We start from the raw sequence: 55,533 nt of genomic DNA on the forward strand, positions 1-55,533 counted from the left end.
TTACATCGAGGTCTTCTACAATCGAACCCGACGTCACAGCCATCTCGGCGGCGTCAGTCCCGAGGCCTTTGAACAGGCTGCTTTGTGAGGCGCCGGATTGTCTACTGCTCTGGGGGAAGTCCAGGCGCCAGTGCGACGCAGCTCATCCGCTTGAGCCAATCGAGCTGCAGTGTCTCGTCTCTTTCGCGCCTTCTCTACTGCATCAACCGTAAAGCCATAGCGTTCGGCTATTCCTCGATCTGCTTTCCGTTTCGTCCCTTTTGCTTTGTATTCGTTATCCCACTCGCCTAGCACTTCGGACGGATGTTGCGGTTTCGTAGGCGCTGTTTTCAGCTCAGGCACCCAGAGCCAAAGAGGGGCACCCTCGTCGGGCCATAGGTGGCGCTGCTTCTGGCGCATCCATTGCGCGAAGTCGTTCCGGTGAATGCCGTGGATCGCAGGTACTTGTCGTGGGCGCGGAGCAGTGCGCAATTGCAGAAGATGGATTTCATCACCATCGGCTCGCCGTACTTCATCCCAGCTCAATGCCCATGTGCCGCCAGCAGGTGGGTTGACGTACTCAATTCGCGATTCAACTAGTACGCGGCCAAGTTCGCCGTGCCAGGTATCGGTGCGTAGGAGTTGCCACGCTGCTTCGCGAAGATGGCGAAGCATTGGATTGGCCCTTATTCCAGAGTAAGGAACCCAGAGTTCTAGAACGCTGGTTGGGCTCAGCCATTCTGGCAATGTGCCTAGCAGTGCTCGGCGGTGCAGCTCATGTGAGCTCATAGGCTCTAACGCCGGCACGCTTTCCGTGCTTTCCTCGCATTCATCCATCCCGCGCCCCTATTTGCGCGTCCCTCAAAAGGCCGCACCGCCAGGCCGGGAAGGGTTCCGGCTTTTTGCCCCGTCGGGCTAGGCGGGCGGTGATCGATATCAATCTATACCGCTTTTCCTCTTTGTTCTCGTTTCCGCTGTTTCCAGTTTGAATGCAACGGGAACAGAAAACGGGAACAAGATTTCCCTTTTTGATTCAGCGGCATGGGTCGCTTGTTCCCGTTGTTCTCGGTGTTTTTGCAAGGTAGAGAGGGGGAGGGTGACTCACGGGGTCAGGATGCGCGCGCGGTGGCGTGCAGCGGCACAACGTTGGATCGAGTGCGTAGGGTGTCCAAGTAGTCCGCCCACGCCTGCATCATCGCTTTGCGCTCGTCCAGGTAGGCGGCGCGATCATAGGCCGCGCCAAGCGGGCCGGCTGCTTTGTGGGAAAGCTGGCGCTCGATGGCATCAGGCTTCCAACCCATTTCTGCCAAGAGGCTGCGGGCCATCGCGCGGAAGCCGTGGGCGGTCATCTGATCGTTGGTGAAGCCCATGTTCCGAAGCGCCTGGCGCACTGCGTTTTCAGATAGTGGTCGCAGCTTCGTCTTGGGTGTTGGGAACACATAGCGCGGTGCGTCAGGTCGCAGGCTCAGGCCGTGATCCGTCAACGGCTGCAGTTCACGCAGGATGGAGATGGCCTGCGTACACAGCGGGACGATGTGGCTCTGCGCGGTCGATCGCTTCGTCTTGCTGACGACGTAGCGCCACTGTGTGGCCTCGAAGTCGACCTCCTGCCACTGCATCTGCCTTATCTCGCCAGGACGCTGAAAGAGCAGGGCAGACAGCTTCAGGGCGGCTCGGACTTCGGCAGTGCCTTTGTAGTCGTAGATTGCCTGCATCAGTCGAGCCACGTCGGCCGGATCGGTGAAAGCGGCGAAATGTCTGACCGGCTTCACCCGGCGTTCGCCGCGTAGCGGTTGCGTCGGATCGATGTCAGCCAGGCCGCGCCGGATCGCGTACCGAAAAACTTGTCCGACGATCGTTCGTGCCCTGCGTGCGGTTTCCTCGACGCCACGGTCACGTATGCGCTCGAAGACCGCAATAAGTTCGCGCGGTTTGATTTCGGTTATTGGGCGCGTGCCGATGTAGGGCAGCACGTCGCGTTCCAGCATGCGGGCGACGTTGCGTTGGTACTCGTCGGAGTTGGCGGATAGTTCATCTGTTTTCCAGCGCTCCACCACGACCGCAAAGGAGCCATCCGCAGCGAGTTCTGCCGTCAGGCGTGCTTCGCGGCGGTGATCACTTGGATTAATGCCTGCCGCGATCAGGCGCTTGGCCTCATCGCGGCGCTGGCGTGCGAGGCTCAGCGGAACATCGGGGTAGATGCCGAGGGACAGCATCTGTTCGCGACCGGCAAAACGATAGGAGAGGCGCCACCACTTCGAGCTGTTGGTGTTCACCAAGACAAAAAGCCCGGACTCGCGAGGCAGTTTGTAGGGGCGGTCCTTGGGTTTTGCGTTCCGGATGAGCGTGTCGGTCAACATGCGGGTAACTCTGGTCGTGGGCGGGTAACTCGACCGAAGTTACCCGCAAAGTTACCCGCGTCAATGTGTAGCTGCCGGTAGACGTCGGTAGACGTCGAAAGCATGTAACTCAATAAAAAACCGCGCAAAAGCGCGGTTATGTATACGTCAGTAGACGTCAGTAGAAGTAGAAATGGTGGTGATGAGTGGAATCGAACCACCGACCTCAGCATTATGAGTGCCGCGCTCTAACCGTCTGAGCTACATCACCACGAAGGGGCGCGAAGTTTAAGGAAAACTCGCGCCCCCGTCGAGACTTTTGCTAAACATTGAAGCGGAAATGCATCACGTCGCCTTCCTGGACAATGTATTCCTTGCCTTCCAGCCGCCATTTTCCGGCCTCTTTGGCGCCGGCTTCGCCTTTGTACTGGATGAAGTCGTCATAGGCGATCACTTCTGCCCGAATGAAGCCTTTCTCGAAGTCGGTGTGGATCTCGCCGGCGGCCTGCGGCGCGGTGGCGCCGACCTTGACGGTCCAGGCACGAACTTCCTGCACTCCGGCGGTGAAGTAGGTCTGCAGGCCGAGCAGAGAGTACGCCGCGCGGATCACGCGGTTCAATCCGGGTTCCTCGAGACCGAGATCGGCGAGGAAGCCTACCTTGTCCTCGTCGTCGAGTTGTGCGATCTCGGCTTCGATCGCGGCGCAGACCGGGACGACTTCGGCGCCATCCTTGCTCGCGTACTCGCGGACGCGGGTCAGGAATTCGTTGCCATGGGTCAGTCCTTCTTCATCGACGTTTGCGATGTACAGCGCGGGCTTGGCAGTGATCAGGTGATATTCACGCAACTGCGCGCGTTCTTCAGCATCGAGCGCCATTGATCGAACCGGTGCGCCAGTGTCGAGGTGTGCCTGGACTCGTTTGAGCAGTTCCAGACGCCCCATGGCGTCCTTGGCCCCGGTCTTGGCGCTGCGGCTGGCGCGATCGACGGCCTTGGTGATCGAGTCCAGATCGGCCAGCGCCAGTTCGGTATTGATGACTTCAATATCGCGAATGGGGTCGGTTGAGCCTGCAACGTGAATGACGTCATCGTTGACGAAGCAGCGCGTGACGTGGGCGATGGCATCGGTCTCGCGGATGTGGCCGAGGAACTGGTTGCCGAGACCTTCGCCCTTGGAGGCTCCGGCAACCAGGCCGGCGATATCGACAAATTCGACAGTGGCGCCCAGCACGCGCTGCGGCTTGACGATCAATGACAGCGCGTCAAGGCGCGGGTCGGGCACGGCCACCACGCCCACGTTGGGGTCGATGGTGCAGAACGGATAGTTTTCGGCTGCGATCTGCGCTTTGGTCAGCGCATTGAACAGGGTGGACTTGCCGACGTTGGGCAGTCCGACGATGCCGCATTTGATACCCATTTTTTGAGAGTCCTTTGATCCTGTTCGCCGCGTGAGCTGCGGCAGCGTTGCTTACTTGTTGTGCGTGTGCAACTGGGTGATGGCGCGATCCCAGCCGCGTTCCAGCCAGACTTCGACGGCATCGGCGGATTGGTCGATGGCGTCGCGGATTGCGCCTTCATCGTCGCGCCCGGGGCGGCCCAGCACGTAGTTCAACACCAGCGTCTTGTCACCCGGATGGCCGATGCCGATGCGCAGACGTCGGTAGCCGTCGCCAAGCGCGCGGTGAACATCGCGCAGTCCGTTGTGACCGCCGTGCCCGCCGCCGAGTTTGAGGCGGACGCTGCCGCAGGGCAGGTCGAGCTCGTCGTGTGCGATCAGGATGTCGACCGCGGCAATCTTGTAGAACGTCGCCAGTGCCTGCACAGCCTGGCCACTGCGATTCATGAACGTTGACGGCTTGAGCAGGACGACGTCGTGACCGCCGATGCGAACACGCGCCATTTCGCCGTGGAACTTTGCTTCGCGCCGGAAGCTGCCACCAAGGCGTTCTGCCAGCCGATCGACAAACCAGAATCCGGCATTGTGGCGCGTGCGCTCGTACTCGCTCCCGGGATTGCCCAGGCCTACGATTGCATGCAGTTGAGAGCTGTCAGACATCCGCCTGGTCCCAAGAAAAAAACCCGTCCGCACGGCATGCGCGCGGACGGGTCGTATCGGATCGCGGGCGATGAAGCTGCGCCGCGCCGGCTACCTGCGCCCGAAGGTGGGCGCGGCAGCTTACTTCTTCGACTCGCCTTCGGGCGCAGCAGCCGCTTCGCTGTTGGCTTCTTCGATCGCGCCGCGCGGCAGATGGATCGAGACGACGGGCTGGTCGTTGCCATGCTTGAGTTCGGTCAGAACCACGCCGTCCTTCAGTGCAAGCTGCGACAGATGGATGGACTCGTTGAGGTTCAGGTTGGTCAGGTCGACCTCGATGAACTCGGGCAGGTCCTTGGGCAGACATTCGACGACCACCTGGTTCAGGTGATGCTCGACGATGCCGCCGCCGGTCTTCACGCCAGGAGCGACGGTTTCGCCCTTGAAGTGCAGCGGCACGTGCATGTGCAGGACATGATTGGCGTCGACGCGCTGGAAGTCAGCGTGCATGGCCAGGCCGGTGACCGGATGGCGATGCAGATCCTTCAGCACGACCTGCTGCTCGGTCCCATCAAGGGTCAGGGTCAGGATGTGCGAGTAGAACGCCTCGACCTTGAGATGCTTGAACATTTCATTGGACGACAGCGTGATCGACTGCGGTGCAACGGGTCCACCATAGACGATGGCCGGAATCTTGCCCAGGCGACGCAGGCGGCGGCTCGCACCCTTGCCCTGGTCAGCGCGGGATTCCGCGACAACCACAAAGTTTTCTTTCATTTCAACGCTCCAAAAGGGAAACCTCCGCCCGCGACCAGGCAGAAGGGGCGCGAATTATACAGAAGTTTCCGATTACCAGTTTTTATTTTCCGGTCAATCGGTTGCGGCCCGTAGCCGGGGGCTGGAAAGCCTGCCTCCCGGAGCGCGCAAGGCGGCTCAGTCGACGTAGAGCGAGCTGACCGATTCTTCGGCCGAGATGCGCCGGATGGTCTCTGCCAGCAGGCCGCCAATCGACAGCTGGCGGATTTTCGGGCAGGCCTCGGCGGCCGGACTCAGCGGAATCGTGTCCGTGACGACCAGTTCGTCGAGCACGGAATTGCTGATGTTGGTAATGGCCGGTCCCGACAGGACGGGGTGCGTCACGTAGGCCACGACTTTGATCGCGCCTTCTTCCTTCAGTGCGGCCGCCGCCTTGCACAAGGTGCCGGCGGTATCGACAAGGTCGTCGACCATGACGCAGGTGCGTCCGCTGACGTCACCGATGATGTTCATCACGCGCGATTCGTTCGGCTTCGGTCGACGTTTGTCGATGATCGCCAGATCCGCATCATCCAGCCGCTTGGCCACCGCGCGGGCGCGCACAACGCCGCCGACATCCGGTGCCACAACAATCAGGTTTTCGTACTTCTGGCGCCAGATTTCGCCGAGCAGTACCGGCGAGGCGTAGACGTTATCCACCGGAATGTCGAAAAAGCCCTGAATCTGGTCGGCATGCAGGTCGACCGTCAAAACGCGATCTGCGCCGCATTCGCCGATCATGTCGGCAACCACCTTGGCCGAGATCGGCACGCGTGCCGAGCGCGGACGACGATCCTGGCGGGCGTAGCCGAAATAAGGAATGACCGCGGTAACGCGGCTGGCTGACGCGCGCTTGAGCACGTCGAGCATCAACAGCAGTTCCATCGTGCTGTCATTGGTCGGCGCGCAGGTCGGCTGGACCACGAAAACGTCGCGGCCGCGCACGTTTTCGAGAATCTCGATCTGGATCTCGCCGTCGGAGAACTGACCGACCATGGCTTGACCCAGAGGGATCTTCAGATAGGCGGCAATATCCCGGGACAGTTTGGGATTGGCGTTGCCGGAGAACAGCATCAGCTTACTATCGGCCATGCGGGCGTCTCTTGCTGCGGTCAGTGGCGGTATCGTCTTCGTGGCCGCAGAGCTCGGCGGCCCTGTCGTACCTTCACTTTCACACGCTGAGCGGACGTTCTCGGTCGCTCGCGTCGGAATTGGCTGGGGCGGATGGACTCGAACCACCGAATGGCGGGATCAAAACCCGCTGCCTTACCACTTGGCTACGCCCCAGAAGACCCGATGCTTCGTGCGGCGCGCATTATATCGGATGATATCCGGCTGTTCGGTATGTCGCTGCAAAAAAATCTCAGTCAGCGCGCAATGGCGTCGCGCAGCGCCGAGCGGTTGCTGCCGCGCGCGACGATGGCCTGTGCCTGCAGCGTGTTGTCTGCACTGGCTTCGGCCGCGATGCGGCTGGCTTCGGCGCGTGTAGGGCAGGCCAGAAATACCGAAGCGCCGGTGCCGGACATGCGCGCCGGGCCGTGGCGGCGCAGCCACGCCAACGCTGCGCCGACCTGTGGATAGCGGGCACAGGTCACCAGTTCGCAGACATTTGCAGTAGAGGCAAGATCAAAGGTGTCGGCGCGCAGCGGCGTGCAGTCGCGCTGCAGTTCCGTCGCGCTGAAGATCTCGGCTGTACTGACATGCACCGGCGGCGTCAGCACCACAAACCACGGTTCCGGCAGCGCAATCGGCGTCAGGCGCTCGCCCACGCCCTCGGCCCACGCGGCCTGTCCGCGGACGAACACCGGCACGTCGGCGCCGATCGACAGGCCCAGATGGGCCAGTTCGTCCGGCGTGAAGCCCAGATTCCACAGGCGATTGAGCGCGACCAGCGTGGTCGCTGCGTCGCTCGAGCCGCCGCCCAGGCCGGCCCCGGTGGGGATGCGCTTTTCGATGCGAATGTCGGCGCCGAGATTGCAGCCCGACGCGCGCTGGATCAGACGCGCCGCCCGCAACGCCAGATCGTCCTCGGGGGCTATGCCCGGCAGATCATCGGCGCGCACGATCTTGCCGTCACCGCGCGGACTGATGAAGAGGGTGTCGCCGAATTCGAGGAACTGGAAGACCGTCTGCAGCTGGTGATAACCGTCGTCACGGCGACCGGTGATATGCAGGAACAGATTCAGTTTGGCCGGCGCTGGCCAGGGGAAATCGGCAGTAAACGCGCCGTGCGCGTTGCGCAGCAGGGAATTCGTGGGCATGGGTCAGGAGCGGCGGTTGGGGCCGAGCTCGAGGTGTTCCCATTGATCAATCAACAGTCGCAAACGCGCCTGATCGGTCCGGGCCTCGAGCTTGCGAGGCAGCTGCAGCTGCCCCACGGTCTGGTAGCTATCGTAGCGGATATCCCAGCCGTTTTGCCGCAAGCCCTGCAGCTGACCCTCAGTATCGACGCTGAGGTTGTCGAGCGGGCCGGGAGCCGGGAGGCCCAAAGTCCAGTGGCGCAGATCCCTGATCGGAATGCTCCAGCCGAGATTGGCCTGCATCCACGCTTCAGGGTCGGAGAGGTACTGAGTGCCATCACGTGTGCGCACACTCACGCCGGCCGCCGATCCTTCGATTTCCACCGCACCAATGCCGAACGGGCCGTTGAGCTGCAGTGTGAAGTCGCCGTCGCCGAGCTGGATCCAGCGCAGATCTGCGGTTCGTCCTTGATTGGCGTCGTTGATGCGGCCACGCAGGGTGAAGCCGCTGATGGTCTCCAGCGTGTCACGGTGCTGTTGCCAGGCCAGCGGCGACGGCGTGTCCGGAATCGGTGGAGCTTGCTGCGCGCACGCGCCGAGCAGCACCGCAGTGGCCAGGCAGAATGCGCGCGCCGAGGCGCGCTGGATCATTGCTTCAGGCGCCGGGAGGTTTCGCGCAGGGTGGCGTGCTCGGGGTTCTTTGCCAGTGCGGCGTCCAATACGCTGCGAGCCTTCGCGCGTTCGCCAAGCGTCCACAGGACTTCACCCAGGTGCGCCGCGACCTCGGGATCGGGAAACTGCGCATAGGCCTTTTCCAGCAGCGGCAGTGCGTCGCTTGCCTGACCCTGTTTGAAATAGAGCCAGCCCATGCTGTCGAGGATTGCAGCATCCTCTGGATCCTGCTCGAGCGCTTTCGAGATCAGATCGTGCGCTTCGCTGAGCCGGTCGGTATGCACGACCAGCATATAGCCCAGAGCATTGAGCGCCCGCGTGTCGTCCGGCGTATCCGCAAGAATGCTGCGCAGATCCTTTTCGGCGAGATCGATCTGGCCCTTCTGTTCATGCACCAGTGAGCGGCCGTAGAGCAGGTCGCCGTTCCCGGGGTCGACTTCCAGTGCCGAGTCGTACAGTGACATCGCGTCGTCAAGGCGGCGCTGGGTGGTCAGCAGCTCGCCTTCGGTCAGCAGGAAGCGCAACGCATATTGCGGATAGCGGTCGCGCAGTTGCGCGAGCAGCTCTCGCGATTCGTCGATGCGGCCCAGCTTGGACAATGCGACGGCGCGTCGCACGGCAGCGTCGATCACCATCGGCCCGCTGGAAATCCTGCTGTAGTAGCCCAGCGCCTCCTGATAATGCTGTTGTTCCTCGGCCATGCGTCCGAGCTGCATCGCCGCTTCTGGTCCGCGCTCACCGCCTAGCAGCGGTTTCAGATGACGCTGCGCTGTTTTGACATCGTTCTCGCTGGCTGCGAGCAGGCCCAATGCGAGATGGGCATCGGCGTCGGTCGGGCGCAGTTTGACGACGGCTTCCAGCTCGCGTTTGGCGCGGTCGGTCTGCTGTGCATCCAGCAGCAGCCGGGCATAGCCGGTATGCACGGCCGCGGCGTCCTTGTTTCCGCGGGTGAGTTCTGCGACCCGCGCGTCGGCTTCGTCGTAGCGGCCCTGCTTGACGGCAACACCGACCAGCAGCATGGCGTATTCGCGTTCCTTGGGCGCCAGTTCCAATGCGCGGCGTGCCGCACGTTCAGCCAGTTCGAGCTGTCCATAGCGCACCGCCAGAATGCCCTGTGCGTAGTAACTGCCCGCTTCATCCGGCCATTGGTCGATCAATTTCTGCATGACAACCTGCGCCAGGTCGCCATGATCGGCGGGTGCGCGTGCCAGCAACTGCGCGGCGTGACGCATGCCCTCGGCAACGCCGGCGGCGTTGCCACGGACGATCTCCAGGCATTGCTCCAGCGTGCCGGCCAGCTCGCCGCGGTTGAGCATCACAATGGTGATGACCTCCCGCGGATCGGCCGAGTTCGGTTCCAGTTGCAGCCATTTCTGCGCCGCTTTCAGTGCCAGGTCGTAGTCCTCGGCGGCAAGGGCCAGTCCGGTGGCGCGTCGGGCCAGCTCGACGTCGTCGCTGGTTTCCAGGGCCGCCAGGAAATGCGCGGCGGCCTCGCCGGGCTGCTGTCGCGCGGCCGCCATTTCTCCAGCCATGACATGAAACTGCATCTGCGCTTCAGGCGACGGCAGTGGGGCGGGTGCTGCGTCGACCAGGACGCGATCGTCCGCCGCGGCTTGTGGCTCTGCTGGGGTTGGCGTGGTCGCGCAGCCAGTGGTCAGTGCAGTGGCAACTGCAGCAGCAATCAGGGTGAATCTGAAAGTTTGGGGCACGGGGGCTCGAAATCGGCGGGTGTCTGATGGACATTATGCGCAAGCCGACAGTTCCCCGCCCGCCGCGCGAATTGATCTTGCTCAGTCCGCACGGCACCAACTCAGCGTAAAATCGCCCGATTCTTGCATGTAGGCAGTTATGGCCCTCGTCACTCTAGGTCTTAGCCACCACCGTGCGCCTGTCGAGGCGCGCGAGCGGCTGGCTTTTACTGAAGCAGATCTGCCAGCGGCGGTGGAGCGGCTGCACTCGCTGCCAGGGGTGGAGGAGGCGGCGATCCTTTCGACCTGCAATCGCACGGAAATCATGACAGTGACGTCGCTGGACGAAGAGTCGCGACTGATCGACTGGTGGCGCCGCGAGCGCCAGGCGCCGGACGGGTATATCGAGAAGTTTCTCTATACGCATCGCGACCAGGGCAGCGTCACGCACAGCCTGCGGGTCGCATCCGGCCTGGATTCCCTGGTGGTCGGCGAACCCCAGATTCTTGGCCAGATGAAGCAGACCTACACGCTGGCGGCCGAGGTCAAGACGTTGGGTCCGGTGCTCGGACGCCTGTTCCAGCACGCATTTGCGGTGGCCAAACTGGTGCGCTCGCAGACCCAGATTGGCGCCCATCCGGTTTCGGTGGCGTACGCCGCGCTACAGATGGCGCGTCGCATCTTTACCGACATGCAGAGCCAGACGGCTCTGCTGATCGGTGCCGGCGAGATGATGCAGTTGGTCGGGCGGCACCTGCATCAGCACGGTGTGGGGCGCATTGTTGTTGCCAACCGCAGTCTTGAACGTGCCGAAAAACTGGCGCGCGAGGTCCACGGCTACGCGATCAGTCTGGATGATCTGCCGAACTACCTCGCTGATGCCGATCTGGTGGTGTCGTCGACCGCCGCCCGGGGATTTCTGATTGACCGTGCAGCGATGCAGCGCGTGGTCAAATCCCGTCGCCGCAAACCGGTGTTCATGATCGACCTGGCGGTGCCGCGCGATATCGACCCGGCCATTGCCGAGCTCGAAGACATTTATCTGTACAGCATCGACGATCTGCGCGCAGTGATCGCCGACAACATGAAGCTGCGTGAGGAAGCGGCGCGTCAGGCTGAAGTGCTGGTGCAGAGCCAGGCTCAGGAATTCGCGCGCTGGCTCGAAAGCCGCGATGCCGGCGGCACCATCCAGCAATTGCGTGCGCGTGCGCGGTCGACGCGCGACGAGGTGCTGGAAAAGGCGCGCAAGCGCCTCGCATCCGGGCAGTCGCCCGAAGCAGTGATGGCGTTTCTGGCCGATACGCTCAGCAACAAGCTGCTGCATGCGCCGTCTCACGCGCTGCGTCGCGCTGACGCGGTCGAGCAGGCGATGCTGCTCAACGCCGCGCGCCGCCTGTTCGACCTCCCCGAAGAATAGCGTTCACCCTGAGTGAATGGATTCTGCGTTGCGGTGCAGCGCAGGTTGACTCGCTGTCCGTACAATTCACGCCATGATCGATATCTCACTTGAGTCTTATTCGGTAATTGCCGCGCGCGGTGCCGTGCGGTCGTGGCCGGAGGCGTGTGCATGAAGGCGTCACTGGAAGCCAAGCTGGCGCAGATGGTCGAGCGGCGCGAGGAAATCGCTCAGGAACTTGGCGATCCCACGGTTATCGCGGACAACGACAAATTCCGGCGTTTGTCGCAGGAGTATGCGCAGCTCGGCCCGGTGGCGGAGGCGTATTCGGCCTATCGCGCGGCCACTGCGAATCTGAACGATCTTGTCCAGATGCGTAGCGACCCCGACCCGGAGATGCGGTCGATGGCCGATGCCGAGTATCCGGAGGTGGTCGAACGGATCGAGCAGCTCAACGGCGAGCTGCGCAGCTATCTGGTGCCGCAGGATCCGCTGGACAACAACAATGTCTTTCTGGAAATCCGTGCCGGCACCGGCGGAGATGAGGCGGCGATCTTCGCCGGCGACTTGTTCCGCATGTATTCGCGTTACGCCGAAGAACAGGGATGGTCGGTGGAGGTGCTGTCGGAGAATCCCGGGGAGCATGGCGGGTATCGCGAAATCATCAGCCGAATCATCGGATTCGGTGCGTATTCGCGCCTGAAGTTCGAGTCCGGCGCGCATCGCGTGCAGCGTGTGCCGGAGACGGAAGCGCAGGGTCGCATCCATACCTCGGCCGCGACGGTGGCGGTGTTGCCGGAGATCGAGGAAGCGCAGTTCGAGATCAATCCCGCCGACCTGAAAGTCGATACCTTCAAGTCATCCGGTGCCGGCGGTCAGCACGTCAACAAGACCGAGTCGGCGATCCGTATCACCCACGTGCCCAGCGGCGTCGTGGTGGAATGCCAGGAGGAGCGTTCGCAGCACAAGAACCGCGCCAAGGCGATGGCCTTGCTGCAGGCGCGACTGCTCGATGCACAACGCAGCAAACAGAATCAGGATATGGCCAACCAGCGCCGCAAGCTGGTCGGCAGCGGAGATCGCTCCGAACGCATCCGCACCTACAACTTCCCACAGGGACGCATTACCGATCATCGTATCAACCTGACGCTGTATCAGCTGGAGCGGGTGATGCAGGGTGATCTCGATCCGGTGATTCAGCCGCTGCTGGCCGAAGACCAGGCTGACCAGCTGGCAGAGCTGGGCGAAGCGTGAAACTCGGCGAGGCGCTGATGTCGGCTCAGCAGCGCCTGCAGTCTGTCAGCGACAGTCCGCGTCTGGATGCCGACCTGTTGATGCAGCATCTGACCGGGTGGTCGCGAGCGCAACAGTTGACGCGGCTGCAGGAAACGCTGGATCCACGTGACCACGCGGCATTCGAGGCACTGGTTGCACGGCGTCTGCGCGGCGAGCCGGTTGCGTATCTGATCGGCGAGCGCGGCTTCTGGAGTTTGAGCCTCAAAGTCACGCCCGAAGTGCTGGTGCCGCGGCCGGAAACCGAGCTGTTGGTGCAATGGGCGCTGGACGTTGTGTCCGGCGTGCAGGCGCCCCGCATCGCAGATCTGGGCACTGGCAGCGGCGCGATTGCGCTGGCGTTGGCGTCAGAACGCGCGGATGCGCTGGTCGAGGCGGTCGATCTGTCGAATTCTGCGCTGACCGTTGCGCGAGACAACGCGCAGACGCTGGGTCTGCAGCGCGTGCGCTTTCTTTCAGGGAACTGGCTGGAGCCGCTCAGTCAGCGCTATCACTTGCTGGTTTCCAATCCGCCCTATATCGCCTCGTCCGACGATCATCTGGCGGCGCTGCGGCATGAGCCCTTGATGGCGTTGACGGATGGCGCCGACGGCCTTAATGCTCTGCGCGAGATTATTTCCGGTGCCCAGGATTTTCTGGTGCCGGGGGGCTGGTTGCTGGTCGAGCATGGATATGATCAGGGCGCAGCGGTGCGTGCACTGTTTGCCGCTGCCGGTTTTGCCGAAATCGAAACGCAGCGCGACTATGCCGGTCACGAACGGGCGTCTGGGGGGCGCTGTGCTGGAGTGCTTACGTGAGTGACTATCGCCGTTACAGCCGGCAGGTGATCCTGCGCGAAGTGGGCGTCAATGGCCAGGCGTTGCTGCTGGACTCGTCGGTGCTGGTTATCGGTGTCGGCGGCCTGGGAAGCGCGGCCGCACAATATTTGGCCGGAGCCGGGGTTGGTCATCTGCTGCTGGCGGACCGCGATCGACTGGAACTGAGCAATCTGCAGCGGCAGACGCTGTATCGCTATACCGACGTCGGGCGCAGCAAGACCGACGCGGCCGCCGCGCAGCTGCGCGAACTCAATGCCGATGTTGAAATTGATGCCCTGGATGCCGACGCCTGGCCTGCGGCAATCGCTGAAGTCGATGTCGTGCTCGATTGCACCGACAATTTTCCGACCCGTTTTGCGATCAATCAGGCCTGTGTGAACGCGCGTAAGCCGCTGGTCAGCGCAGCGGCGATCCGCTGGGAGGGTCAGCTGGCGGTCTTTGATCTGCGTCGCGGTGGCCCGTGCTATCGCTGTCTGTACCCGGAGTTGGGCGAGGTTGGAGAGACTTGCGAGGAGGCCGGCATCCTCGGGCCGGTCGTCGGTGCTGTCGGCTGCATGCAGGCGCTGTCCGCGCTGAAGTTGCTGCTGGGTCTGGATGCGCAGACCGGCCGGCTGCAGACCTGGGACGCGCTGCAGATGTCGTGGCGCTCGCATAAGATCAGCCCCGACCCTGAATGCCCCGTTTGTGGAAATCCGACATGACTTCACCTCAGCTCGACATCAACGCGGCACTGGTGGTGCCGCGCCGTTTGGCCATGCAGATTCTGCACGCCGCGCAGGTTGCACAGCCGCAATCGATCCGCGGTGTGGTCGCGGCATCAGGAGGCATTCCGTCAGCGCTGCATCTGGACTCGGAGATGGGGGCTGAGGGCGAGTCCACCTGGGCGCAACTGTGGTCGCATCCTCAGGCGCCTGCGATTCCGCAGGCCAGCGAACTGATGTCAGATCAGCTCAGTCTGGTGGTGTCGCTGAATACCAAGGGCGTGCTTGAAATGCGTGCCTGGCAGCTATGCGACGGCGTAGCGCACGAACGGATTCTGAAAATCGGCGATTGACTGCCCGATGAGTTAAAAAACGCGCCAGCGGGCCTGCTGGTGACGATGATTCCTGCGAGGAGAGAGCAATGAGCGAAAACAAGATCGCGACCGAAGTGCGTGGCCACGTTCTGCTGATCGGGCTGGACCGCTCGGCCAAGTACAACGGCTTCGACCTGGAGATGTTTTCGCAGCTGGCCGACGCCTATGGTCGGCTGGATCGTGATGAAAACCTGCGCTGTGCTCTGGTTTATGCGAAGGGCGCGCACTTTACCGCTGGGCTGGAATTGCCGAAGTGGACCGAGGCCTTCGGTTCCGGCAGTTGGCCGGCGTTGAGCGACACGCAGCGCGATCCGCTCGGGCTGATTCCGGACAAGCGCGTGTCCAAGCCGCTGATCTTTGCGATCCACGGCATCTGCTTCACGATCGGAATCGAATTGGCGTTGGCCGGCGACATCCGCATTTGCGCAGAAGGCACGCGTTTCGGGCAGATCGAGGTCAAGCGTGGAATCTATGCCTGCGGCGGTGCAACCGTACGCATGGTGCAGGAGTTTGGCTGGGCCAACGCGCAGCGTTATCTGCTGACCGGAGACGAATTCAACGCCGAAGAGGCGCTGAGGATCGGGATGGTGCAGGAAGTCGTGCCGGTGGAGCAGGTGTTCGAGCGGGGGCTGGCCCTGGCTGAACGCGTTGCGGCACAGGCTCCGTTGGGTGTCTATGGCAGTCTGAGGTCGTCACGGCTGGCGCTGGAGCAGAGTGTGCAGGTGGGGCTCTCCCGGGCCTTGCCGGATCTGGCGCCACTGATGCAAACCGAGGACGTGCGCGAGGGCGTGCAGTCCTTCGTGGAACGTCGCGAAGCCCGATTCCAGGGGCGCTGAATCGAGCCCATGCATGGGCCGATTCCGCAGTAACAGCGCATTGCAGCATCAGGTGGATGCTGGATGCGACGACTGACCGCGGCGTCGAACGCCGGAGGTTCGTCGTGTAATCACCGTCGCGCCGCCATCGCGCAGCGGGATGTGCGCCAACTCCATGGTATGTTTTGCCCCTGTTAAACCTCCGCTGTGAGCGGGACGAGCGATCTGTCAGCCCAATGAGTGGCAACCCAGAGAACGAAGTATTGGTGAGCCGACTCGGGCCCGATTCGGCGATGGCCCTGTTCCTGTCGTTGTCGCAGCCGGCAGCACTGGTCGACAGCGATGGTGAGACGGTTCTGGCGGTCAATGCGGCGCTGGTTCAGCGCTGTGGTCATGCCGAACAGGAATTGCAGACCGCCGGTCTGACGCGTTTACGGCAGTTGTTGCACGATTCACCGCCGGGAGACCGGGATCAGCTGGCGTCCGGATCACTGGTGCCGGCCGCGTCCGGCGATCACCCGGTGTCATTCTGGCTGGCCGCAGCTGATCCGCGTGAAGGTAACAACCGTGATCGTGACCCGATTACTGGCTTGCATACCAAGCATGCGATTGAAGCCCGCATCCGTGATCTGCTCGCAGCGGGCAAGCAGGGCGTACTGATTCGCTTTGAGGTCGACCAGTTCAAGCTGATCAACGATGCCTTCGGGCGTGAGGCGGGCAATCATCTTCTGGGTTGTCTGGGCAGGTTGATTGCTTCGCTGTTGCCCGTGGATCAGGCACCAGCACATCTGGGCGGTGACGATTTTGCCGTTGCTTTGATCGATGTTGATGTTGATCGTGCCTGGGCGATTGCCGAGGGCGTGCGCTTGCAGATCGCGGCGCAGGGATTCGAGTGGGGCGGGCGCGGCTACGGCGTCACCACCAGCATCGGCATCGCTGCTTTCGCCGATGCATTTCAGGACTACGGCGAGCTGATGAAGGCAGCCGATTCGGCCTGCGAAGCGGCCAAGACGCGCGGTCGCAACCGCATCGAGATCTTTCATCGTGAGGATCGCGAGCTGCGCCGGGTTCGCGGCGAGCAGTCCTGGGGTGGTCGGGTTTTGGATGCCCTGGAGGACAATCGCTTTGCGTTGTTCCGGCAGCGGATCGAACCGTTGCAGTCGGGGGTAGGGCGTGAGCACTGGGAAATCCTGCTGCGCGTCCGCGGCGCGTCCGGCTGGACCTCGCCGGTGGATTTCGTCGTCGCCGCCGAACGTTACGGCCTGATGCCGCAGATGGATCGACGCGTGATTTCGCGAACCTTGCGCGAGCTTTCGAAGCTGCCGAAGGACGCGCGACCGGTGATGGCGATCAACTTGTCAGGCAATAGCCTGGGTGACCGCAGTTTGGCCGCGTACATCGAACGCATGCTGGAGCTGAACGAGGTGGAGCCTTCGACCATCCGCTTCGAGATTACTGAAACTGCGGCAATCGCCAACACTTCGCGCGCGGTCGAGCTGGTCAATGCACTGCGCGCGCTGGGTTGCAGGGTTGCACTGGACGACTTCGGTGCCGGCATGTCGTCGTTCAGCTATCTGAAGGCGCTGGAAGTCGACATGATCAAGATCGACGGCAGCTTCGTGCGCACTTTGCTGAGTGATGCGGTCGATGCCGCAACCGTCGAGAGCATGGTGCAGATCGCCGCGCTGCGCGGATTGCAGACCGTTGCCGAATGCGTCGAGGACGCTGCCTCATTGGAGCGCCTGCGTGAACTCGGCGTGGATTTCGCCCAGGGCTTCTACCTGCATCGCCCCGAACCCTGGTCGCTGCCATGAGTTCCGGGGTGAGGGCGCGCGACAACTGAGCTGGGGAGCGTGTTGCGCGGTGTTGCCCGGTGCTCGGCTACAATTCGCGCCGATCCCACGGGCCTGAGCCATGCGTCTTTCCAAGTTCTCGTTGCACACCACCAAGGAAACCCCGGCTGACGCCGAGGTTGTCTCGCATCAGCTGATGCTGCGCGCCGGTTATATCCGCAAGCTCGGTGCCGGTCTCTACACGTGGTTGCCGATCGGCCTGCGCACCTTGCAGCGGATCGAGACGATCGTGCGCGAGGAACTCGATCGCGCCGGTGCGCTGGAACTGCTGATGCCGTCGGTACACCCGGCCGAGCTGTGGCAGCAGTCGGGCCGCTGGCAGGTGATGGGCGACGAGATGCTGCGGTTCAAGGACCGGCACGACAATGACTTTGCGTACGGCCCGACACACGAAGAAGTCATCTGCCATCACGTGCGCCAGGACTTCCGCTCATACCGCCAGCTGCCGGTCAATTTCTACCAGATTCAGACCAAGTTCCGTGACGAGCGGCGGCCGCGCTTCGGCGTGATGCGCTCGCGCGAGTTCATCATGAAGGACGCATACTCGTTCCATCTGGACGCGTCCGATCTGGCGCGTGAATACGAGAACATGCGTTCGGCGTACACGCGCATTTTCGACCGCCTCGGTGTCGACTACCGCATTGTCCAGGCGGACTCCGGCAATATCGGGGGCAGTCGCTCGGAGGAATTCCATATTCTCGCCGGCTCGGGCGAGGACCTGCTGGCGGTGTCGGATACCGGGCCCTATGCCGCCAACGTCGAAGCCGCCGTGTGTCTGCCATCGTCGTCGGCACGACCGGCGGCAGGCGCGGCGATGGAGCTTGTTTCCACGCCGGGACAGAAGACCTGCGAGCAGGTCTCGAAGTTCATGAACGTCGCTCTCGACGCCAAGGTCAAGCTGTTGGTGGTCAAGGGTGCCGATGGCGGCCTGGTCGGCATCGCGCTGCGCGGCGATCATCAGCTCAACGAGGTCAAGGCCATCAAGCATCCGCTGATCGCCGACCCGCTGCAGCTGGCGGCGCCCGAAGACGTGCAGCAGGCGTTCAATTGTGAGGTCGGCTATCTGGGGCCGGTGAACTGCCCGATCCCGTTGATCGCGGATCACGCAGCAGCCGCGTTGGCGGACTTTGTCTGCGGTGCGAATCAGAACGACCATCATCTCAAGGGCGTGAACTGGGGGCGCGACTGCGCCGAGCCGCAGACTGCCGATCTGCGCATGGTCTGCGAAGGCGACGCCAGCCCGGACGGCAACGGCAGCATCCGCTTCTATCGCGGTATTGAAGGGGGACACATCTTCCAGCTTGGCCGCAAGTACACCGAGGCGATGGACGTCAAGGTGCTCGACGAGAGCGGGCAGTCGGTAACGCTGGAGATGGGCTGCTACGGCATTGGCATCACGCGCCTGGCAGCAGCCGTGATCGAACAGTCCTACGATGCCAACGGCATCATCTGGCCTGACGCGATCGCACCGTTCCAGGTGATCATCTGCCCGATCGGCATGGACAAGTCGGATGCCGTGCGTGCCGCAGCAGAATCGCTGTACACCGATCTGTCAGCCGCCGGTATTTCCGTCGCGCTGGATGATCGCGGTAATCGCCCGGGTGCAATGTTTGCGGATGCCGATCTGATCGGTATCCCGCATCGGATCGTCATCGGCGACAAGGGTCTCGCGCAGCAACAATACGAGTACAAGCATCGTCGTGCTGAAAAGGCCGAGATGATCCCCGCGAGCACGGCCGCGGTGGTGGAGAAGCTCGGAGCCTGAGGCGGTGAATCAGCGCCAGCTCAGACCGTCGAGGCAGGCCATCGGGGCGGGTGCGCGTCTATTCGGAATCCTGATGGGCGGGTTTTGCCTCGGGATTCCGCTCCAGGGGTACGCTGGTCCGACGGCGCCGCCGGAGCCGGAGCTGCGCGACCTGCTGTTGCGGTCGGTGGATGCGGCCGACAGTTTCGAGCATCCCTACGATGCTGAAGTCTGGTTGCTGGACATGTCGTCGCGGCTCAGCCGTATCGTGCCCAGCGACGCCGAGCGGCTGGAGCTGCTGCGCATGGTTCATGCCGAAGCGCGTCGCGCCAAGTTGTCGCCGGAACTGGTGCTGGCGGTGATCGAGGTCGAAAGCCGCTTCGACCGTTTTGCGATCTCGGTGGCAGGTGCCCAGGGGCTGATGCAGATCATGCCGTTCTGGCTCAAGGAAATTGGCCATCCACAGGACAATCTGTTCATCGTGCAGACCAACCTGCGCATGGGCTGCACGATCCTGAAGTACTACCTCGACCGGGAGAAGGGGAATCTGGTGCAGGCGCTCGCCCGCTACAACGGCAGCCTCGGCCGGCTGGAGTACCCGGGCAAGGTCATCGAGGTGCTGAACAAGCGCTGGTATCGCGGCTGACGATCAGATCGCTCGCACCATGCCCCGAGTCTCGCCGGGTAGTTTCCGCGTGGTGGTTCAGAACAGCGTGAGCACGTTCGGCATGATGCCGACTTCACGCAGCTGACTGATGAGAATCATCAGTGCGGCGGCCCAGGTGAACCACACCGCGTCCAGCAGATGTCGCCGGAACAGCAGCGGGTGAGCCATGTAGTCTGCCGGTTCAGTGAGCTGAGAGAACCGCGGAAAGAAGCGCGGGACGGCGGCGACGTAGTCGTCCCAGGCCTTTCCATGGATGCTGCGCTGCCGCTCTTCCTCGCTCAGGATCACCGAAGGATAGGTCAGCGCGAACAGGCCGGCGATCGCGATTGCAAAGCCGAACGTCCCGGTTGCCAGGCCCACGCCGACACCGCCGATCGAGCTGAAGAAATACAGCGGATTGCGCGTCATCGAGTACGGTCCGATCGTGAGCAGTGCCGCATTCTTGTAGCCGACGATGTACAGATTGCACCACAGTCGTCCGATTCCGCCGATCGTGGCCAGAACCAGCCCGAGCGTGACCAGACTGTCGCCGAGAACTGGCTTGTTGGCGTGCCAGTAGCTGCCCGTGATGGCAATCAAGACCAGGAGCAGTGCCACCAGAACGCGTGAAGCGCCAATGCGGTGCTTGGCAAACGACATGAATAAATTCCTTTTGTGAATTGAGCCCGGTTTTGAATTTGTATCGTCAAATTGCTGTCAGCGGGCGCCGATAGACTACCCGATGGCTCACGGCTTGTAAGCTCCCAGATTCGCTGCGGAAGACTTTTTTACGTGATGCTGGCGCTGGCCACCGCCCTGCGTTGGCGGAGCCAGCGCTGCTTTCAGGGTGAAGCGTCCTGGACCTCGCCGATGCGCACGCGAGTGCCGGCGTATTGATGGGCGGTGTCGAGGGCCTGCACGACCTCTGCGACGGTGGGATTGCTGCGGATCTTCAGGCGCTGGCCAGCGCGCAGCTGATTCGGATCGCTCAGGCTGTCGAGATTGGCCTGCCAGATCAATGGCCACAGGTACGGGTTGCCGTATACCTCGGGGCGTCCTGAAATGATCCACAGACTGTCGCCGGCAGCAACAACGTAACGCTGGGTCGCGGTTGCCAGTTCGCGCGTCAGTGCGCTCAGCAGCAGATAGGCGCGACGTCCCTGGCGGCTTGCCAGCGCCACTTCGGCCGTGTGCATGCGCCCGAGCTGTGCGTCGCTGAGACCGGTGTAGGTCTGGAGCTTCTGCAGTTCGAGCTGTGCCAGAAGTAGATCGTTTACATCCAGTGCGGCGGTGCTGCGGCGCAGGACTTCAGCGCACAAGTTGCGCAGCGACGCAGCGTCGCCGCTGCGAGCGGCCTGCTCGGCGGAGCTGAGTTGGACGCCCAGCTCACGTGCCTCGTCCCAGGCGGGGATGCGGCTGACGGCTTCTTGGTAGCGCGCCCGCGTCTGTGCCAGCAGTGCGGCGTCGGCCTTGCCGATACGGGGCTGCGCCAGCATCGGCTGCGCGGTCGGTGTGAGGGGCTTCGATGCGGGGACGGGTGCGCGCGGGGTGCGTGTCGGGGCGTCGATACGGTGCAGGGAGCACGCTGTACACGTCAGCGCGGTGAGCAGCGGAACACAGTATCGGAGCCGATTCATCGCGCAAGACTAGAATACCGTCCCTGATTTGCCTATCTGGGTCCATGCCAGTGATTGAAGTTCTTGTTCTGTACTACTCGCGCCAGGGTTCGGTTGCGCAGATGGCGCGACGCATTGCGCGTGGGGTCGAGTCGGTTGATGGTGTCGCGGCACGTCTGCGTACGGTGCCGCCAGTGACGGCCGATCATGCGCAGCGTGGACCCGCGATTCCCGATGAAGGCGCCCCGTACGCGCAGGCCAGCGATCTGCGCGAGTGTGCTGGGCTGCTGCTCGGCAGCCCGACGCGCTTCGGCAACATGGCGGCGCCACTGAAGCACTTTCTGGATGGCACCTCCGACGTGTGGCTGTCCGGCGCGCTGGTGGGTAAGCCGGCGGGCGTATTCACCTCCACCGGTTCGCTGCATGGCGGACAGGAGTCCACCCTGCTGACGATGATGATGCCGCTGCTGCATCACGGCATGCTGATGGTGGGCCTGCCGTATACCGAGACGGCGCTGTCGACCACGCGCTCCGGCGGAACGCCCTACGGTCCCAGTCACCATGCCGGTGTAGGGCCGCAGCCGCAGCCGCTCAGTGCCGAGGAGTTGCAACTGTGCGAAGCGCTCGGGCGCCGTGTCGCGCAGATCGCATTGAAGCTGAAGGCCTGAGATACGGATGATGAACCGACGTCCTCTGAGTCAGTACGCCAAGGGTGCCGCACTGGCGGCGCAGTTCATCCTGATGGGCTGGCTTGCTGTTCAGCAAAGCAGTCTCGCGTGGTTGGGCGCGCTGCTGCTGGCGCTGCCGATCCCGGGCCTGCTGCGCGAGCGCATCTACACCTATCAATGGGCCAGCATGCTGGTCGCGTTTTACAGTGCGTTGTGGCTGGCTGAAGGTTACGCACGGCCGGACCAGCGACTCGAGGCTTTCGGGATTGCCGCGGTCGCAGCGATCGACTTCGTCAGTCTGGTGATGTACGTGCGCTGGCGTCAGCGAGAGCGGCCTGCGCCAAAGGCAGAGTCAGACGCCGTTTCCGGGTAAGCGTTTCGCGATCCAGGATTTCGATGGCCTCGATCAGGCTGCCGGTGTCGCGCGCGCGCGTCGTCAGCAGCCAGCGTGAGACCTCGTCCGGCAGTTGAATGCCGCGCAGGCGCGCTCGCAGCTGAAGCAGCGCGCGCCGTTGGTCGTCATCCAGCGGGCGCAGCCCGAACACCGCGCACTGCGACAGGCGCGTGCGCAGGTCGGCGCGAGCGATCTCCATGCGATCTGGAGCGGCGGCTGCGCTGAGTACGTAGGGATGGCTGTCGCTGCGCAGTCGATCGATCACGCGGATCAATGCGGTACACCACGTCGCGTCGTGGCTGACGGTGTCGACGTCATCGATGAACAGTGCCGGGCTCTCGGCGTAGCCGTCCAGCAGCGACGGCCCCAGCGAGGCCAGCTCAGTCAGTGGCAGATAGGCTCCGCCATGTTCGCGGCACGCAGCCTGCAGCAGGTGAGTGCGTCCGCTGTGCGCGGCACCAAACAGCAGGACTGGAGCCGACAGCGCGCGCAGTGCGACCACTACATCGACATTGTCGCCGGCAAAAAAGCTTTCAAAACTCGCCGTATCGCGCAGGTGCACGGCGAGTGGCAGCTGAGCGCCCTTCATGCCGGCGGTTCAGCAGCCGGCGCTTGTGTCGAGTCCCGCGACGGTTCCAGGGGTTCCGGCGCGCTGCCTTCCAGGTACATCGGACTCAGCAGCCAGCGCTGTTTGGCGTGGCGCAGCAATACGGCAATGGCGGCGGAACCGGGCAGCGCCAAAAGGACGCCAACGAATCCGAACAGCTGGCCGCCGGCCATCAGTGCAAAGATCACCGCAACAGGATGCAGACCAATACGATCACCGACCAGGGTCGGTGTCAGCCACCAGCTCTCGAGGATCTGGCCGATACCGAACACGATCGCAACCCAGACCAGTGGCAGCAGCGACTGTTCCTGCACCAGCATCGCCAGCAGGCCGGCGACGAAGCCGACGGCGAAGCCCAGATAAGGAACGAAGCTGAGGATGCCTGCCCAGAAGCCGATGACCAGAGCGAGCTTGAGCCCGGCAATCGCCAGCCCGACGCTGTAAAGCACCGCCAGCGCAAGCATCACGCTGAGCTGGCCGCGGATGAATGAACCCATCACCTGATCGGTTTCGGTCGCGAGCTGATCGACCACCGGGCGCACGCGCGGTGGGATGACATTGCGCAGCCAGGCGACCAGATCATCCCAGTCACGCAGCAGGTAGAACGTGACGATCGGTACCAGCAGCAGGTTGGCGGCTAGCGCGGCGATCGCCGCGCCGGACTTGGACACATTGGCCCACAGCGCCGCCGCTACGCCGCCAGCGTCGGTCCAATGCTCTGTCAGGATTTTCTTCAGGCTGGGAGCGTCCAGATGCATGCCATCCGGCAGATGAATGCCGAGCCATGGCAATGCAATGTCCTGGATCCACGCCAGCCAGTCCGGAATGTTTGCCAGCAGCGCCAGCGATTGCTGGTACAGCATGGGGATGACCAGCACTGCCGCGACAATGCCGACGACGCTGAGCCCGACAAATACCGCGGCTACGCCCGCAGTGCGCGACAGGCCCCAGCGTTGCAGTCGATCGACGATCGGATCGCCGAGATAGGCGAGGCCGGCGCCGATCACGAACGGCAGCAGCACTGGACCCAGAAGCCAGAAGAACACCAGCAGCCCAAGGCCGGCGACGTACCAGATCCAGCGCTCGCGCCATGCGACGTTCATGGCGCTGTCGCGAGTACCCGATAGACCAGTTCTGAAGTGCCGGTCGAGTAGTCCTGGGTCAGCGTGCCGCTGGTCAGCAGCGCGCCGTTCAGGCGGCTGGCGCCGCCCTCGGAACGCACGCTCAGCGCCAGGCCATCGGCCTTGGCAGAGATCACGTCGACACGGCGGACGCTGGGCAGTCCTCGCAGCAGTGCCATCACCTTCAGATAGCTCGACCGATCGGACACGCCACGGATCATCAGCTGGATGTCTTCGACCTCGGCGGCATAGACGCCCCAGACTGGAAGGCCCAATCCCTTCACGCGGCTGTCGACCGTGCGTGGATCGAACGCGGCAACCAGAACCGTGGCGCCGGTTTCATCCTTGTCGTAGCCGTATCGCTGTACTAGCTGCGGCGCCTGTGCGATCAGGCTTCCTGCCTGGGTTGCGGCGCCGTCGCCGCCGACCCGGTTGACGATGGTGGCCAGCGCTTCGCGCAATGCGGCATCCCGTGTGCCGGCACTCTGGTCCGTGACCGGAACACGTGCCTCATAAGGATTGCCAGTGCCCGGAGCCTGGGATTGCGCCAGTGCGATGCCGGTCACGCACAGGCCGATCAGCAAGAAAAGAGTTCGCATGGCCGGAATTATCCGGCGCGCGCCGCTAAAATGACAGCCGATCCCGCAGGTCCCGGCCAGGGGCCATACCATTTCGAGTAACCATCACCATGACCAAGAAAGTCCGGGCGCAGGCTGCTGCCGGTTTGACCTATCGCGATGCCGGTGTCGATATCGATGCGGGTGACGCGCTGGTGGACGACATCAAGAAGATCGTCAAGTCGACCCATCGGCCTGAAGTGCTGGCCGGGGTCGGGGGCTTTGGTGCCTTGGTCGGCCTGCCGAAGAAGTACCGCCAGCCGGTTCTGGTCAGCGGTACGGATGGCGTCGGTACCAAGCTGATGTTGGGTATCCAGACCGGCAAGATCGAGGGTCTGGGGCAGGATCTGGTCGGCATGTGTGTCAACGACGTGCTGGTATCCGGTGCCGAACCGCTGTTCTTCCTGGACTATTTTGCGACCGGAAAACTGGACCAGAAGGTCGCCGCTCAGGTGATCAAGGGCGTTGCGCGCGGATGCAAGCTGGCAGGTTGTGCGCTGGTGGGCGGCGAGACAGCGGAGATGCCGGGCATGTACCCGCCGGGTGATTTCGATGTCGCCGGATTCTGCGTTGCGGTGGCGGAAAAGAAGAAGCTGATCGACGGTTCGGCGATCAAGCGGGGTGACGTCATCATCGGTCTGCCGTCGTCGGGGCCGCATTCCAATGGCTACTCGCTGATCCGGCGCATTCTGAAGCTGCGCCGGGCCAAGCTGGATCAGGCATTTGGGTCGGCCACTCTGGCCGACGCGCTGATGACGCCGACACAGATCTATGTCAAACCGGTACTGAGCCTGCTGGAGCAGGGAATTCCGGTGCGCGGCATGTCGCACATCACCGGTGGCGGAATTCCGGGCAATCTGCCACGTTGCTTCCCGGAAAAAGTGGGCGCGGTGATCGACACGGCCAGTTGGCGTCAGCCGGAAATTTTCGACTGGCTGCAGCAGCAAGGGCGCGTCGAAACCGACGAGATGCGCCGCGTATTCAACTGCGGCCTGGGCTTTGCGCTGGTCGTGCCGCGGCTGCGGGCGGATGAAGCGCTGGCCAGTCTGAAGAAGTCGCGGGCGCGGCCCTGGGTGCTTGGTGAGATCACGGCGGGAAATCAGGATGTGCGCTTCGCCTGATCGGCGCTGGTCATGACCGCGCGTATTGTCGTCCTGATTTCAGGTCAGGGGCGCAATCTTCAGGCACTGCTGGACGCATGTGCGGACGGCCGCATTGACGGTCGCATTGCGGCCGTCGTGAGCAATCGCGCCGATGCGGGCGGTTTGCAGCGTGCCCGGGACGCTGGCGTCGTCACACGGGTCCTGACGTCACAGGATTATGCTGATCGTGCCAGTTACGATGCGGCGCTGGCGGAGGTGGTCGACATCTACGCGCCGGATATCGTCGTGCTGGCTGGTTTCATGCGCATCCTGACGCCGGGCTTTGTGCAGCGCTACAGCGGCCGCATGATCAACATCCATCCGTCCCTGTTGCCGCGACATACCGGCCTTCACACTCATCAACGCGCGCTCGACGCCGGCGATGCGGAGCATGGAGCGACGGTGCACTTCGTGACCGAGGAACTCGACGGCGGGCCGGCCATAGTTCAGGGCAAGTTCATGGTGCAGGCGCAGGATACCCAGGAGACTCTTGCGGAGCGCGTCATGCAGCAGATCGAACTGAAGATCTTTCCCCAGGCCGTGGCATGGCTTGCGGCGGGCGATGTCGCGCTGGTCGACGGGAAAGTGCGATTCCGTGATCGCGTACTGGATGCCCCGTTGTCGATGGACGCGGTCGAGGGGCGTTTCCGATGAGCTTGCGCAGACTGGTGTGGGTGATCGCCCTGCTGGCGAGCTCGCAGTCGGTGTTCGCGGCGGAAGTCGACCCGACGCAGCATCTGACCGCTCGCTCCGATCGCTACGATGTCACTTGGAGCGGTATTCCGCTGGGCGAAGGCGAGATCCGTCTCACGCCTCAGGCCGATGGCTGCTTCCTCTACGAATCAACCACCGATCCGATCGCGCTGGTGCGGTGGACCTATGGTGCGCCGAAGGAAACCAGCCAGTTCTGCGTGCAGAACGGCCGCATCATTTCGCGACAGTTCAGCTACGACAACGACAAACGCGAAAATGACAGCTTCCGGCTCGACTTCGACTGGGGTCAGAAACGCGTCAAGACACTGCGTGCCGGCGAGATGACCCTTCGCGATCTGCCGGATCAGGCCTATGACCGTTTCGTGATTCGCGAGGCGGTCCGCATGTGGGTGATCAGGAATGCGGCTGGAGACGCTCCGGATCAGGCCGAATTTGTGCTGGTCAATGAGGACCGCATGAAGTCCTACCGGTTTGCGGTCATCGGGACCGAGTCCGTCGCGACGCCGGCCGGCACTTTCGAGACAATTCGTGTTGATCGAATCGACGATCCCAAGCGACCGTTTCACTACTGGTTCGCGCCGAGCCGCGACTACATTCCGGTCAAGCTTGAGCACTTGAAGAAGGACAAGGTCGAGCTGCGGATGACTCTGCTTCGCTAACTGGTTCGGTCGGCCGTCAGGCGACGACGCCGTCCTCGCGCAGCTTGTCGAGGTGGCTTTCGATATTCATCTGCGCCAGCGGCAGCAGTCGCGGATCGAGATCCGGATAAATCGCCGCGAGCATTCCAGACATATCGCGGCCTTCGTGGATCAGCGCCAGTATCTGCTTTTCGCGCATTTCCCGGTGATGCAGGGTATCGCGGAGCCGGAAGGTGCCGCCCAGTCCGATGCCGTGCGACGGATAGATCGCCATTGGATTGAGCTCGATCACCTTGCGCAGCGATGCCAGATACTTGCGCATGTTGCCTTCCGGTTTGGCGATGACCACGGTCCCCAGGCCCTGAATCAGATCGCTGACGATGCACCAGGCACGGCTTTCTGGCATCAACGCCAGCTGGCCCTCATCGTGACCTGGGACTTCGTACACCTCGACAGCTTGTCCCAGCCAGCGGCACAGCACATCGCCCTCGCGATAGATGTTGACGCTGATTTCGTCGAAGTAGGCCAAACCGGCTTTTTCACGAATGCGTGTCTGCGTATCTTCTGACATGCCCATGGGGACATCGAGCGTTCGCGCGATGAGGTTGGCGCGCTCGCGATGGTCGGGATGATGGTGCGTCAGAAAGATTTCGTGGATGCCGAAGCGATTGGCGACTGCGACCAGTTTTTCCATCTCCGCATCATCGGCGGGCGATGGATCCACCAGCACACGATGCGACTGCAGGTCGCCCAGCAGGAAGCAATTAGTGTGCTGGGCCGGAGGAATGGTGTTCGAGCGCACCAGGATCTGCCGCACGCCTGCGACTGATTCAATCAGGGGCAATTCGTAGCGCTTGCGGGTTTCAAAGTGCAGGCCGGGAATTTCATCGGCATTGATGTTGGTTCCCAGCGCTCGCAGCACCGCGACAGTGGGTGGCGCCGCAATGATGCGCCCGTTCTGATACTGCTCCAGCCATTCGCCCGGAGGTGCCCAGCTGAATTCGGCGATTTCGTGCGCGTCAGCCTTGACGTCCGGGCGCTCGGCCAGCTCGATCAGGAAGAAATGGGTGTTGAAGCGAACCGGTGCCGGTGCGGGCGTCAGCGCAATGCCAAGATCGCGCAGCGTGAGTACGCCGCCCTCCGTGTGGAGGGCGACGAGGTCCAGTGCAATTTCTTCCTGCAATTCGCGGATCAGCGCACGCAGCAAGCGGCTTTCAATAGCGTGCCAGGCCGTCGGCAGATCGAGGCCTGAGGCATCCTCGGCGTCGACTTTGCCGCCCGGAAATGCGCTGTAGCCTGGGAACGCGCGCAGGAAGCCCTGACGCTTCAGCACCATGACGTGGCCACGGTGAACGAGCACCGCGGTAACAGCGTCGACAATTCGACTCATGGCAACCGATCTGCGTGCGAAGGAGTTGAGACTATGCCAAACCCTGCGGCAGTTGATGTGCCGCGGAATGCAACGATGCCGATGACCCTGCTGGTATCGGCATCGTTACGACGACCTGCCTGTGGGATGGCTTACTTGTCCTCGCGGGGAGCGATCCGTTTGATCGAGACCTTGTCTCCGGCGTAGGTCACTTCAATCACGTTCTTCGAGCCGTTCCACGTTTCGGTCGACACCGTAAAGTTTCCGATGCCGCCGCCACTGACGTCGTCCGGCTTGCCGAGGATCGCATGCACTTCGTCCGGCGACATTCCGGATTTGACCTTTTCATAGTTCGCCGGGGTGGCCTTGCTACAGGCGCTCAGCAGCAACAGAGCGCCGGCGGCAACAAGCAGGATCGATTTTTTCATTGAATGATTTTCCAACACGGGACGGGAATTGCCTGCGAATAGTAGGTGAACTTGGCTCCGCCGGTGAGAGTACGTACGTCGGCCGTCGGAGCCCAGCTTGATGATTTTGGGGGTTAGTACAGGTCAAAGGCATCGAGCAGCACATGCGTTGCCTCGATCACGCGCACGACCTGATTGTCGATGCGCACCGTGACCACGCCCTCAGGCTGCGGCGGCAGACGTCGGATGATGCTGGACGGCAGCGGCTCGTGATAGCGCCAGATATCGGACGGGACAACGTCGCCGCGCGACATTTTCTTCTGCCATCCCGGCGGCAGGCCCTTGCCGCTGGCCAGACGCTTTTCCATACCCTTGTTCAGCTTCTTGTCCTTGGCCTTGCCGTGATCGGACTGCTCCTGCTGGTAATAATTGCGCAGCACGGTGCGCTCGTGATCCGAGATCGTGACGCGGCCCTGCGTGTCGATCGTGACCGATCCGGCGCTGGCCGGGACGGCGGTAAGCAGCGACGCCGCGATCAGCAGGACGCTCAAAGCAGAAATTTTCTTCATGGTGACTGTCTCCCGAATATTCTGTGCCTGTTGCATTTAGGGCCCTTGACGATGAACTGGCCCTGAATCTGCCTTATGTTGCGCTCTTTATCGAATAAATCGCAGCGGCGTTCGTGCCAGGGGGAGTGCATGCAGCAGGAGTCCGATCGGTCCGGGAATTCATCAAGGGGGAAGGGAATGCCAAGGGCAGTGATGGGTCGCGGTCTTGCCGGTCTGGGTCTGCTGCTGCTGAGTCTGCTGCAAAGCGGGTGTCTTGCGGCATTTCGGCCTGTGCCAGAGCAGATCCCCACCCAGGCGATTGACGGCGCTGGTGCGCATCATCGTCAGGTTGTGGTGCTGCCGGGGCGGGCGGACGATCTTGAAGGATTGCGCCGGTCCGGCATCGTCGAGGCGATCCAGCAGGGGGATCCTCAGGCCGACGTCCTGCTGGTCGGTGCGACGCCTGGGTATTACCGCGAGGGTCGACTGGTCGAGCGTCTGCATGACCAGATCGTGGCGCCGGCGCGTGCGCGCGGCTATCGCTGGATCGCGCTGGTGGGTGCGTCAATGGGAGGCTTTGGGGCGTTGATGTACCAGCGCGTCCATCCGGGTGAGATCGATGCGCTGCTGCTGTTGGCGCCGTACATGGGAGACGAGCGGTTGCAGCGGGACATCGTCGACGCGGGTGGTGTCGGCGGCTGGAATCCCGGGCCGTTGCCCCCCCCAGGTTGATCGCAGCAACGCGACCCGCGAGCTCTGGCGAGTGGTTCATGGCTGGCCGCAGCGGGCCGACGCGGCCGCATCGGTGTGGCTGGTGTGCGGGACCGAGGATCGCTTCATTTCGGCCGCGCAATTGATGGCGCCGCAGCTGCCGTCTGGCCATTTTCTGGCGCTGCCGGGCGGGCATGCCTGGACGGTCTGGAGCGCCGGCGCGCGGACTGTTTTTGCGCAGCAGGTCGCTGCGCTGGAGCGGCCGTGACGTTTTCTTTTCGGCGCCAGCGTGGACAATAGGCACACCGAATCCGCAACCAAGCGAGCCGAACCGTCGTGAGCCCATTTCAAGCCTGTCATCAATATGGCCAGTCCATCTGGCTGGACTTCATCCGCCGTGATCTGCTGCTGTCCGGCGGCTTGCAGGCCTTGATTGACGAAGGGATTCGCGGACTGACGTCCAATCCGGCGATCTTCGAAAAGGCGATCGCCGGCAGCGCCGACTATGACACCGCGCTGGCAGCTAGGGTGCGCGCAGGCGAAACCGATGCGGCGTGCCTGTTCGAGCACCTGGCGATCGAGGATATTCGCAAGGCTGCTGACATCTTCATGCCGCTGTATCGCGACAGCGCAGCTCGGGATGGTTATGTCAGCCTCGAGGTGTCACCGCATATCGCGCTGGACGCCGAGGCGACGATTGCCGACGCACGGCGGCTGTGGAAGGCAGTGGATCGTCCCAATCTGATGATCAAGGTGCCGGGCACCGCGGCCGGAGCGATTGCGGTCCGGCAGCTGATCGGCGAGGGCATCAACGTCAATGTGACCCTGCTGTTTTCGCGGCCTGCCTATCTGGCGGTGGCCGAAGCCTATCTTGACGGTCTTGAGACCTACGTTGCCGCCGGTGGCGATCCGGCGACCGTGGCCAGCGTTGCCAGTTTCTTCATCAGCCGCATCGACAGCGCGATGGATGCCGAAATTGATGCGCGGATCGCTGCCACCAATGATGCCAAGCTGCATGCACAGCTTGCGGCGCTGAAAGGTGGTGTCGCGATTGCCAACGCCAAACTGGCTTATCGGGACTACCAGCAGTTGTGCCTGACGCCGCGCTGGCAGGCGCTCGTGCAGCGCGGCGCACACCCGCAGCGCCTGCTGTGGGCCAGCACCGGCACCAAGAACGCGGCCTATCGCGACGTGCTGTATGTGGAACAGCTGATCGGTGCGGATACCGTCAATACGATTCCGCCGGCAACGATGGACGCGTTCCGCGATCACGGTCAGGTCACTGCAACACTGACCGATTCGGTCGATGCTGCCGATGCGGCGCTCGGCCAGGTCGAGGCCCTGGGATTGCCGCTGGATGCCATTACCGAGCAGTTGGTCGCCGATGGGGTGAAGCTGTTTGTCGATGCGCACGATCAGCTGCTCGCGGCGGTCGCACGCAAGCGCGACGTGCTCAATGCGGCTGCAGCATCGTGACAGCGTCGCAGCCGGCTACCCTGAAGGCCGAAGTCATTCCGGTTACGCCGTTTGAGCAGAACTGCACGCTGATCTGGGATCCGCAGACGCTGCGCGGCGCGCTGGTCGATGCCGGGGGCGAGGTGCCGCGCTTGCTGGATGCGGTCCGCAGCCGCGGCGTCACGCTGGAAAAGCTGCTGGTCACTCACGGGCACCTGGATCACGTCGGCGTCGTCGCCGATCTTGCCGACCAACTGCAGCTGCCAATCGAAGGGCCGCATGTCGACGATCGTTTCTGGATCGAGCTGTTGCCCGATGCGGCTCGCCAGTACGGGTTTCCGCCGTCACGCAGTTTTGAGCCGACGCGCTGGCTGCAGCAGGGCGATCAGGTCACGGTCGGCGGTCTGAGTCTGGATGTCATTCATTGTCCGGGTCACACGCCGGGTCATGTCGTGTTCTATCACGCGCCGTCGCAATTGGCGCTGGTGGGCGACGTGCTGTTCCAGGGTTCGATTGGCCGTACTGATTTTCCGCGTGGCAATCACGGGGATCTGATCCGCTCCATCCGCGAGCGCCTGTTCCCGCTGGGTGACTCGATCAGCTTTGTTCCGGGACATGGTCCGGTGTCCACCTTCGGCGCCGAGCGTAAATCCAATCCCTATGTGTCGGATCGCGCGGTCGGCGCCTGAGACGAGCCGTTACTGGACGAAAAAAAATGCCCCGGCTGCGCGGCCGAGGCAGAAGATCGCGACAGCAAATGTGACGATCAGTCTATTGGTGCAATCCGCACTCGGTTTTGGGCTTGCCCAGCCAGCGACCGCTGCGGCCGTCGCCGGCCACAGTGCAATGGGTGCAGCCGATCGATGAGTAACCCTTGGCCACCAGCGGGTGAAACGGCAGCGCGTGTTCGCTGATGTAGGCGTCGCGCTGTTCGCGGGTGACATCGATCATGGGATTGAACTTCAGGATGCCGCGACGCAGCTCGAAGATATCCAGGCCGGCGCGATGCTCGGTCTGCCAGCGCATCAGGCTGGATACCCATACCTGATAGTTCGGCTTGATCGTCTCCAGCGGCTCGACCTTGTTGATCGAGCAGCAGAAGTCAGGATCCTTCTCCCAGGTCTTCTCATCCGTGGTGAACTGGTGTTTCCAGTCCTCCGCGCGCAGATCGGCGACTTTGAGGTCGAACAGCTCGATCAGATACTGCTTGTACGCTTCGGTTTCGGCAAAGTGATAGCCGGTGTCGATGAAATGGATCAGCTGCTGCGGACGAATCCGCGAAATGATGTGCAGGAAATACGCTGAGGTTGCGGCGAAGGAAGAAGTCACCAGCACTCCGGCAGGGTCGAAGTCGATGTACAGCTGGCGAATTCGTTCCTCGAAATGCAGCGGCGCGTAGCGCGCGTTCAGCGCGCGGATCTCCGCATCGTCCAGGACGCGAATCGGGCGGCGGTCTTCAGCGGTGGCGGGCACGTCAAACATTCCTGGAGCTCCCGGGCCGGCTCTTCCGGCGTTCGGCGGCGAGTCTATGAGCCGTTTCCAGGGTACACAATGCGTGGCGCCGGTTTTCCCGAAAATGGAATAAGGATATAGCGGGTCTCGTATCTGAAAAGAGGTCAGATATGTCCCTTAACCCTATGAATAAATAACTTATTCGAACATGCTTCGCTTCAGCTTCTGCAGCAGGCGGCGTTGCTGCTTGGTGGGGCGGTCGGGCCCGGCCGCCTGCTGCGCAGCCTGACGTTCGAGTCGCTGGCTTTCGCGGCGTTGCACGCTTTCATCGGTTTCCAGATAGAGCAACTGTGCCTCGGGAGCGCCGCGGCGCACGTCGGACAGCGCGCGGACCCGCACTTCCTGGTCGTCCCAGCCGCGACGCACGGCGATGCGGGCCCCGACGGCAACCTCCTTGCTGACTTTGCAGCGCTCGCCGTCGTAACGGACATGGCCGCTTTCGATGGCCTGCTTGGCGAGGGTCCGGGTCTTGTAGAAGCGGGCAGCCCATAGCCATTTGTCGAGGCGTACGCGCGGCGCTTCTCCGGCAGCGGAATTTCCTGACGAGCTCATCCAGTTACGATATCGCGCCCAGGCGACCAGATGAAACCTGCAGATATGAGCGAGTCCTCAAACACGATTTCCGCATTCCAGGCACTGGGTGGCGAAGCGGGCGTGCGCCGGCTGGTCGACGGTTTTTACGATCTGATGGACGCAGATCCGGCATATGCCGTGTTGCGCGCTTTGCATCCTGCGGATCTGAGCGGTTCGCGCGACAAGCTGTACTGGTTTCTGTGTGGCTGGCTGGGTGGACCGCAGCTCTACGTCGAACGTTTCGGTCATCCGCGCCTGCGCGCGCGGCACCTGCCGTTTTCGATCGGGGTCGTCGAACGCGACCAGTGGATGGACTGCATGCTGCGTTCCCTGAGCCGGAACCAGGTTCCTGATGGCATCGCGCGGCAGTTGGCCGGTAGTCTGTTCACGACTGCGGACTGGATGCGCAATCGGGCCGAAGAGAGTGGCGACAGCGATTTCTGAGCGACTTCAGTCGTACGGTAACTGTGGCCGCGAGGCCTCGCGGTATTCGCCCTGGATGACCACGCCCTCACGTAGATCGGGATAGCGGCGGCGCAAGGTTCGTTCCGCGTAGCGGGTCAGCATGTGCCGCAACGGAGGAATCAGCAGCGGCAGTGCCAGGCAATCGGACGCCAGACCCGGAAATACCAGCAGCATGCCGGCAACGACACCCAAGCTGCCGTCGATCAGCTCGAGACTGGGCCGCTCGCCGCGGGCGACCGCTTCCTGGGCACGCAGCATTGTGCGAAGGCCCTGCAATCGGATCACCGCGCTGCCGATGCCGACTGCAATCAGCAACCACAATGCGGTAGCCACCACACCGACGCGATCAGCGGCGGCCTGGAGTAGCCAGACTTCCGCAACCAGCCACAGAATCAGAACAACGGCACGCATGCGCAGCACTTATTTTGAGTTCGGAACGAGACGACACCATAACCTGCATCGACCGGACATGCCGACGTTGCTGAGCGCTGTATGGGCTGATTTGACTCGATCGAGCCGCGCAGACAGTCCTGCAGCGGCAGCCAGGGCGGGGAGCTGCCGGTCGGGGGCGGCCTGACCCCGACCGGCCCCTCGGCAGGCGTCATGGGCGACGCTGGAATACGGCTTAATGCCTTGAATCGTTTTGATAATGTTTTGCAGATAGAGGCTCGCCGGGCCGTTTTGACTTGATTTGCCCGGCACAGACCGCATTGAGCTGAACAAGCATCCGGCATAATGCCGTCATCTCGAATTGGAGCCCAAGCGTGAGCACTTCATCAGACCGTACCGCACCCGTTTTGCCGCTGCGCGACGTCGTCGTGTTCCCGCACATGGCGATTCCGCTGTTCGTGGGCCGCGAAAAATCAATCAAGGCGCTGACCGCAGCGATGCAGGACGACAAGCGCATCCTGCTGCTGGCACAGCGCACCGCGGATACCGATGACCCGCGTGAGAAGGACATGTATACCGTGGGCACTCTTGCGAGCATCCTGCAGATGCTCAAGCTGCCTGACGGCACGGTCAAGGTGCTGGTCGAGGGCCAGAGTCGCGCCAGCGTCACCAGTTTCAACATGGACGGCGAATTCGTGACTGCCGAATGCAAGGCGCTGCCGGAAGACAAGGAAGCGCTGACCGACAACAAGGAACTCGACGCGCTGTCGCGTTCGATCCTTGCGCAGTTCGAGTCCTATGCCAAGTTGAACAAGAAGGTTCCGGCCGAGCTGCTGCCGTCGCTGGCGAGCATGGATTCGCCGGGCCGTCTTGCCGATACCATCGCTGCGCATCTGAGCCTCAAGCTTGAAGACAAGCAGGATGTGCTGGAGATTGCCGACGCCAAGGTTCGTCTTGAACACGTGATGGCGCAGCTGGAAGGCGAGATCGATGTGCTGCAGATCGAAAAGAAGATCCGCTCGCGGGTGAAATCGCAGATGGAGAAAAACCAGCGCGAGTACTACCTCAACGAGCAGATGAAGGCGATCCAGAAAGAGCTCGGCGAAGGTGAGGATGGGCCGAGCGAACAGGAAGAGCTCGCGACCAAGATCGAGAAGGCCGGCATGCACAAGGATGCCAAGGCCAAGGCGGTTGCCGAGTTCAACAAGCTCAAGATGATGCCGCCGATGTCGGCCGAGGCCACGGTCGTGCGTAACTACCTGGACTGGCTGACCCAGGTGCCATGGAAGAAGCGCACCAAGACCCATATCGACCTTGAAGCCTGCCAGACCAAGCTCGACGAAGACCATTACGGCCTGGACAAGGTCAAGGAACGCATCGTCGAGTATCTGGCGGTGCAGTCGCGCATGAAGAAGCTCAAGGGCCCGATCCTGTGCCTGGTCGGACCTCCGGGCGTGGGCAAGACCTCGCTGGGGCGCTCGATCGCCGAAGCGGTCAACCGCAAGTTCGTGCGCATGTCGCTGGGCGGCGTGCGCGACGAGGCCGAAATCCGCGGTCACCGTCGCACCTATATCGGGTCGATGCCCGGCAAGATCGTGCAGAACATGGCCAAGGTCGGCACGCGCAATCCGCTGTTCCTGCTCGATGAAATCGACAAGATGGCGATGGATTTCCGCGGCGATCCGTCGTCTGCGCTGCTGGAGGTGCTGGATCCCGAGCAGAATTCGACGTTCCAGGATCATTATCTGGAAGTCGAATTCGATCTGTCCGACGTGATGTTCATCGCGACCGCAAACACGCTGAACATTCCGGCGCCGCTGCTGGATCGCATGGAAGTGATCCGCATCCCCGGCTATACCGAGGACGAGAAGCTCAATATCGCGCGCAAGTACCTGCTGCCGAAGCAGATGAAGAACAACGGCCTGCGTGATGGCGAGCTTGAAGTCACCGATGAAGCACTGCTAAGCGCCATCCGGCTGTATACACGTGAAGCCGGTGTGCGCAACCTCGAACGCTTGCTCAGCAAGATCTGCCGCAAGGTGGTCAAGCAGTTGTTGATGAAGCCGGATGACAAGAAGGTCGTCGTCACGGACAAGAACCTTGACGACTATCTCGGTGTGCCGCAATACCGCCATGGCCGCGCAGAAGAGAAGAATCAGGTCGGACAGGTGACTGGTCTGGCGTGGACCGAAGTCGGTGGCGAGCTGCTGACGATCGAATCCGCATTGGCACAGGGCAAGGGCAAGCTGACCCAAACCGGTTCGCTGGGCAATGTGATGCAGGAGTCGATTCAGGCGGCACTGACGGTGGTGCGCTCACGCGCGCCGGCGCTGGGGATCGATCCTGAGTTCTACTCCAAGAACGATATCCATGTGCATGTGCCTGAGGGCGCGACGCCGAAGGACGGGCCGTCTGCGGGTGTCGCCATGTGTACTGCCCTGGTGTCGGCGCTGACCGGTATTCCGGTGCGCGCGGATGTTGCGATGACCGGTGAGATCACCCTGCGTGGTGAGGTTCTGCCGATCGGCGGTCTCAAGGAGAAGCTGCTGGCAGCGCAGCGCGGCGGCATTCAGACGGTGATTATCCCGCACGAGAACGTCAAGGATCTGGCTGATATCCCCGAGGCGGTCAAGTCCGCACTCAACATCGAGCCGGTGCGCTGGATCGAGGATGTGCTGCGGATCGCCCTGGAGACGATGCCGGAGCCGCGGCCTGCACAAGAAGCGGCCGTCGCGGCAGACGACAGCGCCGAAGCCGAGGCGGCGCGCGCGCACTGACGCTTCGAGATTCTGGTCTGTATCCAGCCCGCCGCGTGTACTCCACGCGGCGGGTTTTGTTTTGCTCGGCTTCGAGGCTACAGACTGGTCTGCACGCTTAGACGGCGGCCGGGCCGCAGCACGCTGCTTTCGGCCAGATCGTTCCAGCGCCGCAGGTCGTCAATGCTGACCCTGTAGTGCGAAGCGATCTGCCACAGCGAATCACCCGGCTGGATCACGTGAACCACAACTTGCGGGCGTGCCGACGGCGTGAAGCGACGTGATTTGAGCGTGGCCAGCAGACGCTCTGCTTCCGCAGTCGGCAGCATTACGCCTTTCTTGCCGGTGGTATTGCGCAGGTCGCCCAGACCCGGATTGAGCTGGCGAATCAGGCTGTCGGACACGCCTGCGGCTTCGGCCGCAGCGGACAGATCGATGGCGCTGCGCAGCGGCACAATGGCAGTGGCCGGTGCATCGGCAATGGCGGGCAGCGTGATGCCGAAGCGCTGCGGCTGTTCGATCAGCAGACTGATCGCCGCCAGCCGACGCACGTGGTCATGGGTCTCCTTCGGTAACTTCAGTGCCCAGATGCTGGTCACTCCGTGCTGCGCCTTGAGGATGTTCGACAGGTTGCCGAGGCCGACGTTGTAGGCGGCAACCGCCAGCCACCAGTCGCCGAAGTACTCGTACATGTCACTCAAATGCCCCAGGGCGGCGCGCGTACTGGCGACAGGGTCGCGACGGGCGTCGTAATCGCGCGTGGTCTGCAGTCCGAAGATCGCACTGGTTGCGGGTACGAATTGCCACAAGCCGGCTGCCTGGCGCTGCGAGCGGGCGTGGGGATCGAAGCCGGATTCGACGGCCGGCAGCAGCGCCAGCTCCAGCGGCATGCGGCGGCGTTCGGTGGCCTCGACGATGTGCCACAGGAACGGCTCCGAGCGTGCAAGCATCGCCTCGACCAGGTCGGCGCGTCTGGCGTAGGCCCGCGCCCGCGCAACGGTCTCCGGCGTCTCGCGCTGGTCCAGCTGCATGCCGGCAACGATGTGCGTCCAGATTGATGGTGTGTCCGACGCCGCCTGAGCCGTTGCGCTCAGGCACAGCGCACAACAGGCCGCCGCAGCGACTTTGCGTAGTGTCTCGTAGAGCATTCCCAACCTCGTAATTGCCGTTGTCGAGTTCGGTGGCGCTCCCCAGCACCGGCCGACGGCAATGCCGTGAATTTACGAGATCGCTAGGTGGATCGCAAAGCCGCAGGTCCGAGAGTGCTCAGGGCGCTGCGCGAAAGCCGTCTTTCCAGCGCCGCAGCTGGGCAAATACCGACACCGCATCATCGCAGCGCTGTCCGCTCCAGCGCTCGGCAGCCTCGACGACTGCGGGGATGTCCGAACGCAGAAACGGGTTGATCTGGCGTTCCAGCGTCAAGTTGGTCGGCAGGCTGGGCTGCTGATTCCGGCGCAATGACTCCACGTGATCGCGATGCGCGCGAATGTCGGCATTGTCCGGTTCGACCGCCAGTGCAAAGCTCAGATTCGACAGCGTGTACTCGTGCGTGCAATAGACTTGGGTGTTGGCGGGCAATGCCGCAAGGCGCTGCAGCGAAGCGTGCATCTGCTGCGGAGTGCCCTCGAACAACCGACCGCAGCCGGCTGAAAACAGGGTGTCACCGCAGAACAGCGAGGCCAGCGCGGGCGCGTAGTAGGCGATATGACCCGAGGTGTGGCCAGGGACTGACAGCACCTCAAATTCGACGCCGAGCAGCTGGATCGATTCACCGTCAACCAGGGCTTGCGTCAGGCCGCGGATGCGATCGCGCTCTGCCGCGGGGCCGATGACCGGGATATGCCAGCGCTGTGTCAGCGCGGCGATGCCGCCGGTATGGTCGGGATGATGATGCGTGATCAGGATGGCAGCGAGCCGAAGTCCCTCGGCGTCCAGTACGGCCTGTACCGGAGCGGCATCACCGGGATCGACGACGACGACTTCGGGGCCGTCGCCAATCAGCCACAGATAATTGTCGACAAACGCAGGAATGGCGCGAATCTGCATCGGCGTTAAGATGTCCGCAACCGTGGTCCATTGAGGGTAGCACGTGATCTCATCCCGCCGTCATCCGCAGGGGGGGCGTCCGCTGGATCGCCAGGCACTGGAGCTCTGGCGTGCGTCTCCGCGCGGGCAGCGCATGCTCGATATTGAGCGAGAGCAGCTCAGTCGTTATCTGCCGGACGTGTTCGGGAGACATGTGCTGCAGATAGGCAACTGGGGCGAAGGTCCGGCGCTGATCGCCAGTTCGGGAACCCTGCATCATGCGGTGCTGGGCACGGTGGCTGATGGCGCGGCGGCGATCGCCGATCCTCAGCAGCTGCCGATCGCTGCAAAAAGTGTCGACGCCGTGGTGCTGCCGCACACACTGGAGTTCACCCGCTCGCCACATCCGGTATTGCGTGAAGTCGATCGGGTGCTGAACGACCGTGGTCGCTTGTTCGTGCTCGGCTTCAATCCCTGGGGGTTATGGCTGTGGCGAATGCGGCTCGGACTCGGGTCTCGCATGTTTCCGCCCGCAGGGCGCTTTTTCAGTGTCGGACGCGTTGCCGACTGGCTCGAGCTGCTGGACTTTGAAGTCGCAGAAGTCCGCCGTTACGGGACCGGATTTCCGTGGCTCTCTCCGCACACGATGGGTGGGCTGTGGTCAGTTGCCAGCCTGCTGGCGCCACTGGCCGAGGCGTACATGATCGTGGCGCGCAAGCGGGTGCTGCCGATGAATTTCATCGGTCGTACGCAGCGGGCACAGATCAAGCCGCTGGTCGGCATCGGGTTGCCTGCCGCACAGCGTGATGCGCTGGATAGCAGGGATTCCACGCCGCCCTGACGAAATCCGTACACTGCGGCCCATCTTCAGGCCGTCACCGTGGGACAGCGTTGAAACACGTCATTATTCATACCGATGGGGCCTGCAAGGGCAATCCGGGGCCGGGCGGTTGGGGGGCCTTGCTCGAGTGCAATGGTCAGCAGCGTCGTCTCAGTGGCGGTGAACGCCAGACCACCAACAATCGCATGGAACTGATGGCGGCGATCGAGGCGCTGGATGCGCTGAAGCAGCCGTGCGAGGTCACGCTGTACACTGATTCTGTCTACGTCATGCAGGGTCTGACGCAATGGATGCCGAACTGGAAAGCGCGGAACTGGCGCACGGCGGACAAGAAGCCGGTCAAGAACCAGGATCTGTGGCAGCGGCTCGACGCCGCGGCCGCGCGGCATCAGGTCCGGTGGCAGTGGGTCAAGGGCCATTCTGGCCATGACGGCAATGAGGAAGCCGATCGTCTGGCGAATGAAGGCGTGCTGCAGGCGCTGGCGGCCGATGTCTGAGCGCCTGGCCGATCTGAATCTCGAGACTGAGCAATGACGCAACGCCAAATCGTTCTGGATACCGAAACCACCGGACTGGAGGTCGAGCAGGGCCATCGGATCATCGAAGTGGGTTGCGTCGAATTGCGCAAGCGCCGCTTTACCCGAAACGATTTTCATCAGTACGTGCATCCGGAGGATCGTCAGATCGATCCGGGCGCGGTGGAAGTGCACGGCATCACCATGGATTTTCTGGCCGACAAGCCGCGCTTTCGCGATCTGGCCAAGACGCTGTGGGACTACCTCGAAGGCGCTGAGCTGATCATTCACAACGCGGCCTTCGACGTCGGCTTCCTCAACATGGAGTTCGCGCGCGCGGGCATCGGCCGCAAGCTCGACGAGGTGTGCACGATCACCGATACCGTGGCGATGGCGAGGAAGCTGCATCCTGGCCAGCGTGTCAGTTTGGACGCATTGTGCCGGCGCTACGAGATCGACAACTCCAATCGCGAACTGCACGGCGCTTTGCTGGACGCCGGCTTGTTGGCGGAAGTCTATCTGGCGATGACTGGCGGACAGAGCCGGTTGTCGCTCGACGAGCAATCCGGCGAGCGTGCCAGCCGGCGCCGGTTTGCCGAGCTGCTGAATGCCGGAAATGCGCCGCTGCCGGTGATCCGTGCGAGCGAGTCCGAGCTGGATCTGCATCGCGCGCGGTTGGGCAAGATCGCGAGCAAGGGTAAATGCCTGTGGCAGGAAGATCTTCCGACCGCGTAGGTGTGTGCACGGCGCTGGTCACTGGCGCGAATCGCGGCATTGGCCTCGAGGTCTGTAGGCAGTTGCTAGCCAATGGTCTGCGCGTCGTGCTGACCGCGCGCGAAGCGGAAGCGGCGTATTCGGCGGCCAGGCGATTATCGGATGCCGAGGGTGACGTGCTTGGCATGGTGCTCGATGTGTCCAAGCCAGGACAGGTGCAAGCCTGTGCTGATGCTCTGCACATGAATGGCATTCAGATCGATGTACTGATCAACAATGCCGGTGTGTTTCCGCAAGGTGGAACACTGGACGCCAAGGCGTCGGATTTCGTCGACGCGCTCGCGATCAACGCATTGGGTGCCTTGTGGTGCGCACGCGCGTGGATGCCGGCCATGAATGCCCGTGGCGAGGGTCGGGTGATCAATATTTCATCCGGCTACGGCAGTTTCGCCCGGGGGCTGCAGGGGCCGGCGCCGTATGGCGTTTCCAAGGCCGCACTCAATGCCGTGACCCTGCAATTGGCGCATGACGCTGTTGCCGGCGTGCGGGTGGTGGCGATCGATCCAGGCTGGGTCCGTACGCGGATGGGCGGTGACGCCGCTCCCGATGCGGTCGAAGACGCAGCGGCGGATATTGTCTGGGCCGCGACCGCCGCAGAGGTGCCTAGCGGAGTGCTGCTGCGAGGCAGGCAGGTGGTGGACTGGTAGCGGCGTTCAGCGCTTGCGCGCAATGGCCGTGATGACTTCGAAGTAGGGAGGACGGGATTCGCGCGAACTGATGCGGCAGCTGTCCACTTCGAGGTCGCAGGCCTGAAGATGCTTGCGCAGTTTGTCCGGGGCGATGCCAAGGTTTCGGTGATCGTAGGCCCGCATAATCTGTTCATGACCGTGGGGCGCCAAGGTCGCCAACACAATGTGGCCGCCGGGTCGCAGCAAACGCGCGGCTTCCTGCAGCACTTTTCGGGGCTCCGTCGTATACGACAGTGCGTGCATCAGAAAGACATGGTCGTAGCGTGCTGAGGGCAGCGGCAGCGAATGCATGTCCGCCTCGCAGAAGTCGACATTGCTGATCGACGAAAGACGTTTTTGCGCCGCAGCGATCACCGTGCCGCTGATATCGATGCCGGTGATATGGCGTGCCCTCGCAGCGATCAGCTCGGTCAGTACACCGTCGCCGCAGGCGATATCGACGACGTCGCCCAGATCCAGCAGACCGATCAATGCTGCCGCCGTGGTCTCCCAGGTGCGGCCCGGTGAGTAGTGAAGCTCCATGCGCCCGGCGACCGATTCGGCCCAGGTCTGGCCGTGCTTGCGGGCGGCGACGACCTGTGACGCGCGTTCGCGGTCGACCCTGAGCTGAGTGTCATCCAGGCGTTCACGCAGGATCGCCCACAGGGGTGCCGATTCGTCCGGCATCTCGGTGATGGAATACAACGCTGCGTTGCCACTGCGTTTGTCCTGGGCCAGCCCGGCGCGCTTCAGGCGTGCGAGATGGGTCGAAACGCGACTCTGCGCCAGGCCAGTCACTTCAGTCAGCTCGGCCACACTCAGTTCGTGCTGCTCAAGCAGCAGCAGCAGTCGCAGGCGGCTCGCATCGGCAAACAGGCTGCACAGCTCGGTACTTTGATCCAGCGTCAGGCTCATGCGGATGGACGGATGAAGTTGAGAGTCCATTGTCGCTGCCCTAGGGCCAAACAAAAAGCCCGCCGGGTGGCGGGCCTGATGCGACTGCGCGCGGTTCGATCAGGATTGGCCCGGCGGAGTGGTGTCGTCAGCGGGAACCTGGCCCGGCGAGATGCCAAGTTCGGCGGCTTCCTTCTTGCCCTGCGAAGTGGCCAGGAACGCACGAGACAGCGGTGACGGTGTGATGGCTTGCGCAATCGGAGCGGCGAAGTCGGCCACGGCCTTTTCGATTTTCTGGGCCTGCTTCCTGGCCTTGGATGCGGCGGAGTCAACGACGGTGCGCACTCGATCGACGTCCGCTTTTACGGTGCGGCTGACGCTGGTCTGCGCTTTCTCGACCGCCTTCCGGGCCTTGCTGACATCGGCCTTGACCTGTTTGCGCGCATTGGTCACGTCGCGCTTGACTGCGGACTTGAGGTCGCGTGCAGCTTTCTTGGCTTTCGATACGTCCGCTTTGACGGTGCGCTTGGCCAGCGCCACGTCCTTCTTGGCCGCGCTCTTGACCTGGGTTGCGGCTTTCTTGACTGCGGATTTGGCCTTTGCAAAGTCCTTGCGGGCAGACGTTACGGCCTTCTTGGCCTTGCTGCTCAGGGAGCTCTTGGCCGGGGATTTCTTGGCGGCTGTTTTCTTTGCGGCGGGCTTCTTGGCCGCAACTTTGGGAGTCGCCTTCTTCGCTGTCACCTTCTTTGCTGCGGGTTTCTTCGCTGCCACTTTCTTCACGGCTTTGGCGCCGGCTTTCTTTGCAGGTTTCTTCATGGGCGTGACGAGCTCCATATGAGTGACGGCCGATACCGGCCGGGTTGGCTGAAAGAGATTGAGGGGGTGACGATGTGCGACGAACCGAATTCAGGGGTGGCGATCTGCGGATCGCAATCATGCGACCGCGTACGCGGGGCCATGCCAGAGGCCTGCCGCTGCGGCGATGGTTTGAAGCAGGCGATCCTCCAAGCCCTGGCCGAGTTCACTACTCGGTTGCCGAGGCCGATTCGCCGCGGTTTTCCCGCCATGGTTATGCCCCCTTGACTTTTCCCCGAAAAGCTGGTCCGAGTGTAGGGTGCGGCTGAGAAAGTGTCAAAAAATGCTCGCTTGTGCAGCCGGGGCCGCCGCGCCGCCTGATTTGTCCCGCTACTGGCAAAAAAGGCAGCCAGAGATACGGAAAATCCCGATCTATCGTTGGTTTACGGCACTGCAACACGGCGGCTATGATTGCCGACCTTCATTTTCGGGCGCAGCCAGCCAAGTGACATGCAACGGCGGCGCTGCGCGAAATCCCTTTTCCATCATGAGGTTCTTTCCCATGTATCAAGGGCAGTCCATTCGAGTCTCCATGCTCGACGGCGGTATCGCCGAGTTGTGTTTCGATCGTCAGGGCGAATCGGTCAACAAATTCGACGCTCAGACTGTACGTGAGCTCAAGGAAGCCGGACAGGCTATCGCCGCCGCTTCCGGCATCACCGGTTTGGTGGTGACTTCGGCCAAGGATGTTTTCATCGTCGGCGCCGACATCACCGAGTTCGGCAAGATGTTCGAGCAATCCGAAGAAGAGATCGCAGGCTGGGCGCTGGAAGCCAATCAGGTCTTCAATGCGATCGAGGATCTGCCATTTCCCAGCGTCACCGCAATCAACGGATTCGCGCTCGGTGGTGGATTCGAAATGGCACTTTCGACCGACTATCGCGTCATGGTGCCCGCCGCACAGGTGGGCTTTCCTGAAGTGAAGCTCGGCATCATTCCGGGTTTCGGCGGCACCGTCCGCTTCCCGCGTCTGGTTGGCGCCGACAACGCGATCGAGTGGATTGCGGCCGGCAGCCAGAACAAGGCCGAGGCTGCGCTGAAGATCCACGCTGTCGATGCGGTGGTGACGCCCGACAAGCTCAAGGACGCCGCGATCAATCTGGTACAGCAGGCGGCAGCAGGCAAATACGACTGGAAGGCGCGTCGTGCGCAGAAGACCGGTCCGCTGAAGCTGGACCCGATTGAATCAATGATGGTGTTCGGGACCGCGATTCCGTTCGTGCAGGGTCAGGCCGGCAAGAACTACCCGGCGCCGGTGACGGCGGTCAAGGGCATGCAGAAGGCTGCCTCAAAGGGCCGCGACGAAGCACTGAAGATCGAAGGTCAGGGCTTTGCAAAGCTGGCCAAGACCACGCAGGCCGACGCGCTGATCGGCCTGTTCCTGAACGACCAGCTGATCAAGAAGAAGGGCAAGGGCTACATCAAGGCCGGCAAGAAGGTCGAACATGCGGCGGTGCTGGGCGCCGGCATCATGGGCGGCGGCATCGCTTACCAGAGTGCGGACAAGGGTACGCCGATCATCATGAAGGACATCGCCGAGAAGGCGCTGGACCTGGGCATGAATGAGGCCAACAAGCTGCTGTCCAAGCAGGTCGAACGCAAGAAGCTGACGCCGGAGAAGGCGGGGCACATCCTGGCGACGATTCGCCCGACGCTGAACTACGGCGACTTCCAGGGCGTCGACGTGGTCGTCGAAGCCGTGGTCGAGAACCCGAAGATCAAGAAGAGCGTGCTGGCCGAGGTCGAGGCGCAGAGCAAACCCGGTACGATCATCGCGTCGAATACCTCGTCGATCTCGATCGACGATCTGGCGAGCGCGGTCAAGGCGCCGGAAAACTTCCTTGGCATGCACTTCTTCAATCCGGTGCACAAGATGCCGCTGGTTGAAGTGATCTATGGCGAAAAGACCTCGAAGGAAGCGATCGCGACGATCGCCGCCTACGCGGCCGCCATGGGCAAGACGCCGATCGTGGTCAAGAACTGCCCGGGCTTCCTGGTCAACCGCATCCTGTTCCCGTACTTCGGTGGCTGGTCGATGCTGATCCGCGACGGCGGCGACTATCTGAAGATCGACAAGGTCATGGAAGGATTCGGCTGGCCGATGGGGCCGTCGTACCTGCAGGACGTGGTCGGTATCGATACCTCACACCACGTCGGCGACGTGCTCGCCGAGGGCTATCCGGATCGCATGTCGAACAAGGAGTTCAAGTCCGGGCTTGATGTGATGTACGAGAACAACCGCTACGGCCAGAAGAACGGCATCGGTTTCTACAAGTACGAAGTCGACAAGAAGGGCAAGCAGAAGAAGGTCGTCGATCCGCAGACGGCTGAATTGCTCGCGTCGGTGCAGCCGAACGGCAAGGCCGAGTTCTCGGATGAGGAGATCATCGATCGCCTGATGATTCCGATGATCATCGAAACCGTGCGCTGCCTGGATGAAGGCATCGTCGAGACGCCGACCGAAGCCGACATGGGCCTGATCATGGGCATCGGCTTCCCGCCGTTCCGCGGTGGTGCGCTGAAGTACGCCGACAGCCTCGGCATGCAGACGATTCTGGACAAGTGCGCCAAGTACGCCAGCCTGGGCAAGCTGTATGAGCCGACTGCCTCGATGAAGCAGATGGCGGCCGAAGGCAAGCTGTACTTCCCCAAGTAAGCGCAGACCGAATCAGATATTGGAGATTGAGAAATGACGGAAGTAGTCATTGTTGATGCGGTCCGCACCCCGATGGGCCGCTCACGCGGCGGCGTGTTCCGCAATGTGCGCGCCGAGGATCTCTCGGCCGAGCTGATCAAGGCAATTCTCGCGCGCAATCCCGCGCTGAATCCGGCCGAGGTCGAGGACGTGATCTGGGGTTGCGTGCAGCAGACGCTGGAGCAGGGCTTCAACGTCGCCCGCAACATCCTGCTGAAGGCGGGTCTGCCGAACACGGTGCCGGGCCAGACCGTGAATCGTCTGTGCGGTTCGTCGATGACGGCGATCCACACCGCGACCGCGTCGATCAAGGCGGGCATGGGCGACATCTTCCTGTGCGGCGGCGTCGAGCACATGGGTCACGTGCCGATGACCCACGGTTTTGACGGCGATCCGGGTCTGTCAGTGTCGCAGGCCAAGGCTTCGGCCATGATGGGCTTGACGGCTGAAATGCTGACGCAGACACATCAGATCGACCGCAAGTCGCAGGATGAATTTGCGCTGGCTTCGCACCAGAAGGCCTATCAGGCGTGGAAGGACGGTCGTTTCAAGAACGAAATGATCGGCATCCAGGGGCACGATGCCGATGGTGCGCCGATCCTGGTTGATTTCGATGAAGTTGTGCGTCCCGAGGCCAATCTGGAAGACCTGGGCAAGCTGAAGCCGGCGTTCAATCCGGTGGGTTCGGTCACCGCGGGCAACAGCTCGGCGATCTCTGACGGCGCGTCCTGCACGCTGGTGATGTCGGCCGAAAAGGCCAAGGCGCTGGGGCTGAAGCCGATGGCACGCATCGTCAGCGTTGCCGCAGCCGGCTGCAATCCGTCGATCATGGGCATCGGTCCGGTGCCGGCGACCAAGAAGGCGCTGGCGCGTGCGGGTCTGGACATCAGCAACATCGACTATTTCGAGCTCAACGAAGCCTTTGCCGCGCAGTCGCTGGCGGTGATGAAGGATCTCAAGCTGACCGAGCGCATGGACCGCGTCAACATCAAGGGCGGCGCCATCTCGCTCGGCCATCCGCTGGGCTGCTCCGGGGCGCGCATCACCGGCGCGCTCGCGCATGTCCTGCAGGAGCAGGATGCTCAGTTCGGCGTGGCCACCATGTGCATCGGCATGGGGCAGGGCGTCGCCACGGTGCTGGAACGCCTCAACTGATCAAAGAATCCGCTGGAAGCGGAAAGTCGCTTTGGATCTGGGCCGGGTAAATCCCCGGCCCTTTTTGTTGGTGGCGCCAGCCAACTCGTTGGGTTCGCGAGGCAGCCGCGCATGAGGGAAAAACACTATCGACGTTGTAGGAATCAGCTGACACAATGCAGGCCATGGAGAAGAGCGGCGCACAGTAAACCAGCGGAACGGAGAGCGAACGTGGCGTCAGCGCATTGGGAGTCTGATCTGGCAAAGCTGCAGCGTGAATTGCAGCGCCTGGCCTTGTTCCCCTGCAGAGTGCTGATGTCTGGCACATCCGAGCACGCTGAGCTTGCAGTCGACTTTGGCTTGGGCGTCGAGCCGTTGCACGCCTTGCCTGCCGCAGAATGGCTTGATGTGCACCGAGATTGGGACGGCGCGATGCGCTTGGCTGCTGCACTGCAACAGCTGCCGGCGCAGGTTCCCAGGGATGCGTTGCAACTGTCGACACAGCCGCTACCGATGTAGCGCGGGAGCAATTCCCAGTCACAGCGCCTGATCGGTAACTTCCGGGATAGACTGCTCTCCCAGTTTCAACTTACCCGCGGATATGGCAGTCCAGACCGGCGATGATTCCAAGCCTGAACTGGTGATATGCGAACACTGTGATTCGGTCTATCAGCGCAGCCCGCTGCCGGCCGGAGCGGTGGCGCGCTGCCTGCAATGCGGCGCCGAACTGTACCGAAACCGTCGGGTTGACCTCGATACCATGCTGGCGTTGACCGTGACCTCGATGATCGTCATGGCCATCGCCAATGCGTATCCGGTGGTCTGGATGGATCTCGGGGGACAGTCACGATCGGTGACTTTGTGGGGGGCTGTGCTGTCGAGCTACGACGCTGGCGTCGGATTGGTGGCAGTTGTCTCCGCCGCTTGCATCTTTCTGATGCCATTGCTCCAGATCGCCGTGCTGATCTACGTGCTGGTGCCACTGCGCGCGGGACGGGTGCCGCAATACTTTGCCAGTGCGATGCATGCGCTGCGGCGTATGCAGCCATGGAGCATGGTCGAGGTATTCCTGCTCGGGATTCTGGTATCCGCGGTAAAACTTGCGGCTGATGCGGCGATTTCCCCGGGAATCGGGCTGTGGGGTTTTGCGCTGCTGACCTATTTGCTGACTCTGATCACCAGTTACGATTTGCATGAACTGTGGGATCTCGCTGCGGAGGAGCAGTCTTGAGTCCACTACCACGCGCAGTCACGCTGGGAGTCGTCGGATGTCACGCCTGTGGCGCGGTTTATCGCGCGCCTGTGATCAATGCCGACAATGCCGACGAGGGCTGCACCATGCGCTGTCGTCGCTGCGGAACGTCGATACATCGGCGCAAGCCGGAGAGCATTGCCAGGACCTGGGCGTTCCTGATTGCTGCGGCGATTCTGTATCTGCCGGCGAATCTGCTGCCGATCATGCTGACGTCGACCTTGCTGGAACAACGCAGCGATACGATTCTCAGCGGTGTCGCCGCATTGTGGCGTGATGGCGCCTGGGATATCGCGATCATTGTGTTTGTCGCCAGCGTCGTTGTTCCGATCCTGAAAATCGGCGTGATCGCCTTGCTGCTGTGGTCGGTCCAGAGCGGTGCGCGCTGGCGTCGGAGCGAGCGCACGCGGCTCTATCGCATTGTGGAATTTGTCGGTCATTGGTCGATGCTGGATGTGTTTGTGGTTGCCCTGCTGGTCGGGCTGGTGCATTTCCGCAGCTTTGCCGATGTTCAACCCGGACCGGGCGCCGTCGCGTTCGCTGCGGTGGTAGTGTTGACGATGCTGGCCTCGATGAGTTTCGATCCGCGTCTGATCTGGGACGTGCCCGCCAAGAACCTTCCCCCAGCACCAAAATCATGAGTACATCTGACGTCGGCTTCGAACTGCCGCAACCCGACATCCGTCCGCCACGAAAGTACCGCCCTTCGCTGGTCTGGCTGGTGCCGTTGGTGGCAGCTGCGATTGGGCTGGTTCTGGTCGTGCGTGCGGCGCTGTCCGCCGGCACCATGATCGAGATCACCTTCGAGTCGGCCGAGGGTCTGGAGGCGGGTGTCACCGAGGTCAAGTTCAAGGACGTGGTCGTCGGCCACGTCAAGGCAATTTCGCTCAGCGACGATTTGCAACGCGTGGTCGTTGAGGTCGTGCTCGCCCGCAGTGCGGAGCGGCTCGCCGTTGACGACACGCGTTTCTGGGTGGTACGGCCGCGGGTCGATACCGGGGGTATTTCTGGCCTGAGTACGCTGGTGTCGGGTGTCTACATCAGTCTTGATGTCGGACAGTCGACCGAGGCGCGCAGTGAGTTTGTCGGCCTGGAAACGGCGCCCGCGGTGACTTCTGATCAACAGGGTACCGCCTACGTGCTGCACAGTGACGGGCTGGGCTCGATTGACGTCGGTTCGCCGATCTATTACCGGCGCATTCCTGTCGGGAGAGTCGGCAGCTACACGCTGGATCCGGACGGGCGCGGGGTGACCCTTCAGGTCTTCATTTCGGCGCCGTACAACCGCTTCGTCACGGAAAGCGCCCGTTTCTGGAATGCCAGCGGCATCGACCTGTCTTTGGGGGCCAGCGGTCTTACCGTCAATACCGAGTCGCTGGCGTCGGTGCTGGCGGGTGGGGTCGCGTTCCAGAATTTCGGCGACGCGGCTGCGGTCGCCGCCGCGCAGACGGAATTTCAGCTTTACGACAGTCTGACCGCGGCGATGAGTCCGCCGACCAACGATCCGCTGGATATCCGCATGCGTTTCGTCGAGTCCATGCGTGGTCTCAGTGTCGGCGCGCCGATCGACTTCCGCGGAGTCGAACTCGGAACGGTCAAATCCGTCGATCTCGAATACGACGCCGAGCGTAAGCAGTTTCTCGGCAATGTCGTTGCACGCGTGTTTCCGTCGCGTCTGGGTCGCGCGTATGACGCGCTCAGCGAGCAGGCCGGCGCGGGTGAACGGGTGGCTGACCGGGTGTTTGCGCGCCTGGTGGCTGAAGGACTGCGTGCGCAGCTGCGTACCGGCAATCTGATCAGCGGTCAGTTGTATGTGGCCCTGGACTTCATCCCCAAGGCTAAGCCCGCCGGTGTGGTCATTGGCGTCGGTCCGCTGGAGATACCGACTGAGCGTGGCAGCCTCGAACAGATCCAGACGCAGATTGCCGACATCATCAGCAAGTTCAACAAGGTGCCGTTCGAGGAGATAGGACGCAGTCTGCGCGACACCTTGAGAGGGGCAGATGCATTGCTGCGACAGCTCGATGGGGATGTGGCGCCTGAGGCGCGCAAGACTCTGGTCGAAGCGCAGCGTGCGCTAGGTTCGGTCGGCGACGCGCTGGACCGTGACAGCGGTGTGCAGAACGATCTGAGCGCGACCCTCGGTGAACTGGAGCGTGCCGGTCGGTCACTGCGCTCGCTCGCGGATTATCTGCAGCGTCATCCCGAATCGCTGCTGCGCGGCAAGGTGGTCGACGATGAGCCGACGCTGACCGAGCCGGAGCACTGAGAATGAAATCAATGATGCGAATGTCTGCGGGATCGAGGGCGTCAATTGCAGCGCTGGCGACAAGTCTGGTGCTGGTTGCATGCGGCAGCGGACCGCAGATTCGCTACTACACGTTGCTGTCGCCAGCTTCAAATGTGCCGCTTTCATTGACGACGGCGCCGAAGCTGCTGTTCGAGCTATTGCCGGTGCGGGTCCCGCAGCAGGTCGACTATCCGCAGATGGTGATCCGCGAAGACAGTGGTCGAGTCGCGCTGGTCGAGTCGCGGCAGTGGGTGGCACCGCTGAGCGATGAAATCCGCGCGGCGCTGTCTCAAGGTATCGCAAGCAGCCTGCACGGCCGTGACGTATATGGGCTCAGTGCCCAGGATGCCGTGCCGGTATATCGGATCAAGGTTCAGCTGTCGCGTTTTGAAACCGTGCCAGGCCACTATGCCCAGCTGGATGCGCAGTGGAGTCTGAGTCGCGTCGGTGCGGCAAAGGCGATCAGCTGCGATACGTCAGTGCGTGAAACGGCTGTCGACGGGTATGACGGCGTGGTGGCCGCACACCAGCGTGCCCTGAGCCTGCTGGCGGATCGTATTGCGCAGAGCCTGCAGCGCTTGCAAGACAGCGCTTCGAATCCCTGCTCAGCGGCGTCGGGCGCCGCGGGCTGAGCTACCCGCGGATCCGGATCTGCTGCGGTACGTGGTCACGGTCGAGTTCAACTACGACATCCGCCTGTGACGGCAGTACGGCCAGCGCGTGCCGGCTCAACCGTTCGTAGTGAGCGATGAATCGCGCCAGCTCAGTCGCGTTCATGAGGCCAGTTGGCCTTGTGTGAATCCGTGTAGTCGGTTCGCGCGCATTGTCGTCCTCCTGCTGCCGCCGCCACTCCAGAACACAGTCAAAATCCGGTGCTTGCAGGAAAATCAGGTAATCGATGGCCGCGAACAATGCGGCGTAGGGGCCGGCCAGCTGCTGGTTGACCCAGCGGCGCCAGCGGCCATCAGCATCCTCGTCGCGTTCCAGTGCATTGATTGCAGGGCTGAGCTGCGAGACGTCCTGCGGCGGAGTCCCGACGCACCATCCTTCAAACAGAACCAGGTCGACGGGTCCGCGAATCAGCGACCAGTCGTCGGGTGGTGCGCGCTCGTCCACCGCCTTGATGAAGCGGGGCAGAGCCAGGGTTTCGCCGGCCTGCAAGGTCCTGAGGCGTGAAATTGCGCTGATGAGGCCGGCAACGTCATGCGTGCCGGGAACCCCGCGCGTCTGCAACAGCGGGTGCACCCTGGAGGCCAATGCCTGCCGTTGGTCGCGCGTCAGATAGAAATCATCGATAGATAGCGTTGCGACCTGTAGACTGTACGATTCGCACAGTCGCAGCGCCAAGGCGCGCGCCAAGGTGCTCTTGCCGCTCCCTTGGGCGCCGTTGATGCCAATGACCGCAGCTGTGGTTTGGTGATCACGGACCTTCGCGATCCAATCGCACAGGGCGCGCAGCAGCGCTGGATCGATCGTGACGGCTTTGGGCATGGCGGTGACACTATACGTCCATGTCCCGGAATCGGCAGACTGCGCGTCCAGATCCTGGTGCGCGTGGGCGTTTCGGGACCGCTTTTACTCGCTCAGGTATCGACCATGTCCAATCCCTCCACTGCCGCCGACGGCACCTCGTCCGCAATCACTTTCCGCGATCTGGGTCTGGCCGAACCATTGCTGCAAGCTCTGGCCGAGGTCGGCTACGAAGCGCCATCGCCGATTCAGGCCGCAACGATTCCGCCGATTCTGGCTGGCCGCGACCTGCTGGGCCAGGCGCAGACCGGTACCGGCAAGACCGCCGCATTTGCGTTGCCGATTCTTTCGCAGGTCAAGCTTGACCAGACATCGCCGCAGGCCTTGGTACTGGCCCCTACACGCGAGCTGGCGATCCAGGTCGCCGAGGCGTTTCAGCGCTACGCGTCGCATCTGCCCGGGTTCCATGTGCTGCCGATCTACGGCGGGCAGAGCTATGACCCGCAGCTGCGCGGCTTACGCCGCGGTGTGCACGTCGTGGTCGGCACGCCCGGTCGACTGGTCGACCATCTCAAGCGCGGCACCCTGAAGCTGGACCAGCTGCGCTGGCTGGTGCTGGACGAAGCCGACGAGATGCTGCGCATGGGCTTCGTCGACGAGGTCGAATGGATCCTGCAGCAGACGCCGGAGAATCGCCAGATCGCACTGTTCTCGGCGACGATGCCGACACCGATCCGTCGCATCGCACAGACCTATCTGCGCTCGCCCGAAGAAATCACGATCAAATCCAAGACCAGCACGGCGGCGAATATCCGTCAGCGTTGCTGGATGGTCACCGGCACCAACAAGCTGGACGCGCTGACCCGAATTCTCGAAGCCGAACCATTCGACGGCATGATCATCTTTGCCCGCACCAAGCTGGCGACAGAAGATCTGGCCACGCGTCTGCAGGCACGCGGTTTTGCGGCATCGGCGCTCAACGGCGACGTGCAGCAGGCGCAGCGTGAGCGACTGGTTGCGCGCTTGAAAAGCGGTGGACTGGACATTCTGGTGGCGACCGACGTTGCCGCCCGCGGACTGGATGTCGAGCGCGTCAGCCACGTCGTCAACTACGACGTGCCAACCGATACCGAGTCCTATGTGCATCGCATCGGTCGTACCGGCCGTGCCGGGCGCAGCGGAGAGGCGATTCTGTTCATTGCGCCGCGTGAACGTCATCTGCTGCGCGCGATCGAACGAGCGACGCGCCAGCCGATCGAAGAGATGTCCTTGCCCAGCACCGATGCCGTCAACGAGCAGCGCGTCAATCGCTTCAAGCAGCGTGTGACTGAGGTGCTCGATGACCCGGGCGCGCGTTCGGTGATGATGCAGTTCCAGGCGGTGCTCGGGCGGCTGGCTGAGGAGCGCAGTGTGCCGATGCTGGATATCGCGGCGGCACTTGCAAAGCTAGTGCAGGGTGAAACGCCGTTGCTGCTGGAAGCTGAGCGCAAGGGTGCCAGCGAACCTGCTGCGCCGATGGCGCGGCGACCTGATGCGGCGGCGCCGCGCGAGCGCCGTGAGGCGCGTCCCGCGGCTGCGGGTGAAAGAGCCGAACGCAGTGTTCGGAGTGAGCGCAGCGAAACCGCTCCGCGGCGTCCGCGCCGTGAAGATGCGGAGGAAGCGGTCGAAATGGAGGCGTATCGCGTCGAGGTTGGCAGCACGCACGGCGTCAAGCCAGCCAATCTGGTCGGTGCGCTGGCCAACGAGGCAGGCCTCGACAGCGAGCACATCGGGCGTATCGAAATTCGCGATGACCACAGCATCGTGCAGCTGCCGCAGGGAATGCCGAAGAAGATCTACAAGGATCTGCAGAAGGTCTGGGTGTCCGGCCGGCAGCTGCGGATCAGTCGGGTTGCGGGCCCCGATGCGGCGCCGGCCGCGGTGGAACGTCCGCGCCCCGCGCGTACGGCAGAAGGTGCTCCGCGCAAGTTCCAGGGTGCTGGCGGGCCACGCAAGGGTGGGCCCGGTGCGCGTGGCGTTGACAAAGGACCGCGCCGGCCGCGACAAGGCTGAGTGGAGCGGGAAGGCACACTCGGCGGTGCTGCCAGCTGCCGGGTGAGCATCTCCCGCCCGGGTGCTGTGCTCGCACGTTTCAGGCGAACCCGATGGCAAGCAGACGCTAGAGTATGTGCGGCGGTGTGTCCGTCGCAGCGGCCGGAGTGAGTGCATGAGTGCGGAAGATTACGATCTGTTCGTGATCGGCGGCGGATCGGGTGGCGTGCGTGCAGCGCGCATCGCCGCAGGCCATGGTGCCCGTGTGGGTATCGCCGAGGAGTATCGTTTCGGCGGCACCTGCGTCATTCGTGGCTGCGTGCCGAAGAAGCTGCTGGTTTATGCCTCACGTTTCCGTGACGAGTTCGAGGATGCTGCCGGTTTCGGCTGGACACTGGGCGAAGCGCCGACGTTCGACTGGTCCCGTCTGATCGCCGCGAAGGATCGCGAGATTGCCCGGCTCGAAGGCATCTACTCGGGCAATCTCGAAAAGGCCGGCGTGACTCTGCATCGATCGCGCGCGGTGCTGCGCGACGCCCACACCATCGAGCTGGTCGCAGAGCAGCGCTGCGTGCGCGCGGCACGCATCCTGATTGCGACGGGTGGGCGGCCGAATCTGGACGCCAGCCTTCCCGGCATTGAACATGTCATCACCTCCAATGAGCTGTTTCATCTGGAGCGCATGCCGCGCAGCATTGTCATCGCGGGGGGCGGTTACATAGCCTGCGAATTTGCCAGCCTGTTGTGCGGGCTCGGGGTGCAGACCACGTTGGTCTACCGAGGAGACGAACTGCTGCGCGGCTTCGACGGCGACGTGCGGCGTCATGTCCGTGCCGCAATGCAGGCGCGCGGCGTCGACGTGATTCTCGATCAGGTGTTTACGCGTATCGACCGTAGCGGCGAGCGGTTGGAAGGCGAGCTCAGCGACGGACGCCTGCTGCACGCGGAGCAGATCCTGTTTGCGATCGGGCGCAGCCCCAACGTCTCCGGTCTGGGCC

58 protein-coding genes and 2 tRNA genes (1 of these 60 only partly in view) are annotated in these 55,533 nt (G+C 62.7%); 34 read left to right on the forward strand and 26 right to left on the reverse strand.

From position 1 onward, the window contains the following. Positions 1–88 (forward strand): IS3 family transposase (locus tag E4T66_RS21845; protein WP_367396750.1); only part of this gene is annotated, 88 nt, incomplete at its 5' end. A 1,000-nt stretch (positions 89–1,088) separates the two neighbouring features. Here the strand turns inward: E4T66_RS21845 and E4T66_RS06325 are convergent. From E4T66_RS06325 to E4T66_RS06370, 10 genes are all read right to left on the reverse strand, one after another. Beyond that, positions 1,089–2,339 carry a tyrosine-type recombinase/integrase gene (locus tag E4T66_RS06325; protein WP_136848086.1) on the reverse strand — a complete coding sequence of 417 codons (1,251 nt, stop codon included), beginning with the start codon at positions 2,337–2,339 and terminating at the stop codon, positions 1,089–1,091. A 173-nt stretch (positions 2,340–2,512) separates the two neighbouring features. After that, a tRNA-Met gene (locus E4T66_RS06330) sits at positions 2,513–2,589 on the reverse strand. A gap of 51 nt (positions 2,590–2,640) precedes the next feature. Next, a complete protein-coding gene (gene ychF, locus E4T66_RS06335) occupies positions 2,641–3,735 on the reverse strand; it encodes a redox-regulated ATPase YchF (RefSeq protein ID WP_136848087.1) in 1,095 nt (364 codons plus the stop codon). Positions 3,736–3,786: 51 nt separating this feature from the next. Further along, positions 3,787–4,374, reverse strand: coding sequence for an aminoacyl-tRNA hydrolase (gene pth / locus E4T66_RS06340; protein ID WP_136848088.1), 588 nt, complete (start codon positions 4,372–4,374; stop codon positions 3,787–3,789). 120 nt (positions 4,375–4,494) lie between these two features. Beyond that, a complete protein-coding gene (locus tag E4T66_RS06345) occupies positions 4,495–5,130 on the reverse strand; it encodes a 50S ribosomal protein L25/general stress protein Ctc (protein WP_136848089.1) in 636 nt (211 codons plus the stop codon). 156 nt (positions 5,131–5,286) lie between these two features. Beyond that, entirely contained in the window at positions 5,287–6,240 is a 954-nt protein-coding gene (locus tag E4T66_RS06350; RefSeq protein ID WP_136848090.1) for a ribose-phosphate diphosphokinase, read from the reverse strand. Between the two features lie 120 nt (positions 6,241–6,360). Beyond that, positions 6,361–6,435, reverse strand: a tRNA-Gln gene (locus tag E4T66_RS06355). 80 nt (positions 6,436–6,515) lie between these two features. Further along, the gene (gene ispE, locus E4T66_RS06360) at positions 6,516–7,409 is read right to left on the reverse strand and encodes a 4-(cytidine 5'-diphospho)-2-C-methyl-D-erythritol kinase (protein WP_136848091.1); all 894 of its coding nucleotides are present in this window, start codon (positions 7,407–7,409) and stop codon (positions 6,516–6,518) included. A gap of 3 nt (positions 7,410–7,412) precedes the next feature. Beyond that, complete coding sequence (lolB, locus tag E4T66_RS06365; RefSeq protein ID WP_136848092.1) at positions 7,413–8,039, reverse strand: lipoprotein insertase outer membrane protein LolB; 627 nt, start codon at positions 8,037–8,039, stop codon at positions 7,413–7,415. Beyond that, positions 8,036–9,769, reverse strand: coding sequence for a tetratricopeptide repeat protein (locus E4T66_RS06370; protein ID WP_136848093.1), 1,734 nt, complete (start codon positions 9,767–9,769; stop codon positions 8,036–8,038). The genes lolB and E4T66_RS06370 overlap by 4 nt, the downstream gene beginning before the upstream one ends. Positions 9,770–9,908: 139 nt before the next feature. On the opposite strand from E4T66_RS06370, the gene hemA reads away from it, so the two are divergent. The 9 genes from hemA to E4T66_RS06415 all read left to right on the forward strand — a co-directional run bounded on the left by hemA (position 9,909) and on the right by E4T66_RS06415 (position 19,388). Next, positions 9,909–11,165 carry a glutamyl-tRNA reductase gene (hemA, locus tag E4T66_RS06375; RefSeq protein ID WP_136848094.1) on the forward strand — a complete coding sequence of 419 codons (1,257 nt, stop codon included), beginning with the start codon at positions 9,909–9,911 and terminating at the stop codon, positions 11,163–11,165. A gap of 150 nt (positions 11,166–11,315) precedes the next feature. Continuing rightward, positions 11,316–12,398, forward strand: a complete 1,083-nt coding sequence (gene prfA, locus E4T66_RS06380) for a peptide chain release factor 1 (protein WP_136848095.1) — start codon at positions 11,316–11,318, stop codon at positions 12,396–12,398. Further along, positions 12,395–13,234: a peptide chain release factor N(5)-glutamine methyltransferase gene (prmC, locus tag E4T66_RS06385; RefSeq protein ID WP_248679485.1), complete on the forward strand. Its 840-nt coding sequence runs from the start codon at positions 12,395–12,397 to the stop codon at positions 13,232–13,234. The genes prfA and prmC overlap by 4 nt, the downstream gene beginning before the upstream one ends. Continuing rightward, a complete protein-coding gene (locus E4T66_RS06390; RefSeq protein WP_136848096.1) occupies positions 13,231–13,956 on the forward strand; it encodes a HesA/MoeB/ThiF family protein in 726 nt (241 codons plus the stop codon). Before prmC ends, E4T66_RS06390 begins: the two co-directional genes overlap by 4 nt. After that, entirely contained in the window at positions 13,953–14,309 is a 357-nt protein-coding gene (locus tag E4T66_RS06395) for a hypothetical protein (RefSeq protein ID WP_248679487.1), read from the forward strand. Before E4T66_RS06390 ends, E4T66_RS06395 begins: the two co-directional genes overlap by 4 nt. Before the next feature lie 68 nt (positions 14,310–14,377). Then, entirely contained in the window at positions 14,378–15,166 is a 789-nt protein-coding gene (locus E4T66_RS06400; RefSeq protein ID WP_136848097.1) for a crotonase/enoyl-CoA hydratase family protein, read from the forward strand. 215 nt (positions 15,167–15,381) lie between these two features. Beyond that, a complete protein-coding gene (locus tag E4T66_RS06405; protein WP_136848098.1) occupies positions 15,382–16,959 on the forward strand; it encodes an EAL domain-containing protein in 1,578 nt (525 codons plus the stop codon). 100 nt (positions 16,960–17,059) lie between these two features. Continuing rightward, positions 17,060–18,763: a proline--tRNA ligase gene (locus E4T66_RS06410; RefSeq protein WP_136848099.1), complete on the forward strand. Its 1,704-nt coding sequence runs from the start codon at positions 17,060–17,062 to the stop codon at positions 18,761–18,763. A gap of 73 nt (positions 18,764–18,836) precedes the next feature. Beyond that, complete coding sequence (locus E4T66_RS06415) at positions 18,837–19,388, forward strand: lytic transglycosylase domain-containing protein (RefSeq protein ID WP_136848100.1); 552 nt, start codon at positions 18,837–18,839, stop codon at positions 19,386–19,388. A 57-nt stretch (positions 19,389–19,445) separates the two neighbouring features. Here the strand turns inward: E4T66_RS06415 and E4T66_RS06420 are convergent, their stop codons facing one another. Together E4T66_RS06420 and E4T66_RS21535 are read right to left on the reverse strand one after the other, a co-directional pair. Beyond that, positions 19,446–20,048 carry a methyltransferase family protein gene (locus E4T66_RS06420; protein ID WP_136848101.1) on the reverse strand — a complete coding sequence of 201 codons (603 nt, stop codon included), beginning with the start codon at positions 20,046–20,048 and terminating at the stop codon, positions 19,446–19,448. A 182-nt stretch (positions 20,049–20,230) separates the two neighbouring features. Next, positions 20,231–20,884 carry a LysM peptidoglycan-binding domain-containing protein gene (locus E4T66_RS21535; RefSeq protein ID WP_211242796.1) on the reverse strand — a complete coding sequence of 218 codons (654 nt, stop codon included), beginning with the start codon at positions 20,882–20,884 and terminating at the stop codon, positions 20,231–20,233. A gap of 191 nt (positions 20,885–21,075) precedes the next feature. Here E4T66_RS21535 and wrbA point away from each other — a divergent pair, with 191 nt between their 5' ends. Continuing rightward, positions 21,076–21,672 (forward strand): NAD(P)H:quinone oxidoreductase, encoded by a 597-nt coding sequence (gene wrbA, locus E4T66_RS06430; protein ID WP_136848102.1) that lies wholly within the window; start codon positions 21,076–21,078, stop codon positions 21,670–21,672. A 10-nt stretch (positions 21,673–21,682) separates the two neighbouring features. After that, positions 21,683–22,045: a DUF2069 domain-containing protein gene (locus E4T66_RS06435; protein WP_211242798.1), complete on the forward strand. Its 363-nt coding sequence runs from the start codon at positions 21,683–21,685 to the stop codon at positions 22,043–22,045. Here E4T66_RS06435 and hda read toward each other — a convergent pair. The 3 genes from hda to E4T66_RS06450 are packed head-to-tail and all read right to left on the reverse strand — an operon-like array spanning position 21,966 to position 24,393. Continuing rightward, on the reverse strand, positions 21,966–22,655 hold the full coding sequence (hda, locus tag E4T66_RS06440; RefSeq protein WP_136848104.1) for a DnaA regulatory inactivator Hda: 690 nt from the start codon (positions 22,653–22,655) through the stop codon (positions 21,966–21,968). The genes E4T66_RS06435 and hda overlap by 80 nt on opposite strands. After that, positions 22,652–23,776 (reverse strand): AI-2E family transporter, encoded by a 1,125-nt coding sequence (locus E4T66_RS06445; RefSeq protein ID WP_136848105.1) that lies wholly within the window; start codon positions 23,774–23,776, stop codon positions 22,652–22,654. The genes hda and E4T66_RS06445 overlap by 4 nt, the downstream gene beginning before the upstream one ends. Continuing rightward, positions 23,773–24,393 carry a DUF2066 domain-containing protein gene (locus tag E4T66_RS06450; RefSeq protein ID WP_169577511.1) on the reverse strand — a complete coding sequence of 207 codons (621 nt, stop codon included), beginning with the start codon at positions 24,391–24,393 and terminating at the stop codon, positions 23,773–23,775. The genes E4T66_RS06445 and E4T66_RS06450 overlap by 4 nt, the downstream gene beginning before the upstream one ends. 89 nt (positions 24,394–24,482) lie before the next feature. Here E4T66_RS06450 and purM point away from each other — a divergent pair, with 89 nt between their 5' ends. The 3 genes from purM to E4T66_RS06465 are packed head-to-tail and all read left to right on the forward strand — an operon-like array spanning position 24,483 to position 26,926. Continuing rightward, the gene (gene purM / locus E4T66_RS06455; RefSeq protein ID WP_136848107.1) at positions 24,483–25,532 is read left to right on the forward strand and encodes a phosphoribosylformylglycinamidine cyclo-ligase; all 1,050 of its coding nucleotides are present in this window, start codon (positions 24,483–24,485) and stop codon (positions 25,530–25,532) included. Between the two features lie 12 nt (positions 25,533–25,544). Next, positions 25,545–26,207 (forward strand): phosphoribosylglycinamide formyltransferase, encoded by a 663-nt coding sequence (gene purN, locus E4T66_RS06460; RefSeq protein WP_136848108.1) that lies wholly within the window; start codon positions 25,545–25,547, stop codon positions 26,205–26,207. Beyond that, a complete protein-coding gene (locus tag E4T66_RS06465; RefSeq protein ID WP_136848109.1) occupies positions 26,204–26,926 on the forward strand; it encodes a DUF3108 domain-containing protein in 723 nt (240 codons plus the stop codon). Before purN ends, E4T66_RS06465 begins: the two co-directional genes overlap by 4 nt. Positions 26,927–26,942: 16 nt before the next feature. Here E4T66_RS06465 and E4T66_RS06470 read toward each other — a convergent pair whose 3' ends face one another. The 3 genes from E4T66_RS06470 to E4T66_RS06480 all read right to left on the reverse strand — a co-directional run bounded on the left by E4T66_RS06470 (position 26,943) and on the right by E4T66_RS06480 (position 29,250). Further along, positions 26,943–28,295: an MBL fold metallo-hydrolase gene (locus E4T66_RS06470; protein WP_136848110.1), complete on the reverse strand. Its 1,353-nt coding sequence runs from the start codon at positions 28,293–28,295 to the stop codon at positions 26,943–26,945. A 131-nt stretch (positions 28,296–28,426) separates the two neighbouring features. After that, complete coding sequence (locus E4T66_RS06475) at positions 28,427–28,702, reverse strand: lipoprotein (protein ID WP_136848111.1); 276 nt, start codon at positions 28,700–28,702, stop codon at positions 28,427–28,429. Between the two features lie 113 nt (positions 28,703–28,815). Beyond that, a complete protein-coding gene (locus tag E4T66_RS06480) occupies positions 28,816–29,250 on the reverse strand; it encodes a hypothetical protein (RefSeq protein ID WP_136848112.1) in 435 nt (144 codons plus the stop codon). Positions 29,251–29,427: 177 nt separating this feature from the next. On the opposite strand from E4T66_RS06480, the gene E4T66_RS06485 reads away from it, so the two are divergent. From E4T66_RS06485 to E4T66_RS06500, 4 genes are all read left to right on the forward strand, one after another. After that, positions 29,428–29,961, forward strand: coding sequence for an alpha/beta fold hydrolase (locus E4T66_RS06485; protein WP_136848113.1), 534 nt, complete (start codon positions 29,428–29,430; stop codon positions 29,959–29,961). Positions 29,962–29,992: 31 nt separating this feature from the next. Then, positions 29,993–30,208 carry a hypothetical protein gene (locus E4T66_RS06490; protein WP_136848114.1) on the forward strand — a complete coding sequence of 72 codons (216 nt, stop codon included), beginning with the start codon at positions 29,993–29,995 and terminating at the stop codon, positions 30,206–30,208. A gap of 68 nt (positions 30,209–30,276) precedes the next feature. Further along, positions 30,277–31,416, forward strand: coding sequence for a transaldolase (gene tal, locus E4T66_RS06495; protein WP_136848115.1), 1,140 nt, complete (start codon positions 30,277–30,279; stop codon positions 31,414–31,416). Beyond that, positions 31,413–32,084 carry an MBL fold metallo-hydrolase gene (locus E4T66_RS06500; protein ID WP_248679491.1) on the forward strand — a complete coding sequence of 224 codons (672 nt, stop codon included), beginning with the start codon at positions 31,413–31,415 and terminating at the stop codon, positions 32,082–32,084. Before tal ends, E4T66_RS06500 begins: the two co-directional genes overlap by 4 nt. Before the next feature lie 82 nt (positions 32,085–32,166). Here the strand turns inward: E4T66_RS06500 and E4T66_RS06505 are convergent, their stop codons facing one another. Beyond that, positions 32,167–32,877 carry a phosphoadenylyl-sulfate reductase gene (locus tag E4T66_RS06505; protein WP_136848116.1) on the reverse strand — a complete coding sequence of 237 codons (711 nt, stop codon included), beginning with the start codon at positions 32,875–32,877 and terminating at the stop codon, positions 32,167–32,169. A gap of 168 nt (positions 32,878–33,045) precedes the next feature. Further along, complete coding sequence (locus E4T66_RS06510; RefSeq protein ID WP_136848117.1) at positions 33,046–33,459, reverse strand: RNA-binding S4 domain-containing protein; 414 nt, start codon at positions 33,457–33,459, stop codon at positions 33,046–33,048. 45 nt (positions 33,460–33,504) lie between these two features. On the opposite strand from E4T66_RS06510, the gene E4T66_RS06515 reads away from it, so the two are divergent. After that, positions 33,505–33,924 carry a group II truncated hemoglobin gene (locus tag E4T66_RS06515; protein ID WP_136848118.1) on the forward strand — a complete coding sequence of 140 codons (420 nt, stop codon included), beginning with the start codon at positions 33,505–33,507 and terminating at the stop codon, positions 33,922–33,924. 6 nt (positions 33,925–33,930) lie between these two features. On the opposite strand, the gene E4T66_RS06520 is transcribed toward E4T66_RS06515, so the two are convergent. Next, positions 33,931–34,356, reverse strand: a complete 426-nt coding sequence (locus E4T66_RS06520; protein WP_136848119.1) for an FxsA family protein — start codon at positions 34,354–34,356, stop codon at positions 33,931–33,933. Positions 34,357–34,775: 419 nt separating this feature from the next. Between E4T66_RS06520 and lon the strand changes: the two genes are divergently transcribed. Next, positions 34,776–37,112, forward strand: a complete 2,337-nt coding sequence (gene lon, locus E4T66_RS06525; protein WP_441347696.1) for an endopeptidase La — start codon at positions 34,776–34,778, stop codon at positions 37,110–37,112. 77 nt (positions 37,113–37,189) lie between these two features. Here the strand turns inward: lon and E4T66_RS06530 are convergent, their stop codons facing one another. Together E4T66_RS06530 and gloB are read right to left on the reverse strand one after the other, a co-directional pair. Beyond that, positions 37,190–38,239, reverse strand: a complete 1,050-nt coding sequence (locus E4T66_RS06530; protein WP_136848121.1) for a transglycosylase SLT domain-containing protein — start codon at positions 38,237–38,239, stop codon at positions 37,190–37,192. A 118-nt stretch (positions 38,240–38,357) separates the two neighbouring features. Next, positions 38,358–39,137, reverse strand: a complete 780-nt coding sequence (gloB, locus tag E4T66_RS06535; RefSeq protein ID WP_136848122.1) for a hydroxyacylglutathione hydrolase — start codon at positions 39,135–39,137, stop codon at positions 38,358–38,360. Positions 39,138–39,180: 43 nt separating this feature from the next. Here gloB and E4T66_RS06540 point away from each other — a divergent pair, with 43 nt between their 5' ends. From E4T66_RS06540 to E4T66_RS06555, 4 genes are read left to right on the forward strand one after another with little or no spacing between them, the layout of a single operon-like run. After that, complete coding sequence (locus E4T66_RS06540) at positions 39,181–39,957, forward strand: class I SAM-dependent methyltransferase (RefSeq protein ID WP_248679493.1); 777 nt, start codon at positions 39,181–39,183, stop codon at positions 39,955–39,957. Between the two features lie 50 nt (positions 39,958–40,007). Beyond that, positions 40,008–40,454 carry a ribonuclease HI gene (gene rnhA, locus E4T66_RS06545; RefSeq protein ID WP_136848123.1) on the forward strand — a complete coding sequence of 149 codons (447 nt, stop codon included), beginning with the start codon at positions 40,008–40,010 and terminating at the stop codon, positions 40,452–40,454. A 33-nt stretch (positions 40,455–40,487) separates the two neighbouring features. Beyond that, positions 40,488–41,207 (forward strand): DNA polymerase III subunit epsilon, encoded by a 720-nt coding sequence (dnaQ, locus tag E4T66_RS06550; RefSeq protein ID WP_136848124.1) that lies wholly within the window; start codon positions 40,488–40,490, stop codon positions 41,205–41,207. Further along, on the forward strand, positions 41,180–41,893 hold the full coding sequence (locus E4T66_RS06555) for an SDR family NAD(P)-dependent oxidoreductase (RefSeq protein ID WP_211242799.1): 714 nt from the start codon (positions 41,180–41,182) through the stop codon (positions 41,891–41,893). Before dnaQ ends, E4T66_RS06555 begins: the two co-directional genes overlap by 28 nt. A 6-nt stretch (positions 41,894–41,899) precedes the next feature. Here the strand turns inward: E4T66_RS06555 and E4T66_RS06560 are convergent, their stop codons facing one another. Together E4T66_RS06560 and E4T66_RS21325 are read right to left on the reverse strand one after the other, a co-directional pair. Next, positions 41,900–42,859, reverse strand: a complete 960-nt coding sequence (locus tag E4T66_RS06560) for a metalloregulator ArsR/SmtB family transcription factor (RefSeq protein ID WP_248679495.1) — start codon at positions 42,857–42,859, stop codon at positions 41,900–41,902. A 69-nt stretch (positions 42,860–42,928) separates the two neighbouring features. After that, positions 42,929–43,624: a histone gene (locus E4T66_RS21325; RefSeq protein ID WP_169577512.1), complete on the reverse strand. Its 696-nt coding sequence runs from the start codon at positions 43,622–43,624 to the stop codon at positions 42,929–42,931. Between the two features lie 541 nt (positions 43,625–44,165). Here E4T66_RS21325 and fadB point away from each other — a divergent pair. The 7 genes from fadB (at position 44,166) to E4T66_RS06605 (ending at position 51,666) form a co-directional block, all read left to right on the forward strand. Next, a complete protein-coding gene (gene fadB / locus E4T66_RS06575) occupies positions 44,166–46,319 on the forward strand; it encodes a fatty acid oxidation complex subunit alpha FadB (RefSeq protein WP_136848128.1) in 2,154 nt (717 codons plus the stop codon). A 33-nt stretch (positions 46,320–46,352) separates the two neighbouring features. Continuing rightward, entirely contained in the window at positions 46,353–47,513 is a 1,161-nt protein-coding gene (gene fadA / locus E4T66_RS06580) for an acetyl-CoA C-acyltransferase FadA (protein ID WP_136848129.1), read from the forward strand. Between the two features lie 210 nt (positions 47,514–47,723). Continuing rightward, positions 47,724–48,011, forward strand: a complete 288-nt coding sequence (locus tag E4T66_RS06585; protein WP_136848130.1) for a hypothetical protein — start codon at positions 47,724–47,726, stop codon at positions 48,009–48,011. Between the two features lie 82 nt (positions 48,012–48,093). Beyond that, positions 48,094–48,723, forward strand: a complete 630-nt coding sequence (locus tag E4T66_RS06590) for a paraquat-inducible protein A (RefSeq protein ID WP_136848131.1) — start codon at positions 48,094–48,096, stop codon at positions 48,721–48,723. After that, complete coding sequence (locus tag E4T66_RS06595; RefSeq protein ID WP_248679497.1) at positions 48,720–49,385, forward strand: paraquat-inducible protein A; 666 nt, start codon at positions 48,720–48,722, stop codon at positions 49,383–49,385. The genes E4T66_RS06590 and E4T66_RS06595 overlap by 4 nt, the downstream gene beginning before the upstream one ends. Then, positions 49,382–51,013 (forward strand): PqiB family protein, encoded by a 1,632-nt coding sequence (locus E4T66_RS06600; protein WP_136848132.1) that lies wholly within the window; start codon positions 49,382–49,384, stop codon positions 51,011–51,013. The genes E4T66_RS06595 and E4T66_RS06600 overlap by 4 nt, the downstream gene beginning before the upstream one ends. A gap of 2 nt (positions 51,014–51,015) precedes the next feature. Further along, complete coding sequence (locus tag E4T66_RS06605; protein WP_136848133.1) at positions 51,016–51,666, forward strand: PqiC family protein; 651 nt, start codon at positions 51,016–51,018, stop codon at positions 51,664–51,666. A gap of 1 nt (position 51,667) precedes the next feature. On the opposite strand, the gene E4T66_RS06610 is transcribed toward E4T66_RS06605, so the two are convergent. Next, complete coding sequence (locus E4T66_RS06610; protein WP_136848134.1) at positions 51,668–52,525, reverse strand: hypothetical protein; 858 nt, start codon at positions 52,523–52,525, stop codon at positions 51,668–51,670. A gap of 105 nt (positions 52,526–52,630) precedes the next feature. Between E4T66_RS06610 and E4T66_RS06615 the strand changes: the two genes are divergently transcribed. Then, the gene (locus tag E4T66_RS06615) at positions 52,631–54,556 is read left to right on the forward strand and encodes a DEAD/DEAH box helicase (protein ID WP_136848135.1); all 1,926 of its coding nucleotides are present in this window, start codon (positions 52,631–52,633) and stop codon (positions 54,554–54,556) included. A 154-nt stretch (positions 54,557–54,710) separates the two neighbouring features. Further along, positions 54,711–55,533: the 5' portion of a glutathione-disulfide reductase gene (gene gor / locus E4T66_RS06620; RefSeq protein ID WP_136848136.1), read on the forward strand. The gene runs 560 nt beyond the window's last position; the window shows 823 of its 1,383 coding nt (coding positions 1–823); its start codon is at positions 54,711–54,713; its stop codon lies off the right edge, out of view.

The sequence above is a fragment of the Sinimarinibacterium arenosum genome (assembly GCF_005047655.1).
Taxonomy (GTDB): Bacteria; Pseudomonadota; Gammaproteobacteria; order Nevskiales; family Nevskiaceae; genus Solimonas.

What these genes read in the sequence shown, in the direction of transcription:
- E4T66_RS06325 (WP_136848086.1), bottom strand. Translation starts at nt 2,339, where the DNA reads ATGTTGACCGACACGCTCATCCGGAACGCAAAACCCAAGGACCGCCCC.
- ychF (WP_136848087.1), bottom strand. Translation starts at nt 3,735, where the DNA reads ATGGGTATCAAATGCGGCATCGTCGGACTGCCCAACGTCGGCAAGTCC.
- pth (WP_136848088.1), bottom strand. Translation starts at nt 4,374, where the DNA reads ATGTCTGACAGCTCTCAACTGCATGCAATCGTAGGCCTGGGCAATCCC.
- E4T66_RS06345 (WP_136848089.1), bottom strand. Translation starts at nt 5,130, where the DNA reads ATGAAAGAAAACTTTGTGGTTGTCGCGGAATCCCGCGCTGACCAGGGC.
- E4T66_RS06350 (WP_136848090.1), bottom strand. Translation starts at nt 6,240, where the DNA reads ATGGCCGATAGTAAGCTGATGCTGTTCTCCGGCAACGCCAATCCCAAA.
- ispE (WP_136848091.1), bottom strand. Translation starts at nt 7,409, where the DNA reads ATGCCCACGAATTCCCTGCTGCGCAACGCGCACGGCGCGTTTACTGCC.
- lolB (WP_136848092.1), bottom strand. Translation starts at nt 8,039, where the DNA reads ATGATCCAGCGCGCCTCGGCGCGCGCATTCTGCCTGGCCACTGCGGTG.
- hemA (WP_136848094.1), top strand. Translation starts at nt 9,909, where the DNA reads ATGGCCCTCGTCACTCTAGGTCTTAGCCACCACCGTGCGCCTGTCGAG.
- prfA (WP_136848095.1), top strand. Translation starts at nt 11,316, where the DNA reads ATGAAGGCGTCACTGGAAGCCAAGCTGGCGCAGATGGTCGAGCGGCGC.
- E4T66_RS06395 (WP_248679487.1), top strand. Translation starts at nt 13,953, where the DNA reads ATGACTTCACCTCAGCTCGACATCAACGCGGCACTGGTGGTGCCGCGC.
- E4T66_RS06400 (WP_136848097.1), top strand. Translation starts at nt 14,378, where the DNA reads ATGAGCGAAAACAAGATCGCGACCGAAGTGCGTGGCCACGTTCTGCTG.
- E4T66_RS06405 (WP_136848098.1), top strand. Translation starts at nt 15,382, where the DNA reads ATGAGTGGCAACCCAGAGAACGAAGTATTGGTGAGCCGACTCGGGCCC.
- E4T66_RS06410 (WP_136848099.1), top strand. Translation starts at nt 17,060, where the DNA reads ATGCGTCTTTCCAAGTTCTCGTTGCACACCACCAAGGAAACCCCGGCT.
- E4T66_RS06415 (WP_136848100.1), top strand. Translation starts at nt 18,837, where the DNA reads ATGGGCGGGTTTTGCCTCGGGATTCCGCTCCAGGGGTACGCTGGTCCG.
- E4T66_RS06420 (WP_136848101.1), bottom strand. Translation starts at nt 20,048, where the DNA reads ATGTCGTTTGCCAAGCACCGCATTGGCGCTTCACGCGTTCTGGTGGCA.
- E4T66_RS21535 (WP_211242796.1), bottom strand. Translation starts at nt 20,884, where the DNA reads ATGCTGGCGCAGCCCCGTATCGGCAAGGCCGACGCCGCACTGCTGGCA.
- E4T66_RS06435 (WP_211242798.1), top strand. Translation starts at nt 21,683, where the DNA reads ATGAACCGACGTCCTCTGAGTCAGTACGCCAAGGGTGCCGCACTGGCG.
- hda (WP_136848104.1), bottom strand. Translation starts at nt 22,655, where the DNA reads ATGAAGGGCGCTCAGCTGCCACTCGCCGTGCACCTGCGCGATACGGCG.
- E4T66_RS06445 (WP_136848105.1), bottom strand. Translation starts at nt 23,776, where the DNA reads ATGAACGTCGCATGGCGCGAGCGCTGGATCTGGTACGTCGCCGGCCTT.
- E4T66_RS06450 (WP_169577511.1), bottom strand. Translation starts at nt 24,393, where the DNA reads ATGCGAACTCTTTTCTTGCTGATCGGCCTGTGCGTGACCGGCATCGCA.
- purM (WP_136848107.1), top strand. Translation starts at nt 24,483, where the DNA reads ATGACCAAGAAAGTCCGGGCGCAGGCTGCTGCCGGTTTGACCTATCGC.
- purN (WP_136848108.1), top strand. Translation starts at nt 25,545, where the DNA reads ATGACCGCGCGTATTGTCGTCCTGATTTCAGGTCAGGGGCGCAATCTT.
- E4T66_RS06465 (WP_136848109.1), top strand. Translation starts at nt 26,204, where the DNA reads ATGAGCTTGCGCAGACTGGTGTGGGTGATCGCCCTGCTGGCGAGCTCG.
- E4T66_RS06470 (WP_136848110.1), bottom strand. Translation starts at nt 28,295, where the DNA reads ATGAGTCGAATTGTCGACGCTGTTACCGCGGTGCTCGTTCACCGTGGC.
- E4T66_RS06475 (WP_136848111.1), bottom strand. Translation starts at nt 28,702, where the DNA reads ATGAAAAAATCGATCCTGCTTGTTGCCGCCGGCGCTCTGTTGCTGCTG.
- E4T66_RS06480 (WP_136848112.1), bottom strand. Translation starts at nt 29,250, where the DNA reads ATGAAGAAAATTTCTGCTTTGAGCGTCCTGCTGATCGCGGCGTCGCTG.
- E4T66_RS06485 (WP_136848113.1), top strand. Translation starts at nt 29,428, where the DNA reads ATGCCAAGGGCAGTGATGGGTCGCGGTCTTGCCGGTCTGGGTCTGCTG.
- E4T66_RS06505 (WP_136848116.1), bottom strand. Translation starts at nt 32,877, where the DNA reads ATGTTTGACGTGCCCGCCACCGCTGAAGACCGCCGCCCGATTCGCGTC.
- E4T66_RS06510 (WP_136848117.1), bottom strand. Translation starts at nt 33,459, where the DNA reads ATGAGCTCGTCAGGAAATTCCGCTGCCGGAGAAGCGCCGCGCGTACGC.
- E4T66_RS06515 (WP_136848118.1), top strand. Translation starts at nt 33,505, where the DNA reads ATGAGCGAGTCCTCAAACACGATTTCCGCATTCCAGGCACTGGGTGGC.
- E4T66_RS06520 (WP_136848119.1), bottom strand. Translation starts at nt 34,356, where the DNA reads ATGCGTGCCGTTGTTCTGATTCTGTGGCTGGTTGCGGAAGTCTGGCTA.
- lon (WP_441347696.1), top strand. Translation starts at nt 34,776, where the DNA reads ATGGCGATTCCGCTGTTCGTGGGCCGCGAAAAATCAATCAAGGCGCTG.
- E4T66_RS06530 (WP_136848121.1), bottom strand. Translation starts at nt 38,239, where the DNA reads ATGCTCTACGAGACACTACGCAAAGTCGCTGCGGCGGCCTGTTGTGCG.
- gloB (WP_136848122.1), bottom strand. Translation starts at nt 39,137, where the DNA reads ATGCAGATTCGCGCCATTCCTGCGTTTGTCGACAATTATCTGTGGCTG.
- dnaQ (WP_136848124.1), top strand. Translation starts at nt 40,488, where the DNA reads ATGACGCAACGCCAAATCGTTCTGGATACCGAAACCACCGGACTGGAG.
- E4T66_RS06560 (WP_248679495.1), bottom strand. Translation starts at nt 42,859, where the DNA reads ATGGACTCTCAACTTCATCCGTCCATCCGCATGAGCCTGACGCTGGAT.
- E4T66_RS21325 (WP_169577512.1), bottom strand. Translation starts at nt 43,624, where the DNA reads ATGAAGAAACCTGCAAAGAAAGCCGGCGCCAAAGCCGTGAAGAAAGTG.
- fadB (WP_136848128.1), top strand. Translation starts at nt 44,166, where the DNA reads ATGTATCAAGGGCAGTCCATTCGAGTCTCCATGCTCGACGGCGGTATC.
- fadA (WP_136848129.1), top strand. Translation starts at nt 46,353, where the DNA reads ATGACGGAAGTAGTCATTGTTGATGCGGTCCGCACCCCGATGGGCCGC.
- E4T66_RS06590 (WP_136848131.1), top strand. Translation starts at nt 48,094, where the DNA reads ATGGCAGTCCAGACCGGCGATGATTCCAAGCCTGAACTGGTGATATGC.
- E4T66_RS06600 (WP_136848132.1), top strand. Translation starts at nt 49,382, where the DNA reads ATGAGTACATCTGACGTCGGCTTCGAACTGCCGCAACCCGACATCCGT.
- E4T66_RS06605 (WP_136848133.1), top strand. Translation starts at nt 51,016, where the DNA reads ATGAAATCAATGATGCGAATGTCTGCGGGATCGAGGGCGTCAATTGCA.
- E4T66_RS06610 (WP_136848134.1), bottom strand. Translation starts at nt 52,525, where the DNA reads ATGCCCAAAGCCGTCACGATCGATCCAGCGCTGCTGCGCGCCCTGTGC.
- E4T66_RS06615 (WP_136848135.1), top strand. Translation starts at nt 52,631, where the DNA reads ATGTCCAATCCCTCCACTGCCGCCGACGGCACCTCGTCCGCAATCACT.